The organism is Chitinophaga chungangae (assembly GCF_017742215.1).
In the GTDB taxonomy this organism is placed as follows: domain Bacteria; phylum Bacteroidota; class Bacteroidia; order Chitinophagales; family Chitinophagaceae; genus Chitinophaga; species Chitinophaga chungangae.
Window position 1 is genome coordinate 400,393 of the sequence record NZ_JAGHKP010000002.1, and the last position, 57,671, is coordinate 458,063.

General features: G+C 53.8%; 55 protein-coding genes (2 of these 55 only partly in view). 25 read left to right on the forward strand and 30 right to left on the reverse strand.

The window, feature by feature from the left end:
• From J7I43_RS09655 to J7I43_RS09685, 7 genes are all read left to right on the forward strand, one after another.
• Positions 1-13 carry the end of an inorganic phosphate transporter gene (locus tag J7I43_RS09655; RefSeq protein WP_209145463.1) on the forward strand. The gene continues 1,001 nt to the left of window position 1, outside the view, so only the last 13 of its 1,014 coding nucleotides appear in the window; its start codon lies beyond the left edge, outside the window; the stop codon is at positions 11-13.
• Between the two features lie 125 nt (positions 14-138).
• Complete coding sequence (gene rfbA, locus J7I43_RS09660; RefSeq protein WP_209145464.1) at positions 139-999, forward strand: glucose-1-phosphate thymidylyltransferase RfbA; 861 nt, start codon at positions 139-141, stop codon at positions 997-999.
• 11 nt (positions 1,000-1,010) lie between these two features.
• Positions 1,011-2,042: a UDP-glucose 4-epimerase GalE gene (gene galE / locus J7I43_RS09665; protein WP_209145465.1), complete on the forward strand. Its 1,032-nt coding sequence runs from the start codon at positions 1,011-1,013 to the stop codon at positions 2,040-2,042.
• Between the two features lie 121 nt (positions 2,043-2,163).
• Complete coding sequence (locus tag J7I43_RS09670) at positions 2,164-3,126, forward strand: transketolase family protein (RefSeq protein ID WP_209145466.1); 963 nt, start codon at positions 2,164-2,166, stop codon at positions 3,124-3,126.
• Between the two features lie 148 nt (positions 3,127-3,274).
• The gene (locus tag J7I43_RS09675; protein WP_209145467.1) at positions 3,275-3,826 is read left to right on the forward strand and encodes an RNA polymerase sigma factor; all 552 of its coding nucleotides are present in this window, start codon (positions 3,275-3,277) and stop codon (positions 3,824-3,826) included.
• Positions 3,827-3,863: 37 nt separating this feature from the next.
• Positions 3,864-4,487, forward strand: a complete 624-nt coding sequence (locus tag J7I43_RS09680) for a hypothetical protein (RefSeq protein ID WP_209145468.1) — start codon at positions 3,864-3,866, stop codon at positions 4,485-4,487.
• A gap of 4 nt (positions 4,488-4,491) precedes the next feature.
• Positions 4,492-4,983 (forward strand): hypothetical protein, encoded by a 492-nt coding sequence (locus J7I43_RS09685; protein WP_209145469.1) that lies wholly within the window; start codon positions 4,492-4,494, stop codon positions 4,981-4,983.
• Positions 4,984-5,069: 86 nt separating this feature from the next.
• Here J7I43_RS09685 and J7I43_RS09690 read toward each other — a convergent pair whose 3' ends face one another.
• The 8 genes from J7I43_RS09690 to purD all read right to left on the reverse strand — a co-directional run bounded on the left by J7I43_RS09690 (position 5,070) and on the right by purD (position 15,061).
• Positions 5,070-5,816: an MBL fold metallo-hydrolase gene (locus J7I43_RS09690; protein WP_209145470.1), complete on the reverse strand. Its 747-nt coding sequence runs from the start codon at positions 5,814-5,816 to the stop codon at positions 5,070-5,072.
• A gap of 30 nt (positions 5,817-5,846) precedes the next feature.
• Entirely contained in the window at positions 5,847-7,811 is a 1,965-nt protein-coding gene (mrdA, locus tag J7I43_RS09695) for a penicillin-binding protein 2 (protein WP_209145471.1), read from the reverse strand.
• 28 nt (positions 7,812-7,839) lie between these two features.
• A complete protein-coding gene (gene rodA, locus J7I43_RS09700) occupies positions 7,840-9,132 on the reverse strand; it encodes a rod shape-determining protein RodA (RefSeq protein ID WP_209145472.1) in 1,293 nt (430 codons plus the stop codon).
• Between the two features lie 5 nt (positions 9,133-9,137).
• A complete protein-coding gene (gene mrdA / locus J7I43_RS09705; protein ID WP_209145473.1) occupies positions 9,138-11,105 on the reverse strand; it encodes a penicillin-binding protein 2 in 1,968 nt (655 codons plus the stop codon).
• 27 nt (positions 11,106-11,132) lie between these two features.
• Positions 11,133-11,642, reverse strand: a complete 510-nt coding sequence (locus J7I43_RS09710; protein ID WP_209145474.1) for a hypothetical protein — start codon at positions 11,640-11,642, stop codon at positions 11,133-11,135.
• Positions 11,639-12,544 carry a rod shape-determining protein MreC gene (gene mreC, locus J7I43_RS09715; RefSeq protein ID WP_209145475.1) on the reverse strand — a complete coding sequence of 302 codons (906 nt, stop codon included), beginning with the start codon at positions 12,542-12,544 and terminating at the stop codon, positions 11,639-11,641. Before mreC ends, J7I43_RS09710 begins: the two co-directional genes overlap by 4 nt.
• 62 nt (positions 12,545-12,606) lie before the next feature.
• The gene (locus J7I43_RS09720; protein ID WP_209145476.1) at positions 12,607-13,629 is read right to left on the reverse strand and encodes a rod shape-determining protein; all 1,023 of its coding nucleotides are present in this window, start codon (positions 13,627-13,629) and stop codon (positions 12,607-12,609) included.
• 151 nt (positions 13,630-13,780) lie between these two features.
• Positions 13,781-15,061: a phosphoribosylamine--glycine ligase gene (gene purD / locus J7I43_RS09725; protein WP_209145477.1), complete on the reverse strand. Its 1,281-nt coding sequence runs from the start codon at positions 15,059-15,061 to the stop codon at positions 13,781-13,783.
• 186 nt (positions 15,062-15,247) lie between these two features.
• Here purD and J7I43_RS09730 point away from each other — a divergent pair, with 186 nt between their 5' ends.
• From J7I43_RS09730 to J7I43_RS09740, 3 genes are all read left to right on the forward strand, one after another.
• A complete protein-coding gene (locus J7I43_RS09730) occupies positions 15,248-16,987 on the forward strand; it encodes a peptide MFS transporter (protein WP_209145478.1) in 1,740 nt (579 codons plus the stop codon).
• Between the two features lie 103 nt (positions 16,988-17,090).
• On the forward strand, positions 17,091-19,154 hold the full coding sequence (locus J7I43_RS09735; RefSeq protein WP_209145479.1) for an OPT family oligopeptide transporter: 2,064 nt from the start codon (positions 17,091-17,093) through the stop codon (positions 19,152-19,154).
• Between the two features lie 21 nt (positions 19,155-19,175).
• Positions 19,176-19,694 carry a hypothetical protein gene (locus J7I43_RS09740; protein WP_209145480.1) on the forward strand — a complete coding sequence of 173 codons (519 nt, stop codon included), beginning with the start codon at positions 19,176-19,178 and terminating at the stop codon, positions 19,692-19,694.
• Between the two features lie 55 nt (positions 19,695-19,749).
• On the opposite strand, the gene J7I43_RS09745 is transcribed toward J7I43_RS09740, so the two are convergent.
• Positions 19,750-20,670, reverse strand: a complete 921-nt coding sequence (locus tag J7I43_RS09745) for a S1C family serine protease (protein WP_209145481.1) — start codon at positions 20,668-20,670, stop codon at positions 19,750-19,752.
• A 119-nt stretch (positions 20,671-20,789) separates the two neighbouring features.
• Between J7I43_RS09745 and bla the strand changes: the two genes are divergently transcribed.
• Positions 20,790-21,725 carry a class A beta-lactamase, subclass A2 gene (gene bla / locus J7I43_RS09750; protein WP_209145482.1) on the forward strand — a complete coding sequence of 312 codons (936 nt, stop codon included), beginning with the start codon at positions 20,790-20,792 and terminating at the stop codon, positions 21,723-21,725.
• Positions 21,726-21,963: 238 nt separating this feature from the next.
• On the opposite strand, the gene J7I43_RS09755 is transcribed toward bla, so the two are convergent.
• The 9 genes from J7I43_RS09755 to J7I43_RS09795 all read right to left on the reverse strand — a co-directional run bounded on the left by J7I43_RS09755 (position 21,964) and on the right by J7I43_RS09795 (position 31,734).
• The gene (locus J7I43_RS09755; RefSeq protein ID WP_209145483.1) at positions 21,964-23,163 is read right to left on the reverse strand and encodes a DUF1501 domain-containing protein; all 1,200 of its coding nucleotides are present in this window, start codon (positions 23,161-23,163) and stop codon (positions 21,964-21,966) included.
• A gap of 17 nt (positions 23,164-23,180) precedes the next feature.
• Complete coding sequence (locus J7I43_RS09760) at positions 23,181-24,629, reverse strand: DUF1800 domain-containing protein (protein WP_209145484.1); 1,449 nt, start codon at positions 24,627-24,629, stop codon at positions 23,181-23,183.
• 148 nt (positions 24,630-24,777) lie between these two features.
• Complete coding sequence (locus J7I43_RS09765) at positions 24,778-25,854, reverse strand: HesA/MoeB/ThiF family protein (protein WP_209145485.1); 1,077 nt, start codon at positions 25,852-25,854, stop codon at positions 24,778-24,780.
• Between the two features lie 46 nt (positions 25,855-25,900).
• The gene (locus J7I43_RS09770) at positions 25,901-26,959 is read right to left on the reverse strand and encodes a M48 family metallopeptidase (protein WP_209145486.1); all 1,059 of its coding nucleotides are present in this window, start codon (positions 26,957-26,959) and stop codon (positions 25,901-25,903) included.
• Positions 26,960-26,962: 3 nt separating this feature from the next.
• The gene (locus tag J7I43_RS09775; RefSeq protein WP_209145487.1) at positions 26,963-27,508 is read right to left on the reverse strand and encodes a GNAT family N-acetyltransferase; all 546 of its coding nucleotides are present in this window, start codon (positions 27,506-27,508) and stop codon (positions 26,963-26,965) included.
• A 68-nt stretch (positions 27,509-27,576) separates the two neighbouring features.
• A complete protein-coding gene (locus tag J7I43_RS09780) occupies positions 27,577-27,873 on the reverse strand; it encodes a c-type cytochrome (protein WP_209145488.1) in 297 nt (98 codons plus the stop codon).
• A 110-nt stretch (positions 27,874-27,983) separates the two neighbouring features.
• A complete protein-coding gene (gene serS / locus J7I43_RS09785) occupies positions 27,984-29,255 on the reverse strand; it encodes a serine--tRNA ligase (protein WP_209145489.1) in 1,272 nt (423 codons plus the stop codon).
• Positions 29,256-29,295: 40 nt separating this feature from the next.
• Positions 29,296-30,963, reverse strand: coding sequence for an NAD+ synthase (locus J7I43_RS09790; RefSeq protein ID WP_209145490.1), 1,668 nt, complete (start codon positions 30,961-30,963; stop codon positions 29,296-29,298).
• Positions 30,964-31,005: 42 nt separating this feature from the next.
• The gene (locus J7I43_RS09795; protein ID WP_209145491.1) at positions 31,006-31,734 is read right to left on the reverse strand and encodes a porin family protein; all 729 of its coding nucleotides are present in this window, start codon (positions 31,732-31,734) and stop codon (positions 31,006-31,008) included.
• A gap of 20 nt (positions 31,735-31,754) precedes the next feature.
• Here J7I43_RS09795 and gldB point away from each other — a divergent pair, with 20 nt between their 5' ends.
• Entirely contained in the window at positions 31,755-32,786 is a 1,032-nt protein-coding gene (gldB, locus tag J7I43_RS09800) for a gliding motility lipoprotein GldB (RefSeq protein ID WP_209145492.1), read from the forward strand.
• Between the two features lie 100 nt (positions 32,787-32,886).
• Here gldB and apaG read toward each other — a convergent pair whose 3' ends face one another.
• From apaG to J7I43_RS09825, 5 genes are all read right to left on the reverse strand, one after another.
• Positions 32,887-33,273 (reverse strand): Co2+/Mg2+ efflux protein ApaG, encoded by a 387-nt coding sequence (gene apaG, locus J7I43_RS09805; protein WP_209145493.1) that lies wholly within the window; start codon positions 33,271-33,273, stop codon positions 32,887-32,889.
• A gap of 83 nt (positions 33,274-33,356) precedes the next feature.
• Positions 33,357-33,683, reverse strand: a complete 327-nt coding sequence (locus tag J7I43_RS09810) for a DUF4157 domain-containing protein (protein WP_209145494.1) — start codon at positions 33,681-33,683, stop codon at positions 33,357-33,359.
• 91 nt (positions 33,684-33,774) lie between these two features.
• A complete protein-coding gene (locus J7I43_RS09815; protein WP_209145495.1) occupies positions 33,775-34,701 on the reverse strand; it encodes a DUF5777 family beta-barrel protein in 927 nt (308 codons plus the stop codon).
• A gap of 19 nt (positions 34,702-34,720) precedes the next feature.
• Positions 34,721-35,269 carry a YceI family protein gene (locus J7I43_RS09820; protein WP_209145496.1) on the reverse strand — a complete coding sequence of 183 codons (549 nt, stop codon included), beginning with the start codon at positions 35,267-35,269 and terminating at the stop codon, positions 34,721-34,723.
• Positions 35,270-35,290: 21 nt separating this feature from the next.
• On the reverse strand, positions 35,291-35,662 hold the full coding sequence (locus J7I43_RS09825) for a hypothetical protein (RefSeq protein WP_209145497.1): 372 nt from the start codon (positions 35,660-35,662) through the stop codon (positions 35,291-35,293).
• A gap of 200 nt (positions 35,663-35,862) precedes the next feature.
• On the opposite strand from J7I43_RS09825, the gene J7I43_RS09830 reads away from it, so the two are divergent.
• Positions 35,863-37,137, forward strand: coding sequence for a UDP-N-acetylmuramoyl-tripeptide--D-alanyl-D-alanine ligase (locus tag J7I43_RS09830; protein ID WP_209145498.1), 1,275 nt, complete (start codon positions 35,863-35,865; stop codon positions 37,135-37,137).
• Between the two features lie 328 nt (positions 37,138-37,465).
• Here J7I43_RS09830 and mce read toward each other — a convergent pair whose 3' ends face one another.
• Positions 37,466-37,867 carry a methylmalonyl-CoA epimerase gene (gene mce, locus J7I43_RS09835; RefSeq protein ID WP_209145499.1) on the reverse strand — a complete coding sequence of 134 codons (402 nt, stop codon included), beginning with the start codon at positions 37,865-37,867 and terminating at the stop codon, positions 37,466-37,468.
• A gap of 100 nt (positions 37,868-37,967) precedes the next feature.
• On the opposite strand from mce, the gene J7I43_RS09840 reads away from it, so the two are divergent.
• The 8 genes from J7I43_RS09840 to J7I43_RS09875 all read left to right on the forward strand — a co-directional run bounded on the left by J7I43_RS09840 (position 37,968) and on the right by J7I43_RS09875 (position 47,554).
• Complete coding sequence (locus J7I43_RS09840; RefSeq protein ID WP_209145500.1) at positions 37,968-39,128, forward strand: cysteine desulfurase family protein; 1,161 nt, start codon at positions 37,968-37,970, stop codon at positions 39,126-39,128.
• A 12-nt stretch (positions 39,129-39,140) separates the two neighbouring features.
• On the forward strand, positions 39,141-39,467 hold the full coding sequence (locus tag J7I43_RS09845; RefSeq protein WP_236023350.1) for a HesB/IscA family protein: 327 nt from the start codon (positions 39,141-39,143) through the stop codon (positions 39,465-39,467).
• A gap of 123 nt (positions 39,468-39,590) precedes the next feature.
• Positions 39,591-40,328, forward strand: coding sequence for a gliding motility-associated ABC transporter permease subunit GldF (gene gldF / locus J7I43_RS09850; RefSeq protein ID WP_209145501.1), 738 nt, complete (start codon positions 39,591-39,593; stop codon positions 40,326-40,328).
• Between the two features lie 3 nt (positions 40,329-40,331).
• A complete protein-coding gene (gene gldG / locus J7I43_RS09855; protein WP_209145502.1) occupies positions 40,332-42,047 on the forward strand; it encodes a gliding motility-associated ABC transporter substrate-binding protein GldG in 1,716 nt (571 codons plus the stop codon).
• 50 nt (positions 42,048-42,097) lie between these two features.
• A complete protein-coding gene (locus J7I43_RS09860) occupies positions 42,098-43,051 on the forward strand; it encodes a TerC/Alx family metal homeostasis membrane protein (protein ID WP_209145503.1) in 954 nt (317 codons plus the stop codon).
• A gap of 63 nt (positions 43,052-43,114) precedes the next feature.
• Positions 43,115-45,607 (forward strand): bifunctional UDP-N-acetylmuramoyl-tripeptide:D-alanyl-D-alanine ligase/alanine racemase, encoded by a 2,493-nt coding sequence (locus J7I43_RS09865; protein WP_209145504.1) that lies wholly within the window; start codon positions 43,115-43,117, stop codon positions 45,605-45,607.
• 63 nt (positions 45,608-45,670) lie between these two features.
• Positions 45,671-46,339 carry a lipoprotein signal peptidase gene (locus J7I43_RS09870; protein ID WP_209145505.1) on the forward strand — a complete coding sequence of 223 codons (669 nt, stop codon included), beginning with the start codon at positions 45,671-45,673 and terminating at the stop codon, positions 46,337-46,339.
• A 243-nt stretch (positions 46,340-46,582) separates the two neighbouring features.
• Positions 46,583-47,554 carry a sulfite exporter TauE/SafE family protein gene (locus tag J7I43_RS09875; RefSeq protein WP_209145506.1) on the forward strand — a complete coding sequence of 324 codons (972 nt, stop codon included), beginning with the start codon at positions 46,583-46,585 and terminating at the stop codon, positions 47,552-47,554.
• Positions 47,555-47,629: 75 nt separating this feature from the next.
• On the opposite strand, the gene fumC is transcribed toward J7I43_RS09875, so the two are convergent.
• The 4 genes from fumC to J7I43_RS09895 form a co-directional block, all read right to left on the reverse strand.
• Entirely contained in the window at positions 47,630-49,027 is a 1,398-nt protein-coding gene (fumC, locus tag J7I43_RS09880) for a class II fumarate hydratase (protein ID WP_209145507.1), read from the reverse strand.
• 52 nt (positions 49,028-49,079) lie between these two features.
• A complete protein-coding gene (locus J7I43_RS09885; RefSeq protein WP_209145508.1) occupies positions 49,080-49,865 on the reverse strand; it encodes an enoyl-CoA hydratase/isomerase family protein in 786 nt (261 codons plus the stop codon).
• Positions 49,866-49,991: 126 nt separating this feature from the next.
• On the reverse strand, positions 49,992-50,822 hold the full coding sequence (locus tag J7I43_RS09890) for a porin family protein (RefSeq protein WP_209145509.1): 831 nt from the start codon (positions 50,820-50,822) through the stop codon (positions 49,992-49,994).
• A 140-nt stretch (positions 50,823-50,962) separates the two neighbouring features.
• The gene (locus J7I43_RS09895; protein WP_209145510.1) at positions 50,963-51,382 is read right to left on the reverse strand and encodes a cobalamin B12-binding domain-containing protein; all 420 of its coding nucleotides are present in this window, start codon (positions 51,380-51,382) and stop codon (positions 50,963-50,965) included.
• A gap of 108 nt (positions 51,383-51,490) precedes the next feature.
• On the opposite strand from J7I43_RS09895, the gene J7I43_RS09900 reads away from it, so the two are divergent.
• Entirely contained in the window at positions 51,491-53,158 is a 1,668-nt protein-coding gene (locus J7I43_RS09900; protein WP_209145511.1) for a glutamine--tRNA ligase/YqeY domain fusion protein, read from the forward strand.
• Positions 53,159-53,461: 303 nt separating this feature from the next.
• On the opposite strand, the gene gltX is transcribed toward J7I43_RS09900, so the two are convergent.
• Positions 53,462-54,991 (reverse strand): glutamate--tRNA ligase, encoded by a 1,530-nt coding sequence (gene gltX / locus J7I43_RS09905; RefSeq protein WP_209145512.1) that lies wholly within the window; start codon positions 54,989-54,991, stop codon positions 53,462-53,464.
• 55 nt (positions 54,992-55,046) lie between these two features.
• Here gltX and J7I43_RS09910 point away from each other — a divergent pair, with 55 nt between their 5' ends.
• Complete coding sequence (locus J7I43_RS09910) at positions 55,047-55,661, forward strand: polysaccharide deacetylase family protein (RefSeq protein ID WP_209145513.1); 615 nt, start codon at positions 55,047-55,049, stop codon at positions 55,659-55,661.
• A 68-nt stretch (positions 55,662-55,729) separates the two neighbouring features.
• Here J7I43_RS09910 and J7I43_RS09915 read toward each other — a convergent pair whose 3' ends face one another.
• The gene (locus J7I43_RS09915) at positions 55,730-56,602 is read right to left on the reverse strand and encodes a hypothetical protein (protein ID WP_209145514.1); all 873 of its coding nucleotides are present in this window, start codon (positions 56,600-56,602) and stop codon (positions 55,730-55,732) included.
• A gap of 120 nt (positions 56,603-56,722) precedes the next feature.
• Between J7I43_RS09915 and J7I43_RS09920 the strand changes: the two genes are divergently transcribed.
• Entirely contained in the window at positions 56,723-57,493 is a 771-nt protein-coding gene (locus J7I43_RS09920) for a TatD family hydrolase (protein ID WP_209145515.1), read from the forward strand.
• 42 nt (positions 57,494-57,535) lie between these two features.
• Positions 57,536-57,671, forward strand: the start of a protein-coding gene (locus tag J7I43_RS09925) for an asparaginase (protein ID WP_209145516.1). It continues 899 nt past the right edge of the window; the window shows 136 of its 1,035 coding nt (coding positions 1-136); it begins with the start codon at positions 57,536-57,538; its stop codon lies beyond the right edge, outside the window.

Genomic DNA, 57,671 nt, shown 5'->3' on the forward strand with positions numbered 1-57,671 from the left:
TCTCTTTATTTAAGCCCCGGTGGGTTAAAATATTGGAAGCCGCCCTGCCCGGGGCGGCTTTTTTGCTGGTAATAACAAATTGTTTATGGCAAATTGCGCTAACCACCTATTTTTGTGCCTCCAAATCGTTGAAGATCCATGAAAGGAATAATCCTGGCAGGAGGGTCCGGTACCCGGCTGCACCCCATCACGTATGCCATCAGTAAACAGATCATGCCTGTGTATGATAAGCCCATGATCTATTACCCGCTTTCGACGCTGATGCTGGCCGGTATACGCGAAATCCTGATCATCAGCACTCCCCACGACCTGCCCGGCTTCCGGCGGCTGTTCGGAGACGGCAGCCAGTTCGGCCTGAAACTTTCCTATGCGGAACAGGCAGTGCCCAACGGCCTCGCCCAGGCTTTTGTGATCGGGAAGGAATTTATCGGGAAAGACAATGTGGCCCTGGTATTGGGAGACAACATCTTCTACGGCGCCGGCCTCGGCACGCAGCTGGCCAACAATACGCAGCCTGACGGCGGTATCGTGTACGCCTACCAGGTGTCTGACCCGGAACGTTACGGCGTGGTCGAGTTCGATGAAAATATGAAAGCCGTGAGCATCGAGGAAAAACCGGAAAAGCCCAAATCGCACTATGCCGTTCCCGGGCTGTATTTCTACGACAACGACGTGGTGGCCATCGCTGAAAACCTTCAGCCCAGCCCCCGCGGCGAGTATGAGATCACCGATGTGAACAGGGAATACCTCCGCAGGGGGAAACTCAAAGTATCCATCCTGCCGCGCGGCACCGCCTGGCTGGACACCGGCACCTTCGATTCCCTGATGCAGGCCTCCCAGTTCGTGCAGGTGATCGAACAACGCCAGGGCATTAAAGTGGCCTGTATCGAAGAGATCGCCTTCCGAAAAGGATTTGTGGACAAAAAACAACTGGAAGAACTGGCCAAACCGCTCGTAAAAAGCGGCTACGGCGCTTACCTGATGAACCTGATAAAATAACGCTCTATATTATGCAAAAAGTCCTCGTTACCGGAGGGTGCGGATACATCGGCTCGCATACCATCGTAGACCTGATCAACAACGGATTCGACGTGGTATCGGTAGACAGCAACATCCGTTCCTCCACCCAGCTGCTCGAAGGCGTGGAAAAGATCACCGGTAAAAAAGTCCGCAATTACAAAGTAGACCTCTGCAACCTGGAAGACACCCATGCCGTTTTCCACGAAAACCGCGACATCGTGGGCGTGATCCACTTCGCGGCGCTCAAAAGCGTGGGCGAATCGGTGAACGATCCCCTGTTCTATTTCCAGAACAACCTCACCTCGCTGGTGAACGTACTGAAATGCATCAAGGAATTCAACGTTCCCAACTTCGTATTTTCTTCTTCCTGCTCGGTGTACGGCAATACCGCCGAACTGCCCGTGGTGGAAACCACCCCGCTCGGCGAGGCGCAATCGCCCTACGCCCGCACCAAACAAATGGGCGAGCAGATCATTGAAGATTTCAGCCGCGTGAACAGCACGCAGAACATCCTGCTGCGTTACTTCAATCCCGTGGGCGCGCATCCTTCCGCGCTGATCGGCGAGCTGCCGCTGGGCAAGCCAGACAACCTGGTGCCCGTGATCACGCAGGCCGCCATCGGCAAACTGCCGAAAGTGACCGTGTTCGGCACCCACTACCCCACCCGCGACGGCTCCTGCATCCGTGATTATATCCATGTGATGGACATTGCCAACGCCCATACCAAGGCGCTGCAATACCTGCTGGACAAACGCAATACGCAGAACCTCGAAGTGTTCAACCTCGGCACCGGCACCGGCGTAACCGTGCTGGAAGCTATCAACGCTTTCGAAAAAGTCTCCGGCCAGAAACTGAATTACGAGCTGGGCGCCGAACGCCCCGGCGACGTGATCGCGATCTACGCCAACAACAGTAAAGCCCGCAAGGAGCTTGGCTGGGAGCCGAAAACAACCATTGAGGAATCGATGCGCACGGCCTGGCAGTGGGAAGTGGCGCTGAGAGACAGGGTTTTGAACAATTAAATTCGTCCGTTCATACCCGTTTTTTTTAAAGGGCGGATGGAACTCAGGGTTCCCGGACAAAAATTCGTCACCCTACGTTTTTTATTTTATTAGCTTTGCGGCTTATAAATCTATCGGCATTATGGTAAAAGATATACAAGTACTGAACGAAAAGGAAACCCGCGGCGGATTCGGCGAGGGCATCCTTGAAGCAGGCAGGAAAAACCCCAACGTGATCGCACTGACGGCGGACCTGCTGGGATCTATGAAACTCCAGGCGTTCATCAAGGAATTTCCCGACCGCTTTGTACAATGCGGCATCGCCGAAGCCAATATGATCGGCGTGGCGGCAGGCATGACCATCGGCGGAAAGATCCCGTACACCACCACTTTTGCCAACTTCTCCACCGGCCGCGTATACGACCAGATCCGCCAGAGCGTGGCGTATTCCGGTAAAAACGTGAAGATCTGCGCTTCCCACGCGGGCCTTACCCTCGGGGAAGACGGCGCCACCCACCAGATCCTGGAAGATATCGGCATGATGAAAATGCTGCCCGGTATGACCGTGATCGTGCCCTGCGACTTCAACCAGACCAAAGCCGCCACCATAGCCATTGCAGACTATGAAGGCCCCGTATATCTCCGTTTTGGCCGCCCGAAATGGCCGAATTTCACCCCCGAAGGCCAGAAATTCGAGATCGGGAAAGCGCAGGTGCTGAACGAAGGAACAGACATCACCCTGTTCGCCTGCGGCCACCTGGTTTGGAAATGCGTGGAAGCCGGCCGCATCCTCGAAGAAAAAGGCTATAGCGTGGAACTGATCAATATCCACACCATCAAGCCGCTGGACGAGGAAGCAGTGCTCAGGTCCATCACCAAAACCCGCTGCGCGGTAACCGCCGAAGAACATAACGTGCTGGGCGGCCTGGGAGACAGCATCGCGCAGGTAGCGGCCCGCCACCTGCCCATCCCCATCGAATACATCGGTACTAAAGATACCTTTGGCGAAAGCGGCAAACCCACCGACCTGCTTAAAAAATACGGACTGGACACTCCCCAGATCGTGGAAGCGGCCGAAAAAGCCATCGCCCGTAAAAAAGGTTAAAATTTATAAAGGCATTAAACCTTGCACGGAAAAAACCATCCTAGTGATGGTTTTTTCCGTTTACGGGCACCATTCCGCGGATATTGGTATATTTATATATGATCCATACCTCCGTTCACGGATACATCAACACACTGTTTAACCGCCTATGGCAGTAACGCAAGAAGATAAAGAACTACTAGCGCTTTTCAGGGAACCGGATACGAAAGAAAAGGGATTTACGCTTATCGTGCGGAAGTACCAGGAGAGATTGTACTGGCATGCCAGGCGGCTGGTGATAGATCACGACGACGCCAACGACGTGCTGCAGAATGTATTCATCAAAGTATGGAAGAACCTGGAGAATTTCCGGGAAGACGCCCGTTTATACACCTGGCTTTACAAGATCGCCACCAACGAATGCCTCACTTTCCTGGAGCAGCTGAAAAGGAAATCCGCCATTTCGCTGTCCGACGTGGAAACGGGGCTTGCCAACAAATTGCAGTCAGATCCGCATTACGATGTGGCCAAAATAGAATGGAAATTACAGAACGCCATCCTCAGCCTGCCTGAAAAACAGCGGGCCGTGTTCAGCCTTCGTTATTACGACGAAATGCCATATGAAGAAATGAGCCGCGTGTTGGATACTTCCGAAGGCGCGCTGAAAGCCTCTTACCATCATGCGGTGAAAAAGGTCGAGGAATTTTTGAAAAATAACTGATTATTAAACCATCGGGGAGAATAAACGTCTTAATGATATGTCACCCAAAGGAAAAGATATAGTGGTAGAGTTGGGGCAGATCGCTCCGGAAATGGGGCCGCTGGGCCACCCGCCGGATTTCGACCTGCCACCTGGGTACTTCGCCGGGTTCCCGGGGCAGCTGATGTCCCGCATCCGGGAGCTGGAAAATGCCGCGGAAGTGAATGCGGAACTGGAAGAATTGTCCCCCATGCTCGCCGCCATTCCCCGTAAAACGCCCTACAACGCGCCCAAGGGTTATTTCGACGGGCTGGCGAAAGGCCTGGTGCAGAACAGGGAAGCGGAGCCGGTCGTGAAAATACTCCCGCTCAACAAACGCATCAAATTATTCAAACGCTGCCTGGTGGCCGCCGCTGTCGCGGGCATCGTAAGCGTGGGCGCGGTGTTTATCGCCCGGGAATATTCCGGCAACGCGCTGGACCGCCAGCTGGCGAAGATCAGCGACCAGGAGATCGTGGATTTTTTACAATATCATACAGACGATTTTGATAATGAGAATATCTTTACCAATGTTTCGCTGGACGAAGAAATGCCTTCCGTATTGCCCGAAGAGCTGACCAACGAAGAGATAGACAAAATGCTGGAAGAAAATCTTTTACAGGAAATCCCTTTTAATCAATGACAGAATGATGCGACGTAAGCTGATATGGATCGTAGCGGCGTTTCTCTCCATGGTATCGCTGCCCGCTGCCAGCCTCCTGGCGCAGGACGCGCAGCAGGAAGATGCCGCCGCCAAACAGGATAAGGTAAAGTCGCTGGAGATCCTTTACATCTCCAAAGAGCTCGACCTTACCCCCGAAGAAGCACAGAAATTCTGGCCGGTGTACAACAAATATTCCAAGGAAGTGAACCAGCTGATCGCCGAGCGCAGGAAAAAAGCGAAAGAGCTGAAAGGCGTGCCCCGTACGGACGCTGTGGCCGAAGAAGCCATGGATAAGGAACTGGGCTACGAAAGAAAAATGCTCGACATCCGCACCCGTTACAAACAGGAATTCATGAAAGTGCTCCCCGCCCGGAAGGTTAGCAACCTCTACCGCGCCGAAAGAGAGTTCAGGGGCATGATGATCCGGCAATTAAAGGAAAGGAAAGACAACCGCATGATGCGGCGTCACAAATAACCAGAAGTAATTATCATCAATAAATAAGTAGGAAAAAATGCCAGGCCGGCCCTTCTGAGCCGGCCTCTTCATGTATAGTATTTTTCCTAAAAACGTGTAGTCGGCAACTTGGTATCGTGGTAAAAAAGAAAGGTCCAGCCTTCCGCCTTTCCCCGCTCCATGTACTGCTGGCGCAATTCCATCGCCTTTTTCCCGTCCGCGTCGTATTTGGCGATAAAACGGCTCCGCATCATGGAGATCTGCGGCGCTTCGTCTCCCCCGAAAAATACTTTATCCTCCCCGTCGTCTATCAAAAACACCTGGTGCCAGGGGCAATGCCCGCCGCTGTGCTCGTAATGGATATACCCGTCTATCGTGCCGTTGCCTTCCGTGAACACCACGTTGTCCCGCTGCTGCAGCAGGTCTACTTCTTCCTTCAGGTAAGATTTGCCGTCGTTAGCGATGGCGAAATCCAATTCCTGGCGGCTTACGTAATAAGTGGCGTGCGGGAAGCTGAGCGAATGCTCACCTGTTACAATGTCTTCCACCGTTACCCCGCCAGCATGGTCCTTATGCAAATGGCTCATCAGCACCTTGGTCACTTCCATGGGATTGATGCCGTTGTCTATCAGGTTCTGGTGCAGCTGCAAAATACCGTCTGCATTGCGGAAACCGAGGCCGGTGTCCAGCAGCAGGATGTCCCTGTCCGTAATCACCAAAAAGGGCTGTATTTCCACGAGCAGCGAGCCGGAGCTGCGGTCTTTCAAAGCATCCCTGTGCTCGTCGAAGGGGATGAATTTCTTGGTTCCGTCTACTGTAAAACTTCCTTCCGAAAGTGGTATGATTCGTGCCATTCCACAAAAATACAGAATAATGGGCTCCTGTTATTTGGAGATGATCTTTCTTAACAGCGCTTCGCCGTCGGCCGCCATATAACTCACGCTGTTGAGCGAATCGAGCCTGGATTTGGCCCTCATTTCGGGGGAAATGGTAACGGAAGCGATCATCTGGTCGAGAATGGGCCTGCGTTTCGCGGAGATCGTGTCTTTCAGGTATTTTTCGATCAGGATGCCGGCGATGGGCACCGCGTAGGTGGTGCTGAAACCGGAGTTCTCCACGATCACGGCTATCGCGATCTTCGGGTTGTCTTTCGGCGCAAACCCGACGAACAGCGAGTGGTCTTTCAGCTGCACGTACTCCCCGTTGATCCGCGCCCCGTTTTCCGCCGTGCCGGTTTTGCCGCATACCGCAATGCTGTCTATCTGCACGCCTTTGGCCGTGCCCCTGGTCACTACGTCCTCAAGGCCCAGCACTATTGAGTTGAACGCTTCATCTGAAATATTGGCCACGCGGTGTTTTTCTTTGTATGTTTTCAGGATGTCCGAATGATCGTTGTCGATGCTTTCCACGAAATGCGGAACGTAATAGTAGCCCCTGTTCGCGATGATGCACATGGCATTGGCCATTTGCAGCGGCGTGAGGCCCAGCAGGCCCTGGCCCATGCCCACGTACATTTCGGAGCAGGAATTCCACCGGCCGGCATAACGGTCGTTCATCCGCGCGGTATCCGGCACGTCGCCCGGTTTTTCGTTGGGAATGTCTATTCCCAGCCTGCGGCCCAGGCCCATGTCGTTGAGATACGATACGAATTTTGTTTGCCCCGCGCCAATGCCGCCCCATTTCCGGTTGTCTACGCATAAACGGTAAAGATGCATGAAATAAGCATTGCAGGAATTGGCGAGCGCGCTGCGCATGTTCGCGGCATGCCCCACATTGCTGTGCAGGCAACGGCTGAAACGCCCGCAAGACCCATACCCGCCGCGGCAGTCGAAACCGAACTCCGGGCCAACGATCCCTTCGTCCAGCGCAATGAGGCCGGTGATGGGCTTGAAGGTAGAGCCGGGAGGATAAGCGGCCTGCACCGCGCGGTTGATCATGGGCGACACAGTATCGGTAAACAGCCGGCCAAGATTTTTTGCCCGGTACGAGCCTGAAAGCAGGTTCGGGTCGTAGGTGGGGCCGCTCACCATCGCAAGGATGCCGCCGGTTTGCGGGTCTATCGCCACAATGCTTCCCACTTTCCCCTTCATCATCTTTTCACCGAGCAGCTGCAATTCAATGTCCATGGCCAGCCGCAGGTTTTTGCCGGCAATGGCCGCCGTGTCGAACTCGCCGTTTTCCAGCGGGCCCTGCGGGCGGTTGAGATTGTCTTTTACGAGGTATTGAATCCCGCGCTGGCCCATCAGAACGGGCTCATACGTTCTCTCCAGCCCCGTCATTCCGATATAATCGCCCTGCTGGTAAGCGCTGTACCTGCCCGTGGTGTCCGCGAGCATGGAAGGTGAAATTTCGCTGATGTAACCGAACACGTTAGCCCCCACGCCGTACGGATAGCTGCGCACCGGCCGCAGCACCAGCTCGAAGCCGGGCTGGAACCGGTACATGCTTTCCTGCAGTTTGCCGTAGGTTTCGGGGGTGAGCAGGCTCGCGAATACAGACGGCCGCACCGGTCCTTCTTTCATGCGCGCGTTGGCGATGCGTTTGATAAATTCTTTCCGGGTGATCGACAATACTTCGCAGAGATAGGCCGTGTCGATATTCTTCACGCTGCGCGGGGTCACCATCAGGTCGTACAGCGCTTCGTTGCGCATTACGCTGCGTCCTTTGCGGTCGTAGATAATGCCGCGGCTGGGGTAGATCACTTTGCGAAGATGCGCATTGGCGTCCGCCAGTTTGGAATATTTTGTTTCGATCACCTGCAGGTAGAATAACCTCGCCACGATGAGGGCCGTCATGCCGAGAAAGATCAGGTAGATCACGCTTTTCCTGGGCTGATTAAAAACAGACATGCAGGTTTCCGGTTAAAAAGATGAAGTTTTAGCGCAGCACCATCTGCCTGTCCGCATCGAGGCGCAGCATGATGAAGATGAGCATGGTAAAGGTCATGAGGGAAGAGCCGCCGTAACTCACCAGTGGCAGGGGAATGCCGATCACCGGGGCAAGACCGATGGTCATGGAGATATTGATGGCGAGATGGAAAAAGATAATACTGGCCACGCCATAGGCATACACGCGGCTGAATGTTGACCGTTGCCGCTCCGCGATGAAAATGATCCGGAAAAGCAGTGCTACGTAGAGGCCGAGGAACAGGATGCTGCCGAAGAAACCGAAATCTTCGCCGACGGTGCAGAAAATGAAATCGGTGCTTTGTTCGGGCACAAAGTCGAGGCGGGTTTGCGTGCCTTTGAGGTACCCTTTGCCCCAGAAGCCGCCGGAACCGATGGCGATCATGCTCTGGCGGGTATTGTAGGTGGCTTTGGGATCGTTCTCTTTCCCCAGCATCACTTCGATGCGGCGCACCTGGTAATCTTTCAGCACCTTGCCGGAAGTGAACGCGAAAGGCACGATCACCATCACGAACGCGGCGCAGAATGCCCATACGCCGATGATCATGGCCAGCCGCGAGCGTTTCCGCCTGATCTCGCGCCGCATAAAATAGATCACCAGCGCGGCCACGCCGGTGAAAATGTACAACAGGATGAATTTATCCACCAGCAAGGCCGACAGTACCAGGATGATGGCCGAAAAGGCGATCACCAGCAAAATACCGGGCAGGCCTTCGCGGAACATCACGAGGAAAAAACAGAAATACACCAGGGCAAGGCCCGTCTCATCCTGTAAAATGATAAGACCGAACGGGAACAGCACCATGGCCGCCGCAATAAGGCGGCTGCGCATTTTGGTGAAATCCGTTTCCATACTCGACAAATATTTTGCCAGCGCAAGGTTGGTACACAGCTTGGTGAACTCGGCAGGCTGAAAACGGAAACCGCCCAGCTCCAGCCAGGAATTGGAGCCTTTCACGCCCGTGCCGATCGCGAGCACCACCAGCAGCAGGAGGATGCCGAATGCATATAAAAGATTGGCCGTTGCGGTAAAAAATTTACTGTCCGTGAGCCAGATGCCCAGCGCCAGCACCATCGACACGCCGAACCACAGCACCTGCCTCGCCCAGTTCTTATTCTGGGAAAGAAGGTTTTGGATCACATTGTCGCCATCACGGTACTCCGCGGCAAAAATGGCCATAAAGCCGATAAATACCAGCGCGAGGTACATCCCGAAAATGGGCCAGTCGATGCCTGCTGTGAGTTTCGCTTGTGGGCGGTTCATTTCTTTTATTTTGAAAGGATTTTTCTTAACAATACATCGCGCTCAGTGGAAGTTATGAACATGTTATTGAGCGAATCTATTTTTGATTTGGCCTGCATTTCCTTGCTCATCGTGGTGGTTTCCATCATTTTTTGCACGATGGGCATGCGTTTGGCGGAGATCGTGTCCGTCAGGTACTTTTCCATCAAAATGCTGGCGATGGGCACCGCGTAGGTGGAGCCGAAGCCCGCGTTCTCCACGATCACCGCGATGGCGATCTTCGGGTTGTCTCTCGGCGCGAAACCTACGAACAGCGAGTGGTCTTTCAGCTGCACCACTTTCCCGTCTATCCTCGCTTTGTTTTCCGCGGTACCGGTTTTGCCGCACACCTCAACGCCTTCGATCTGCGCGCCGCGCGCCGTGCCTTTTGTTACCACGTCTTCCATGCCGAGTATCACGGAACTGAAAGCCTCGTCGGAGATATGTTCCGCCACGGATACTTTTTGTTTGTATTTGTTCAGGAGGGCGGAATTATCGTTGTCGATCGACTGCACGAAATGCGGGATGTAATAGTAGCCCCTGTTGGCGATGATGCACATGGCGTTCGCCATTTGCAGCGGCGTCAATATCAGCTGGCCCTGGCCCATGCCCACGTACACTTCGGAGCAGGAATTCCAGCTGCCGCGGTACACGTAGTTCATCCTTGCCGTATCGGGCACTACGCCGCGCACTTCACCGGGTATGTCGATGCCCAGCCGGCGGCCGAGGCCCATCAGGTTCAGATAGCTGGTCCATTTCGCCTGCCCGTTCACCACGCCGCCCCATTTTTTGCTGTCTACAGACAGGCGGTAGAGGTGCATGAAATAAGAGTTGCAGGAGTTGGCCATTGCCGTGCGCATGTTGGCCGCGTGGCCGGGGTTATGGTGCGTACAGCGGATGTAGCGGCCGCAAAGACCGTAGCCGCCGCTGCAGGGGAAACCGAAGTCCGGCGTTACCACCCCTTCGTCCAGCGCTACCAGGCCCGTAATGGGCTTGAAGGTGGAGCCGGGAGGGTAAGCGGCCTGCACGGCGCGGTTAAAGAAAGGTTTGGTGGTATCGAGGTACAGTTTGTTATAGTTCTGCGAACGGAACGAGCCGGAAAGCAGGTTCGGGTCGAAGGTGGGGCCGCTCACCATGGCGAGGATGCCGCCGGTTTGCGGGTCGATGGCTACGATGGAGCCTACTTTCCCTTTCATCATGGCCTCGCCTAAAACCTGGAGATCGATATCCAGCGCGAGGCGCAGGTTTTTACCGGCCACGGCCGCCGTGTCGAACTCGCCGTTTTCCAGCGGGCCCTGCGGGCGGTTGAGATTATCTTTTACAAGGTATTGAATGCCGCGTTGGCCCATCAAAATGCTTTCATACGTATTTTCCAACCCCGTTCTGCCGATGTAATCGCCCTGCTGGTAAGCGCTGAAGCGGCCGCTGGAATCCGCCAGCATGGACGGTGAAATTTCGCTGATGTACCCGAGGATGTGCGCGCCCGCGCCATAAGTGTAAGAGCGCACGGGCCGCAGCACCAGTTCGAAGCCTGGCTGGAACATGTACATGCTTTCCTGCAGTTTGCCGTAGGTTTCGGGGGTGAGCAGGCTCGCGAATACAGACGGCCGCACGGGACCTTCTTTCATACGCGCGTTGGCGATGCGTTTGATAAATTCTTCGCGGGTGATCGACAATACTTCGCAAAGATAGGCGGTGTCGATGTTCTTCACGTTGCGCGGGGTTACCATCAGGTCGTACAGCGCTTCGTTGCGCATTACGCTGCGGCCCTTGCGGTCGTAGATAATGCCGCGGCTGGGGTAGATCACTTTGCGAAGATGCGCGTTGGCGTCCGCCAGTTTGGAATATTTCGTTTCCACTACCTGCAGAAAAAACAGTCTCGACACGATAAGGGCTACCATACCGAGGAAGATCAGTTGGATCACGCGTTTTCTGGGCTGATTAAAAACAGACATGCAGGTAAAAAATTTAGCTCCGTATTACTACTTCCTGCTGAAAAACAACAGCTCATAAATCAAAATGAGGAACAGGCTGGTTGCTGTGCTCAGCAATATCTTCATCAACAGGTATAAGGGATCGGAAAAACTGAAAACGGACAAACAAAAATAAACAATGTGATGCAACAGCACGAGCACGGATACATAAATGGCAAATTGCGAAGTGCCCATGCTTGTTACGGAAGGCGTTCGCTGCGTGCCTTCAAAGCCGCCCTGGGGTGAAAGGATATTGAGAATGAACGGACGGAGATAAGCGATGAACACGCAGGCCGCGGCGTGTATGCCCATCGTGTCCGTAAACATGTCCAGCGAAAGGCCGAGTAAAAATCCCAGCAGCTGCAAAGCGGGCCGCGGGAGATTAAAAGGCAGCAGCAGCACGAAGAGCATGTACAGCGAAGGGTTTACCAGCTGGTGAATAAGAATCCTGTCCAGCACCAACACCTGGAACAGGATCAATAAAATAAACCGGATGATATTTTTTAACAGTACGCTCATTTTAACAGGTTGCGTGTTGAATCTTCCAGCCTGGTCTGCTCGTCGCGCAGCAGGTTTTCGATCACATACACATATTGCAGGTTGTAAAAGTTGGTCGCGAGTTTGAGGCGGATCGTGTACGCCGTGCTGGATTTGTCTGACACATAAAATGTATCGATATACCCCACCGGCAGGTCTTCGGGGAACACGGCGGAATAACCGCTGGTTACCACCGTATCGCCTTTATGGAGTTTGGCGCTGCGGGGAATATCCTTCATTTGCACATAACTGGCGTTCATCCCGTCCCAGCCTACGGTGCCGGTTTCGCCGGAGTTGCGCAGGCGAGCGCTCACGCCGAAGTTGGAAGAATTGCCGGTGCCGCGGCTTTTGTACAGCAGCGAGATCACCACGGCGTAATTTTCGCTTACGCTGCGCACCACGCCCACTACGCCGTTCGGCCCTATCACGCCCATGTTGGGGCGCACGCCGTCTTTACTGCCGCGGCGGATGGTGATGGTATTGATCTCCTGGTTCACGGAATTGTTGATCACTTTGGCTTCGCGGTAGAGGAACTTGCGCACTTCGGTGCTGAGCACTTTGCGGGCCGTATCGTTGCTGTATTTGCGGAGCGTGTCGAATTTGATCACTTCGGTAGTATCCCGGATATCGTAACTGGAGGCCAGTTCGTTGTGCAGGCGCATGTTTTCCGTCACCAGGCTGTCGTTGGTGGCTTTGAGATGGAAATAATATTGTACGTCGTTGTACTTCGTGTAGATCTTGCCGCTTACGCCGTTGGCGGAATTGAGGTATACCGCACGCTGGTGGTTGTTCGTTCTGAATACGAAAACAAAGCAGATCACTTCCAGCAGCAAAAACAGAAAGAAGTTGAAATACCGCCTTAAGAAAATGATCAGGTTGCGCACTGGATACTAGTCTAAGGATTCCGGATTTCACCCCGGGACTGCGCCCCGGGGCGTAAATGATTTTATTGCATCAGGAAAGGATACTTGCCGATATGTTTCAGGGCAATGCCGGTTCCCCTTACCACCGCGCGCAGCGGATCGTCTGCCACATGCACGGGCAGCTTGATCTTTTGGCTGAGGCGTTTGTCCAGCCCGCGCAGCAAAGCGCCGCCGCCGGTGAGGTACAGACCGCGGCGGTAGATGTCCGCCGCCAGTTCCGGGGGCGTTGTTTCCAATGCTTTCAGGATGGCTTCTTCGATCTTGAAGATGGATTTATCGAGGGCTTCGGCTATTTCCTGGTAAGATACCATGATCTGTTTGGGGATGCCGGTCACAAGGTCGCGGCCGTTCACCGGGATCTCGTCAGGCGGATTGTCCAGCTCTTTCAGGGCGGAACCGATGCCGATCTTGATCTGCTCGGCCGTTCTTTCACCGATCAGCAGGGAATGGTAGCGGCGGAGGGCTTCCATGATATCCGCCGTAAATTCGTCTCCCGCGATACGGATGCTCTGGTCGCACACGATACCTGCGAGCGCGATCACGGAAATACCGGTGGTACCGCCCCCGATATCGATGATCATGTTGCCGACAGGCTCTTCAACGTCTATGCCTATGCCGAGGGCCGCGGCCATCGGTTCATGAATGAGGTATACTTCCTTGGCGCCCGCCTGTTCGGCGGAATCACGCACGGCGCGTTTTTCCACTTCCGTGATGCTGGACGGGATGCAGATCACCATTTTCCAGCTGGGCGCAAATAAAGGCTTCTTGGGATACACCATTTTGATAAGCTCGCGGAGCATACCCTCTGCAGCATTGAAATCCGCGATCACACCGTCTTTCAGCGGACGGATGGTTCGCAGGTATTCATGCGTTTTCTCGTGCATCATCATCGCCTTTTTGCCTACGGCAACGATCTTGCCACTGGCGCGTTCTATAGCAACAATGGAAGGCTCGTCGACCACCACCGAATCGTTGTGGATAATCAGCGTGTTGGCGGTTCCAAGGTCTATTGCAATCTCCTGAGTTAAAAAGTTAAAGAAGCCCATGTTTTGATACGGTCAAAAATATTTGAATGCAAAAATGAATAATTCTAACGAATATACGAGACAATTATTGGATTATTCAACAGATATACAGAAATAAATGAAAGAAATGCTTTATGCATATTTCAGCTCTCCCTGAACCCCTACGGAATGGTTAACTAACAAATTCGTAACCAATGTCCCGCCTGTAGTACTTACCCTCGAACGATATACGCGCTGCTGTTTGTTTTGAATGCGCCAGCGCAACCTGCAAATCGCTTGCCAAAGATGTGACGGCCAGCACCCTTCCGCCGCTGGTGAGCACCTTTTCTCCCTCGGCTTTTGTGCCCGCGTGAAACACCAGCTGGTCTTTGGCCGGCTCCGGTATGCCCGTGATCTCTTTACCTTTTTCGTATGCTTCGGGATAACCGCCGCTTACGAGCATCACGGTAGTGGCGGCTCTCGGGTCTTCAAACACTTCGAATTTACCCAATTCCCGGCCCGGTACCGCTGCGAACAGCTCCAGCAGGTCGTTCTGCAGGCGCGGCATCACCACTTCGGTTTCGGGGTCGCCCATGCGGCAGTTGTATTCGATCACGTACGGCGCGCCGTTTACGCTGATGAGGCCGAAAAAGATGAAACCCTGGTAAACGATGTTTTCTTTGGCAAGACCTTTCACCGTGGGGCGGATGATCTGTTCGTCCACCTGTTTCATAAAGACCGCATCCGCAAACGGAACGGGAGACACGGCGCCCATGCCGCCGGTATTAAGCCCGGTATCGCCTTCGCCAATGCGTTTGTAATCTTTGGCAACGGGCAGCAGTTTGTAATGTTCGCCGTCCGTAAGCACGAACACGGAACATTCGATGCCCGTGAGGAACTGTTCTATCACCACTTTCCGGCTGGCGTCGCCGAATTTGGCGGCCTGGATCATTTCGGTGAATTCCTGCACCGCTTCGTCGTGATCGGAAGTGATCACCACGCCTTTGCCCGCCGCCAGGCCGTCGGCCTTCAGTACGATGGGCAGGGAATGCTGGCGCAGGTAAGCCACGCCTTCTTCGAAATTACCGGCGCTGAACTCGCGGTAAGCCGCGGTGGGTATGTTGTGGCGGAGCATGAACTCCTTGGCGAAAGCCTTGCTGCCTTCCAGTTTGGCGCCTTCGGTGGAAGGGCCGATCACGGGAATGTGCTGCAGTGCTTCGTCCTGCCTGAAATAATCGTAAATGCCGTTTACCAGCGGTTCTTCCGAACCAGGCACCACCATGGAAATTTCGTTGTCCAGGCAAAAATCGCGGATAGCCGCAAAGTCGCTCACCGCCATGTTCACATTCGTGCCATGCTGTGCGGTGCCTGCATTGCCGGGGGCAATGAAGAGCTTCGAGCAAGCCGGGCTTTGTGTCATTTTCCAGGCCAGGGCATGTTCCCGGCCGCCGCTACCTAACAGTAAAATGTTCATAATGGATTGAAACGTAATAAAATGAGGGGAATCTCCGGTGTAGAACGTGAGGTAATACCCGCGGAAAATTTTTGCAAAGTACGGTCAAAAAAACCGGTTTTTTCATGTGGATACCTGATTTTCTTTAACTTGCCGACCTTAACTGTATTTTAAACCTCTAAACTGCTTATTCAAAACTAACCATTTATGAATACAACAACTGTTGCGCCAGGGGTGGAAACCGCTGTGCAGAAAGGCCATCCGAAAGGATTGGGCGTTCTGTTCGCCACCGAGATGTGGGAGCGATTCAACTTTTACGGCATGAGGGCCATCCTCACCCTATTCCTTGTAAATGCACTGGCTTTTACGGATTCCGAATCTTCCATCATCTACGGCGGCTTCCTGGGCCTCTGTTACCTTACGCCTATGCTCGGCGGCTATATTGCCGACCGTTTCCTCGGCAACCGCGCTTGTATCATCCTGGGCGGTTTCACCATGTCCGTCGGGCAGCTGTTCCTTTTCGTCAGCGCATTCCTCTATGCCTCCAATCTCGAAACGGCCAAACTCGTAATGTGGTCGGGCCTTTTCATACTGATCATCGGCAACGGTTTTTTTAAACCCAACATTTCTTCCATGGTGGGCCAGCTGTACCCGAAAGGAGACAACCGGCTCGATTCCGCGTTCACCATCTTCTACATGGGCATCAACGTAGGCGCCATGCTGGGCATGACCATCTGCCCGCTCCTGGGCGATGTGGTGCTCAATGCTAATACAGCTAATGAAGTGCGCGTGGTATCCGCCTTCAAATGGGGCTTCCTGGCCGCGGGCATCGCCATGTTGCTGGGCACTGTGCTGTTCTTTTTCCTGAAAGACAAATACGTGGTAGCGCCAGACGGCAAACCTGTCGGCGCAAAACCGACCTTTAATAACGCAACACCGGCTGTCGGCGCGGAAGCCGAGAAAGCCAAATTCACTACCAGCGCGGTGATCACGGTGGTAGCCCTCATGGTGGTGCTGTTCTTCGGCATTCATTACCTGAGCCTCGACAGTACTGCTGCGGTGCAGAACCCCATCAAAGTATGGATCTATCCTTTCATCTACGCGGCGGGTATCAGCCTGGCAGTGCTGATCCTTACCGATAAATCCATCACCAAAATAGAACGCGACCGCATTCTCGTGATCTATGCCGTGGCTTTTTTCGTGATCTTCTTCTGGGCCTGTTTCGAGCAGGCGGGCTCTTCGCTGACGTTCATCGCCGACCGGCAGACGGACCGTACCCTCTTCGGCTGGAACATGCCGCCCAGCTTCGTGCAGAACGCCAATTCTTTCTTCATCATCATTTTCGCAATACCGCTGAGTTTGATCTGGATGGCTCTCCAGAAAAGAAAGCTGGAGCCCATCTCTCCCGTTAAACAATCCATGGGCCTGGCTTTGCTGGCTATCGGCTCGCTCATCATCGGGCTGCAGGTAAAAGGCCTGGGCATGAACGAAAAACTCGGCGTGATCTGGCTGATCGTGATGTACCTGTTCCATACGCTGGGCGAGCTTTGCCTCTCTCCCATCGGGCTGTCGCTGGTGTCTAAACTGGCGCCCCTCCGCTTTTCGTCGCTGCTGATGGGCGTATGGTTCCTCTCTAACGCCTCCGGTTACGCACTGGCGGGCACTTTGGGCACCTTGCTGCCGCCTACCGGCGATAAATTCGAAGTGGCGGAGAAAAACGGCATCGCCCTGCAATCCATCCTCGATAAAACCATCACGCCTACGGCCGAACAGCTGGCTACGATGAAATCGCTCAACCTTCCCGCGCATTACCCTTCATTCCTGGGCTTCTCCATCCATAACCTCTTCGAGTTCTTTATGGTAATGGTGATTTTGCCGGGCGCCGCGGCCGTGCTGCTGTTCCTGATCTCAGGGCTGCTGAAAAAGAAAATGCACGGTGTGCGCTAAGGCTTTGTGCCGACCGTTTTTTTAAAATATTTAAAAGGAGCAGGTGATCGTCCCCTGCTCCTTTTTACTTATATTTAGGAAATTTATCTTATATACAACCTGTATGTCTGACAATAAATTCAAGCCATTTGTAGCGCCCGATATGATGATGAAAGAGCTCACCCTGAAGAGCATCCTGCTGGGCTGCATCGCGGGCGTGATCTTTGGCGCGGCCACCGTATACCTGGCCCTGAAAGCGGGGCTCACCGTATCCGCTTCCATTCCTATTTCCGTGATCGCCATTACGCTTGGGCGGCGGTTCTTTAAAACAACCATTCTCGAAAACAATATTATCCAGACCACCGGGTCCGCCGGCGAATCCATCGCTTCCGGCGTGGTGTTCACGCTCCCCGGCTTCCTGTTCCTTTCCGCGGAAAGCAACGGCGAGGATTATTTCAGCTACATGACCATCCTGATCCTGGCCATTTTTGGCGGCATTCTCGGCACGCTGATGATGATACCGCTGCGGAGGTCGCTGATCGTAAAGGAGCATGAAACCCTTCCCTATCCGGAAGGCACGGCCTGCGCTTCCGTTCTGAAAGCGGGGGAAAAAGGTGGCAATTTCGCCAAAACGGCCTTCCAGGGCCTGGGCATCGCATTCCTGTACGCTACGCTGCAAAAAGTGCTGCACGTTATTTCCGAAGCGCCGTCTTTTATGACGGCCCAGGCCAATAAAGTGTTCCCTTCCGCCAAACTGAGCGGCGAGATCACGCCGGAATTTATGGGCGTGGGCTACATCATCGGCCCCCGGATCTCCGGCGTGCTGGTGGCGGGCGGCGTACTGGCATGGCTTTGCCTGATTCCTTTGCTGGCTTCGCTGGTGCCGCCCGACGTGATCGCCATGCAGCTCGTGAAGCTGAAAATGCTCGCTTCCCTGGCTACGCCGGGCGCAAGCGGCAACGGTTTCTGGGACCCGGTGAACCATACTTTCGGCGATTACAGCACCGCCATTTACCAGGCCTACGTAAAACAGATCGGCGCGGGCGCGGTAGCGGCAGGTGGTTTCATCACCCTGCTCAAAACCATTCCCACCATCATCTCTTCTTTCAAAGAAAGCATCGGTTCAGTAAAAGGCGGTACGGACAAAGCGCCCGCCATCCGCACCGAGCGCGACCTTTCCTTTAAAGTGGTGATCATCGGCAGCATCCTGCTGGTATTGCTCATGGCCGTTTTGCCGCAGCTGCCGGGTGATTCTATCTGGCAAAAATTACTGATCGGCATACTCGTTGTGATCTTCGGAGCGTTCTTTGTGACAGTGAGCAGCCGCATCGTAGGGCTGATCGGCACTACGAACAACCCGGTTTCGGGCATGACCATCGCCACCATCATGGGCACCTGCCTGATTTTCATCGCCGTAGGCTGGACGGGCAAAACCTACCAGCCCATGGCCCTGGTAGTAGGCGGCATGATCTGCATCGCGGCGGCCAATGCCGGCGCCACTTCGCAAGACCTGAAAACGGGCTTTCTTGTGGGCGCCACGCCGCGCAGCCAGCAGATTGCGCTTTTTATCGGCGCCATCGTATCTTCGCTCGTGATCGGATGGACGGTGCAGCTGCTGGACACGCCGACGGAGGAAATGGTAAAGAGCGGCATTCACCACGCCATCGGCACAGCCGGGCTTTCCGCCCCGCAAGGCACGCTGATGGCCACGCTCATCAACGGCATCCTCGACGGCGACCTGGACTGGCAATTTGTGCTGGCAGGCGTTTTCATCGCCGTTACCCTGGAATTGTGCGGCATCAAATCCCTGTCCTTCGCGGTAGGCGCATACCTTCCGCTGGCTACCACGCTGCCCATCTTTATCGGCGGGCTTATTCGCGGGCTGGTGGACTGGAAACAAAAACGCTCTGGCATTAAACTGAGCGCTGAAGAAGAAGAGCTGGGCAAAGGCGCCCTGTTCGCCACCGGGCTGGTGGCGGGCGGCGCAATCGCCGGTGTGATCGTGGCGGGATTGTCCGTCAGAAAAGACGTGCAGGACGGCCTGGCATCCATCAGCGCCGAACCGGGCATTTCGCAGATGATCGGCGAAACCGGTTACAAACTGCTCGGCGTCGCGTTCTTTGCCGCAATGGGATACATGCTGTATCGCATCGGAAGGCAAAAACAGGCGTCGCTGGATAAATTGTAAAACTTAAAAACGCATATACCTATGCCCGTAAAAACCTCCTTTTTAGCCATAGTGGCCGCTATTACCATGCTGGCGGCATGCACGGGAAAGGAACAGTCGGAAGTAGAGCCCAAACGCAGGTTCATTTCATTTAAAATGGACGGAAAAGTGAACCTTTCCGAACAGTCCAACCGCGCGTATTACACGCCCGGCAATACGACAGACGCCGACCCAGGCAACGACCAGGCGCTGATGCTCATCACCGGTTACACCTACAACCGGGATGTGGTCAACATCCGTTTGTCCGGCACCGGCCCGGAGCTCAAGCCCGGCATATATTCCAACACCATTCCCGGCACGCTGATGGCCATGGAAATGTACCCGAGTTTTGAACTGCTTACCGCGGACAAAGACTACGGCACGCTTACCGTGCAGGTGCTGGGCATGCAGGATTCCGTGATCAGCGCGAGCTTTTCCGGTTCCATGGTCAGCCTCGACGATGGTTCCATCCGCGTGATCTCAGACGGTTATTTCAAAATGAAGTACCAGCAGGCACCATAAAAAAAAGGAGGCGCTTTACCGCGCCTCCTTTTTTGTGCACATATTTCCTTAATAATTACACCGCGATCTTTTCCGCCGGCGTGATCCTCAATTCCACCAGCCGGTTCTGCCGGATCACCCTGATGAACTGGAACTGCCCGATCTTTTCACGGTCCAGCTGCCGGAACAGCGCATCGGAGGTTTCCACCGGCGCATCGTTGAACGATACCACGATATCCCCGTCCGTAATGCCCGCTTTGCCCGCGGGACTGTTGGCTTCCACACCGGTTACGAACAGCGCGCTTTTGTTCTTCAGCTCCAACCCGCTCCTGAGTTTGGGCACCAGGGTGATCTGCTGAAGGCTCAGGCCGAGATAAGCGCGGCTCACCCTGCCGTTTTTCATCAGGTCGGCGGCGATCATTCTCGCCGTATCGATGCTGATGGCGAAACATAGCCCCTGCGCGCCACGGATCATCGCGGTATTCACGCCCACCACTTCACCTTTGTAGTCGATCAGCGGCCCGCCGGAATTGCCCGGGTTCAGCGCAGCGTCCGTCTGGATGAGGCCGTCTATCTGCCGCCCGGTTTCGCTGCGCAGCGAACGCCCCAAAGCGCTCACCACGCCGGCGGTAACGGTATGCTGAAATCCCATCGGGTTGCCGATGGCGATCACCAGCTGGCCGATCTGCAGATCCGAGGCCTGCCCCAGCTGGGCGGGCTGAAAATCATATGCGCTCGACTTCAGGATGGCAATGTCCGTATCGGGATCTTCACCCGTCAAGGTAGCAGGATACATGCTGCCGTCGTGTAACATCACGTTGAAATAACTCCCTTTATGCACTACGTGGGAGTTGGTGAAAAGGTACCCGTCTGACGAGAAGAAAAATCCCGAGCCGGTACCGGTCACATTCCTGTTGGCATCCAGCCGCTCTATTTTTACGACTGACCTGCCCGCGGTTTCCACCGCATGATGGATGATCTGGGAATAAGCATCCATATAACCTCCTTCTTTAATGTCCTTCCCGCTACCAAAAACAAGCCATCCGGAAAACCGGCCAAATTGGCACATAATTGGTTCGCGGAGAACACCTACATTCATTCCTTAATCCACCATTCATGAAACGAATATGTTTAGCCGCCACGGCCTGCCTGGCCCTGGCCGCCTGTTCCTCCCCAACGGCCCGCAATCAAAAGCCGGGAGACAGTGCCATGGCCGCAACAGACAAAACTGCTTCCCTCCGCAAAACGCTCAACAATATCGTGGCGCAAACAGACGGCAAAGTAGGTGTTGCCATCCTCAACCTGGATACGCGGGATACGATCACCCTCAATGATACCGCGCATTTCCCGATGCAAAGCACTTTTAAATTCCCCATTGCCATGGCCGTGCTGAAACAGGTGGACGAAGGAAAACTGCAACTGGACCAGCCCGTGTTCATCGATAAAAGATCGTATTTCAAAACCTGGAGCCCGCTGCAGGATTCCATCCCGGAAGGCAATGCAAACGTGCCGCTCAGCCGCCTCATCAGCCTGATGGTATCGCAAAGCGATAACGTAGCCTGCGACGTGCTGCTCAAGCTCATCGGCGGCGAAGCCGTGGCCAACGATTACATCCACAGCCTTGGCGTGACCGATATCGCTATAGTGGCCGGCGAGCAAAAAATGCACGCCGCCTGGGACGTGCAGTTCGCCAACTGGTGCCGCCCCAGCGCCTACACCCAGCTGCTGGACATCCTGAACAAAGGCACGGCGCTTTCCAAAACCAGCAACAACTTCCTGCTGGGCGTAATGTACGGCACCACCACCGGTCCCGATCGCATTCGCGGGCTGCTGCCCAAAAACGTGCAGGTGGCGCATAAAACCGGCACTTCCGGCGTGCAGAACGGGCTGGCCGCCGCTACCAACGACGTAGGTTTTATCGTGCTGCCCAACGGTCAGAAACTCGCCGTGGCCGTGTTCGTATCGCTTTCCCATGCAGACGAGCCCACCCGCGACAAAGTGATCGCGCAGATCGCGAAAGCGGCATACGATCATGCGTTCTCCGGGAATTGAGCCGCAAAAGGCATTTTAGTATTAGAAAAGCCGGCATTAAGCCGGCTTTTTTGGCGGGTTTACTACAGTTCCATTACGGTATCTCTACCAAAGCCCTACTGAAGCAATACCAAAGCCCCGTTAAAACTCCCGCTCGGACAATACCTGCGGCATAACGGCGGCACATTAGCCATAATGTTATTTTAACAAAAAACCACCCGTCTCCGGGTGGCCTGATATTTCCGAGGTTTTTCAATATCTAAATGAAATCCAACAGCTCGTACTGCTTCTGCAGGATCGCCTGATCGTCTGCCCCCAGCCACTTTTTGAGCAGCGTGGCATATACGTTCTTAAAATCGACCTTGTATTGCAGGTCGCCTTCCTGCAGGTTCACCAGGTCGGGCCCTTCGTTGAGAATGCCTTTCTGCTGCAGGCCGCCGCCGATCAGGAACATGTTGTTGGCCGTGCCATGGTCAGTTCCGCCGCTGGCGTTCTGACCCACCCGGCGGCCAAACTCGGAGAACGTCATTACCAGCACGTCTTCAAAACGGTGGTTCTTTTTCAGATCGGTGGTAAATGCGCCCAGCGCGTCGCTCAGTTGTTCGAAAAGCCGCTGCTGCTGGTTCTGCTGGCCCACATGCGTATCGAAACTGCCGTGGCTCACATAATACACGCTGGTATTGATGTCTGTCATGATCAATTCCGCGATGGTCTTCATATTGCGGCCCAGTTCCGTTGTGGGATATTGTTCCTTGCTTTTGAAAGTTTTGAACTGCTGCTGGATATACGAAGCGGAAGAAATGGTTTCCGCCATTGTTTTGTAGAGATAATCGACGTTGTGATGTTCGTCGTCGTGTTGTTTTTTAGCGAGCAGCTCTTTAAAATACCGGTCGTTGCTGGCGCCGAAGAGCCGCTGCGGATCGGTGAGCGCAAGGCCTTTCACGGCTTCGCCTTTCAGGGCGAGGCTGAGCGTATCGTCTATTTCGAGCGCCTGCGTGGGTTTGTCGCAGCCTTTGCATTGCGCGTCGAGGTAGCGGCCGAGCCAGCCGGTGCCCCAGTAATCGCGGGAATCGCTGGCGCTTTGCCAGATGTCCATCGAGCGGAAGTGCGAACGGTCGGGATTGGGGTAACCCACGCTGTTAAGAACGCCCAGCGATCCGTCGTCGTACAGGCCTTTCAGGCTTTTCAGCGCGGGATGGATGCCCAACTCGTCGTTGAGCGATAAGGCGGCTTCGCGTTTGATGCCCAGCTGCGGGCGCAGTTTGTAATAAATATCGTTGCGGTAAGGGATAATGGTGTTCAGGCCGTCGTTGCCACCGGAAAGCTGCACCACTACGAGCACTTTATTGCCAGGCGGCACCAGCTGCCCCTGCTCCATCGCTTTCAGGAATTTCGGCAACATAAGGCTGGCCGAAGCGAGTGAACCTACCTGTAAGAACCGGCGTCTGTTGATCTGCATAATTCGTTGGATTATGATTAACACAATTGATATTCCGGTGTGCTCATTACATCGATCGTTACGGTTTTGATGTAATTCTCACGGGAAGAGTTATCTGAATATTTTTCCAGTAATTGTTTGTCGATGCCTTTGTTGCGCATCAGCAAAGAGGCGGCGATCTCATCGGCCAGCTTTTCGCGCGGCGTGTCTTTAAAATCTTCCAGGAACGGCTTCCAGTCTACGTTTGCATTTACCTTGCGCGCGTATTGTTTTTTCAGGAATTCGTTCACCTGCATCGTCATTTTATAGTTCTGGCCTTCGCCCATTTCCGGCGTGATCTCTTTGGGCCGGATGTTGAATTCCTGCGAATACAAAATGATCTGCGGCACGCGCATTCGGAACATCAGGCTGGAGCTGTCTATCCAGCTGCGGCCTCCCGGCCAGCCCGCCACGTTCGGCGGATAAAATAATGTTTGCCCCATCACGCGCTGGAACACGAGCATCGCCTCTTCCTGCTCGAACTGCATGGGAATAGAGCGGCGCAGCCCGACGATCAGCTCCACCGGGCTTTTGATGCGGCTGCCGATGTGTTGCCTGTCGTAAAACCAGTCCGCCATAAATATCTCCTGCATCAATCCCCTGATGTCGTAATTCGACTGGTAAAATTTCGCGGCCAGCTGATCGATGCGCGCATCGTCTTCGGTTTCGTTGACGAAATAACGCCAGATCTTCGCGGTGATGTAACGCGCCGTCTGTTTTTGTTCCAGCAATATTTTGATCACATCGTCGCCGTCGAACATGCCGGTTTTGCCGAGTATGGTCTTGCTGCGTTCGTCGTGCAGGTTCTTCCGGAAACGGAATTGTCCCATTTCGTCGTAACCCCATCCGGTAAAGGCTCTTGCGGCTTCTTTGATGTCTTTTTCGGTGTAATTCCCGCGGCCCATGGTAAACAGTTCCATCACTTCGCGGGCGAAGTTTTCGTTGGGGCGTTGTTTCCGGTTCTGCTGGTTGTTGAGAAAAGCCAGCATGCCGGGGGATTTGGACACTTCGGTGAGCAATGTGCCGAAGTTTCCGAGACCGTGCTGCCGGATCACCTGCAGCAGTTGCTGGTTGAACAGCACGTTTTGCGTACGGCAGGCGAAATGGCCGTGCCAGAACAGCGCCATCTTTTCCTGCAGCGGGTGACCGCTGTTGATCATGGCGTGCGTCCACATTACGTTGAGGTCTTTTACGCCGTTCACATTCATTCTTTGCACGGCTTTGCGTTCTTCGGCGCCCATGTTGCGCTGGCGGCGGTAATCGGGAAGGTCTGTTTCGTCAACGACCTTGATGGTTTCCGGGGTGATGTCGGCGGGGCCCAGTACTATTTTCCGCACTACTTCCTTCCTGCGTTTCTTCGCCCATGAACGTACTTCGGCGGGATTCGCGCCAAAACCCGCTCTCCAGCCCAGGTGTTGTAATTGAATCTGTTCGGGAACAACAGCCATATGCTAAAAATTTTGAGTAAGTAAGACGGTTGTTTAAAGACATAGTTTAACGATGCTGCGCCTTTTCGCAAAAATTCAGCAAAATTCATTCCACCGGGGCGCCTGATGTTATTCGTTATACCATCCTTTGAAATTTGTACGCAGCGGGTTAATATACGTTCATCGTATCGTCGATTTCCTCGGCCCAGGCGTGTATGCCCCCCGTTACGTTGTACACCTGCTGGAAACCGTTCTTCAGCAAATGTTCCGCAACGGCTTTGCTCCGCATTCCATGGTGGCAGATCAGCGCGATGGGCGTTTCTTTGGACAGGCCGGGAATCGAAGCGTCGATCCGCCGCATGGGAATGTGCAGCGCGCCTTCGATATGGCAGATGTCCAGCTCTTCTTTTTCACGCACGTCTATCAGCTGGAAATCGCGGCCTTCTTCCAGCCAGGCGTTCAGCTCCCGCACGGTGAGGAATTGCATCAGCACTGGGTCGCAGGCTACGTCTCCGTAAGTTTCCTGCAGTTCCGTAATGTTATGATTGTTGGGATCGGTCTGGAAAGAAAATACCTGGTGCGTGTTGTCGAGGATGTTGATGGTCAGCAATTGATTGGCGAGCGGCTCGCCGATGCCGCAGATCACTTTTACCGCTTCGTTGGCCTGGTAACAGCCCACGATGCCGGGCAGTACGCCCAGCACGCCGATGGCATTGCAGTCCGGCGCGTCGCCGGGCTCGGGGAACAGGCAGCGGTACGTGGCGCTGCCTTTGTAGTTGAACACGCTCACCTGTCCTTCGTACTGGTAAATAGCGCCGGAAACGAAAGGTTTGCCGAGTATCACGCAGGCGTCGTTGATGAGATACCGCGTGCCGAAGTTGTCCGAACAGTCGATCACGACGTCGTATTGCGCGATAATGGAAAGTGCGTTGGAAGTGTTGAGGAAAGTGTTGTGGGGAATGAGCTCAACATCGGGATTAAGCTGCCGCAGCCTTTCAACGGCCAGTTCCAGCTTGGGTTTGCCTTCGTCCGCCGTTTGATACAGCACCTGCCGCTGCAGGTTGGTAACGGATACTTTATCTTCTTCGGCGATGCCGATACGCCCCGCGCCCATCGCGGTGAGATATTGCAGCACCGGCACGCCCAGGCCGCCGGCCCCCACCACCAGTATGGCGGCTTTCCGCAATAATTCCTGCTTTTCGTTGCCAAACCCGTTGAGCCTGATCTGGCGGTCGTATCGGTTCATAAAATATCCTCCCCCGGTTTAAATTTCGGAATTTTTTATTGGCGTGTCAATACTCGGCCCTGATTTGTTTCCAGGTGGCCTGCATGGCGGCCGGCATGGTTTCCCCCCGCGCCGGTTTCATTTCTTTTTTTACGTACCCGATGCGGTTGTCCATATCGGGGTGGCTGCTCAGCCATTCCGACGGCGCGCCGCCGCCCTCCGTTTTAAGTGTGCCGAACAGCCAGATATACCCTTCCGGGTTGATGTGGCGGGCTTCCAGCAGGCGCAGGCCGTTGAGGTCCGCTTCTTTTTCAAGGCTGCGGGAATATTCCAGGTTCTTCAGCGAACTGGCATTTTCGACCAGTACCGCGCTCACGCCCGTAAGATCGCCGAAAATAAGGCTCACGGCCATGTACGTGCCCAGCGACTGCATCAGCGAGCGCGTGGTGTGCCGCAGCTCCACATGCGAGTATTCATGCGCCAGCAGCGCCGCCAGCTCTTCCGGCCGCCGCATTTTATCGAGCAGCCCGCTGAACACCACGATGTGCCCGCCCGGCACCGCGAAGGCGTTCACCTGTTTTTCCTCCACCACGGTGATCTGCACCGGGTATTTCGTTTGAATATCGAGCTGTTTGAAAAACGTGTTCACCAGCTCGGTTTTTTCCGGTAATATCTTGTATTCTTTGATCAGCTGTCCGTATGCTTCGTTCCCCATCTTCACTTCATATTCCACCGGCATGGTATTGGCCAAACGGCCCGCCAGGAAAGGCACGAGCCAGAAATAAACAAGCGCCAGCAGGCCGGTCACCACCGCGCCCGCGGTCAGGAAAACGGCGGCGGCCGTGGGAAAAGCGCGTTTCTTTTTCCGCAGCTTCTTTTCGGCAAGCGCGGCAAATTCGCCGGACGATACGCGCAGCGTTTGCTGCGGCAGGCCGATGTGATGCAGCTCCATGCCGGCGGCGGTATGTTTGCCTTCCATCACGTTGTACCAATACCAGTGCACCACGCGCGGGTTGCCGTGCGCGTCCCTGAGATGGATCTCTATTTTGTCGTTTTTCAGGCTCACTTCAGCGACCTGCACATTGTCCGGGGAATCGTAGGAATAATAGCCCTGGTAAAGGTTCATAGGTTAGTCGGTTTTCAGGTTTTTAGACATCACCACCAGGTCTACCCAGTCGCCGTTCGGCTGCCTGACGCCTTTGGGGATGCGGCCATGCTCCACAAAATTAAAGTTCCGGTACAGCTGGATGGCCCTTTCGTTGGTAGCCAGCACTTCAAAATGGATAGTGGTAATTTGCGGGTGGCGCTCCGCCCAGCGGATGCCCGCGGTGAGCAGCCTCCGCCCGATGCCCATGTTCCAGTATTTATGCAATACGGCCAGGCCCATCAGCGCCATGTGGTATTGTTTTTTGTAACGGCTGCGGTTGAGGCTGAAGATGCCCGCGATCTGGCCTTCCACGTCGGCCACCAGCAACAGGTTCTCGGGCCGTTCGAGATACGAGCGGATAAACGCTTCTTCTTCCTGCACGTTCATTTTCATCGCTTCTTCACGGGTGAAAAGCAGGAAGTCCGTTTCGCCGGTGAACTGCTGGAAACAGGCCAGGCACCCGGCCGCGTCGGCGATGCCGGGCTGGCGGATTACGAGCTGCTGACCGTTGGGAAGAAAATGATGCATGATCACAAATATAAAAAAAGCGGCCCTTGCAGGCCGCCTTTGATTGTTAATTCGTTAGGAAAGCTAACTCAGGAAGCTTTGGCATGTTTGGTCACGAAAGCGAGCACGGCGGCTTTCTGATCTTCGTTGAGTTTTGCTTTGGGGGCCATCCTGTCTATGATCCGCGGCCATTTTTCGGCGGTGCGCGTTTCAGGAAGGCGGTAGCCATGGCAACGGGCGCATTTTTCCTTGAAAATGGCTTTGCCGTCGGATTCCTCGTACTTCGAGAAAGCTGCTTCCACCGCGGCGGTGTCTTTAGGGTTCAGTCCCGCAGAGCAACCGTACAGCACCACGGCGATCAGGCATAACTGGATTAGTGTTTTCATAATTTGCATTTTAAGACCTGGTAACAAATTAACGTAAAAAAATTAAAGCGTACAGGCATGCTTGTACGCTTTCTTAGAATTTAATACGATGTAATCGCCGGGACGGTTGCTCACGCAATACGGTCGCTGCCGAAATAATGGTGCAGCGCCTCCGGCAGCATGATGCCTCCGGGCGTCTGGTTATTTTCCAGCAGGCAGGCCACGATCCTGGGAAGCGCCAGGGAGCTGCCGTTCAGCGAATGTACCAGCTGATTCTTACCGTTCTCGTCTTTATACCGGATCTTCATCCTGTTGGTCTGGTAGCTTTCGAAATTGCTCACGGAGCTTACTTCCAGCCATTTTTCCTGCGCGGCGGACCATACCTCGAAGTCGTAGGTCTGCGCGGATGTAAAGCTCATATCGCCGCCGCAAAGGTTCAGGATGCGGTAAGGCAGGTTCAGCGAAATGAGCAGCTTCTCCACATGCTGCACCATTTCCTCCAGCACGGCGTATGATTTATCGGGCTGCACGAGTTGTACCAGCTCTACTTTTTCGAACTGGTGCAGGCGGTTGAGGCCGCGCACGTCTTTGCCGTAAGAACCGGCTTCGCGGCGGAAGCAGGGCGTGTAGGCGGTCATGCGCACGGGCAGCTCGCTTTCTTTCAGTATCTCGTCGCGGTAAATGTTGGTAACGGGCACTTCCGCGGTGGGTATGAGGTAGAAATTGTCTTCGGTCACAAAGTACATCTGCCCTTCCTTGTCAGGCAGCTGGCCGGTGCCGTAGGCGCTGGCTTCGTTCACCATGTAAGGCGGCAGCACTTCCGTATAGCCGTTGGCGGTATTGTAGTCCAGGAAGTAGCTGATCAGTGCGCGCTGCAGCCTTGCGCCCTTGTTTTTGTAAACAGGGAAGCCGCTCCCGGTGATCTTGTTGCCCAGCTCGAAATCGATCAGGTCGTATTTTTTCGCGAGGTCCCAGTGCGGCACAGAACCTTCGGCCAGCACGGGTTTGGAGCCACCGCCGCGTACTTCCACGTTATCTTCGGGCGTTTTTCCCTGCGGCACGTTGGCGCCGGGCAGGTTGGGCAGTTTCACGAGGGTGTCGTGCAGGTCTTTCTCCGTTTTGCGGAGCGCTTCGTCGATCGGGCCGAGGGCCTGTTTAAAAGCGGCCACGTCCTGCTTGCGGGTTTCCGCGCCGGCTTTATCGCCCGATGCCATCAGTTTGCCGATCTCCTTTGAGGCCGAATTTATCTTCGCTTGCGTTTCATCATACTCCAACGTCAGCTTCTTCCGCTGATCGTCCAGCGCCAGCACTTCCTCCACGATACCGGGCTCTTTAAAATGCTTCACAGCCAGCCTTTCCAGTACCAGTTCCTTGTTCTGACGAATAAATTGTACCTGTAACATTATTGCTCTTGAATTTGGACAAAGATAACGGGGTTCGCGCTTAACTCAAATATTTCCCCACAATTGGCACCCTGCGCCCTACGCCAAAGGCTTTGGACGATACGCGGATGATCGGGCAGAACTGGTTGCGTTTGTATTCGTTGGTGTTCACCATTTTCAGGGCGCGGGCCACCAGCGCTGCGTCGTAACCGCGGGCTACGATCTCCTTCGGCCCCTGCGTACGCTCGATGTACTGGTACAGTATCCTGTCCAGCACGGCGTAATCTGGCAGGCTGTCGCTGTCTTTCTGGTTGGGCCGCAGTTCGGCGGACGGCGCTTTTTCGATGATGTTCACGGGGATGATCTCCCGGTTGCGGTTGATGTACCGCGCCAGGGCGTATACCTGCATCTTGTACACGTCGCCCAGTACGGAAAGGCCGCCGGCCATATCGCCGTAGAGCGTGCCGTAGCCGGTGCTCAGCTCGCTTTTGTTGGAAGTATTGAGCAAGATGTAGCCGAACTTGTTGCTCAGCGCCATCAGCAGGTTGCCGCGGATGCGGCTCTGGGTGTTCTCTTCAGCCACATTGAAGGGCAGGCCGTGAAAAAACGGGTCCAGCGTATCGAGGAAAGTTTCGTAAATGTTGTTGATGCGGATCACATCGTAAGGGTTCTCCAGGTTGCGGGACAGCGCCACCGCATCGTCTACAGAATGTTCGGTGGAATAGGGAGACGGCATCAATATCGCGCGCACGTTTTCCTTGCCCAATGCCTCCACCGCCAGCGCCAGCGTCACCGCGCTGTCTATGCCGCCGGAAGACCCGAGGATGGCCTGTTTGAAGCCCATCTTCCCGAAATAGTCGCGGATGCCCAGCACAATGGCGTCGTATATCCGGTCGATGTTATGGTCGAACTCCAGCTCTTCCAGCGTGGCTGCTTTTGGCGTAGTACCGCTTGCCGGCCGCTTTTGCTGAAGATCGGTGAAATTGAAGCTGCCGGTGGCTTCGGCGAAATACGGCATCTGCAATACGAGATTGCCTTCCGCGTCGAACACCATGGAGCCGCCGTCGAACACGATCTCCGTCTGGGAACCGACCGTATTGCAGTAATACATGGGCAGATGGTATTTCATCACGTTGGCGCGGATGATCTCGCGGCGGCTTTCGTCGTGGTTGTAATCGAAGGGGGAGGCGGACAGGTTGATCATTACGTCGGGCTGCTGCTCCATCAGTTTGTCCATCGGGCAAATGCGGTACAGCGGGTTGTCTCCCAGGTTCCAGATGTCTTCGCAAATGGTCACCGCCAGTTTTTTCCCTTTGAAAGGGATCACCTGCCATTCGAAGCCCGGCTCGAAATACCGGTGCTCGTCGAACACATCGTAGGTGGGCAGCAGCGTTTTATGGATCACCTGCTGCACTTTGCCTTCGTACAGGAACCAGGCGGCGTTAAAAAGGTCTTTGCCTTCGGGATTGGGGTTCCGGTGCGGGGCGCCTACCAGCACGGCCACGCGGTGGGTATGACTTTTTATCTCGTCGATGGCAGCATAACTGCGGGCGATGAAATCTTCGAACTCCAGGAAATCCCTCGGGGGGTAGCCGCACACGCAAAGCTCCGAAAAAACGACGAGGTCTGCCCCCTGCTGTTCCGCTTCCTGTATGGCTTTAACGATCTTGGCGGTGTTTGCTTCAAAGTTCCCGATATGATAGTTCTGCTGGGCTAAAAAGATGTTCATCCGTTCTTTTTTTCTGCTGCAAAGGTACGCCTAATCGACGGTTTAAAAATAAACCCCGAGGCGCAGCACGAAGTTGTTGGTATTGATGCGGCCGTCGTCCCATTTACTGTTGCGGGTAACGTCCACGAAGTTGTTCTGGTAAATGAAGCCCAGCGTGCCGGTGAGGGTTTCGGTGAGGGGATAATCTACGCCGCCGCCCAATACCAGCCCGGCTATCAGCGGGTTCACGTCTTTGAGGATCTTCACCTTCTCGTATTTCTGCTGGCCGCTGATCACATTGGCCCTGGCCCTGATGGGGAAACCGGCGAAGCCGCCGAACTGGCCCCAGACGCCCACGCCGCGGTCGGTGTCTGTACGGAGCTTAAGCGTGATGGGTGCTTCGATGTACTGCAAACGGATGTCGTATTCTGAAGCCGCAGCGTTGTAATCGTCCAGCCCGAGGCCGGTCTCGTATTGCATTACGCTGCCCATATGACTGATCTGCAAGCCGGAACCGATGGCGTAATTGCCGGATTCGTCGAGGAAAAAGTCGGCCAGGATGCCGTAGCTGAAATAAAACCGGCCGCTGTTGCGTTCCACGCCATTATCCTGTGCTTTCAGCAACGAAGCGCCGGGGTCGAGCTTAAAGCCCAGGCGCATCCTGCGGCCTGTTTTTTCGGACAACGAACTGCTGAGCGTTTGCTGCGCCTGCGCGGCCAGCGAAAACACGAGCATGGAACAAAGGGCAAGTAAAGATTTCCGGAATAAATTGTTATGCAATATTTTTACCATCTCTAAAGTTTTAATGGGCGATGCAAAATTATAAGAATAAATATTTCCTCGCAGCCTTATTCCTGACCGGCTGGATAATTTCAGGATGCGGTGGCGGGAAGAACGTTCCCGATGTAAGCCACATTCCCATCGACGTGAAAATACGGCGGTTCGACGAAGCTTTTTTCCGTACCGATACCAATAACGTGGCGGCAGGTTTAAAATTGCTGGCGGAAGATTATCCCCGCTTCGCCCCCCCATACTTTACCCACATTCTCAACTTCGGCCCTTTTTCAGACACCGGCCGGCTGATGCAAATGCAGGCGCACGACTTCCTGGTGAATAAAGACTTCAGGGCGTTGCAGGATTCGGTGGAAACACACTTTAAAAACATACAACCCGTAGAAGCCGCGCTCACACAGGCTTTCAGGCTCACCAAATATTACATTCCAAGGTTCGAGGCCCCGCAGGTGGTGAGCTTCATTTCCGCCATCGGCAATTTTGGGGCAGTGGTAATGGATTCCACGGTGGGCGTAGGGCTGGACATGCATATGGGCGCGGACTTCCCGGTGTACCGCCTGGTGCCCGATTACCCGGACTACGTGGTACGTAAATTCACGCCGGAATATATACCCGTGAACGTGATGAAGGTGGTGCAGGAAGACCTGTTCCCGCCGCACCAGGAAGGTGCGCAGCTGGTGGTGAAGCTCATCGATATGGGCAGGCAGCAGTATTTCCTCGAAAAGGTATTGCCCGAAACGGACGAAGAAATACGGTTGGGGTATACCAAAGAACAGCTGGCCTACTGCAACGAAAACGAGGAGATGATATGGCAGTATTTCGTGCAGAACAAGCTATTGTACACTACGGACTGGCAGGACATCATGCGTTACACCGGCGAAGGCCCCAGCACGCAGGGCATGCCCGCCGGGGCGCCGGGGCAGATCGGCGCGTACCTGGGTTACCGCATCGTGCAGGCGTACGTAAAACGCAACCCCGATATGTCGCTGGAGCAACTGATGGCGGAAAAAGACGCGATGGCGATCTTCAACAAAGCAAAATACCGGCCGTAACGGCGGAAAGGAAAAGAAATAAGGAAAATGCCTTGAGCTGAGGAAGCAGTACAGGGAAAATATGCCCGGCCAGCAACGGCCGTGGCAGCGGGCGCCGGGATTAGTTCATTTTGAACGGTACCACCATCTGGAATTCCGGGATCTTCACGTCGAACAGCTTTTTGTTCAACTGGTTCTCCATCTGGTAAGTGCCGTACATTTTGCCGATTTCCGTGCGGAGATTGGAGCCGGAAACGTATTGGTAACTTTCGTTGGGGGCAAGCAGCGGCTGTACGCCCACTACGCCTTCCCCTTCCACTTCGCGGTGGGTGCCGTTGGAATCGATGATATACCAGTGGCGGCGGAGCAATTTTATCGGGAATGTGTTGTTATTTTCGATGGTAATGCGGTAGGCAAACATGAACTCACTTCCTATCGGATTGGAGTAATCCGGCTGATAAAACGTTTCCACGCTGATCGTGATTCCTTCTGTGACCTTCTTGACCATATGATCAACCTTTGACGTAAAAATAAGGAAAATACCCACGTTGCAACATTTTTTTATCCTGCCCCCGGGGTTTTAACGATTCTTTAGGCTATTTCCACACCATCCAGCTCGGTGGCGTTATGCTCGGCCTGGCGGGCGTCTTTTTCGAAAGGACTGTTGTAGTAGCCGAACCTTACCCAATCGTTGACGTACCGCCAGAGAAAGGGAAAAAAGCCGTGCTGCCGGTACTGGCGCACATGCCGCACCTCGTGCCGCACCCAGCGGGTATTGGCGAGAAAGGTTTCCCGGCTTACCCCGTGCAGGTGAATCACCCGGCCAAACACGATGGCAATGGCGCTGCTGCCCATTTTCAGGGCGGCCAGTCTGGCCACCCACGAGTTTTCCCTGATCCGGCAATAAAGCTTTTCCATGGGCGCAATTTAAGGGAAACGAGGTTGCACCGCAAAAAGCTGCCGGCCACAACGGCCGGCAGCAGCAATCGGAAATGTAAGCTGGCAGAGATTATTTACGCAGCGAGAACCTTCTCGAAATATTGAAACCCCAGCGGAACTGACCCTGCGTCCAGGTAGTGACCGTTTCGGGGATGAACTGGTTTTCGAGGATGGCGGTGGAGTTGGTGAAGTTCAGGTGAAACACGTGCCCGCCGGTTTCGATCTCCACGCCCACGCCCAGCGAGTTGTAGAACTTCGTGCCGCGGGATTCGTAGTAGTCCTTACTTTCTTCGTCGCGGAACGGCACGAAATAATCCACCACCAGCGCTACTCTTTTCGAGAAACGCAGGCGGCCGCCCACGCCCATGGCAAACATGTTGTTCATGTCCTTATACCCCACGCGGTTGCGATGCACATACGTAGGCAGCACCGCCAGCGAAATGATGTCGCCGAACTTGCGGGAGATGATGGCCTGCGCCGTGTAGCTCATTCGGCTGCTGAAGCTGTCGAAATAATTGACGTCGCTTTTTTCCGGGCTGCTTTTCATGCCGCTCGCCACCACGTTGCCGAATACGGTAACGCCAATGGGTATACGGTTGTCCATGGTCTGCTGCAGCACTTTGAACTTGCCCAGCACTTCGTACATCTGTGAAAAATTACCGCTTCCTTTGGCACGGCTGATACCGGCGGTAAGGCGGTCGGTAATGCCGTATTCGAAAGCGATGCGGATGTCCGTGGAATTGTCCATCCCGAAAAAGGTGCTGGAGCCGCCGCCCGAGCCGCCGATGTCGCCAAAGCGGTGCGCCACGCGGAAATCGAGGTCGCCTTTGGCGAGCGTTTCGTTGCTTTGGCCGTTGATGATGCGGGTGCTTTTAAAAGTAGCGATCACCGGGTCGCGGCGAACGGAATCTTTCCCGAACAGTTCGCCCAGGTTGTCCTGCGCCATCGCGGCGGGCGCCGCCAGCAGCAGGACTGATAACATGCGGATGTGCAACATATCGTTGGTTTGTAATTTTTTATTTGTTTACGGCCGAGTACACGGCTTCCACCGTTACTTCCACTACTTCGGCGATGTTTTTCACCACCAGGCTGGGAATTTTGATCTTATGGTCCGCCACGCGCACGTTGAATTTCGATTTGGCCGACACCACGCCGTTCTGCACCGTGATCGTGCCTTTTTCGCGGTAGGTTTTGGTAACGCCGTGCATATCCAGCGTGCCTTCCACGGTAACGGGGTACACCCCGTCCTTTTTCAGGTCCACGTTTTCCACCACCTTGCCTTTAAATTCAGCGTGGGGGTATTTATCGCTTTCGAGATAATTTTCGTTGAAATGTTCCTGCATCAGTTTTTTCCTGAATTGGAACGTATTGATCGGCACTTTGAAATAAATGGCTTTGGTGGCGGTGTTGATCGCGGAAACGCCCTGCGTGGTTTTGGCTTCAATGTCTTCCAGCGGCGCGCTGGAATAGAAGCTGAAGGTAACGTTGCGGCAGGACTGGATATCCTGCGCAAAACCGGCGAGGCCGCCGCATAACAGGCAACATATGAACAGGAATTTTTTCATCTGGCGGATTTGAAAGGTGGATCAATCAGGCATGCCGTTGCTCACCCAGCATGCGATGGAATCGCGCGTAGCGCGGGACAGCGGGGGGAAACCCTGGCTTTGCGGCATGTCCGCATTCTGGCTGGTTACACGCAGCGTCCAGCTGGCGCCGTTGGCGCTGATGTAACTTTTGAGTTTGGCGGGCGTGGAGAAATCCGCGATCAACGGCGAGCCGGTGCCGGGATGGCAGCTCCTGTTGGTGCAGTTTTCCTGTACGATGGCGTACACGCGGGCGCTTTTGATATCCACCGAGGCGCAGTTGGACGGCGTTACCGGTTCGGGCGCCTGTTCGGAAGTACAGGCCGTCAGGCTTATTCCTGTCAGGAGAACAAGGTTGATCAATAATCGTTTCATCCGTTGGTTATTTGTCTTTTTAAAGGCCGGATGGAACCTTGCATGGGCATCATGCTCGGTTTCATACGCTTGAAAGTTGGTATTGTATAGGCTTGCATAGGTTTTTATACGGCAGCTGACGGAGATGGGTTGCCTTGTTCGAAAGATAATAAAGAAAATGAGGGAATCCATTCCTTATTTTTGTATCAAATCTTTGCGTTTTGAACATCGAACAGCTTTACCGGCATTATCTCCAGCATCCGTCCGTACAAACCGACACCCGCAAGCTGCGCGCGGGCGATATTTTTTTTGCGCTCCGCGGCCCGAACTTTAATGGCAACGAATATGCCGCGGCCGCGCTGGAAGCGGGCGCCAGCCTGGCCGTAATAGACGATCCCGCATTTGACACGCAGCCCGGTAAAACGATGCTGTTTCCCGATGCGCTCAAAGCCTTGCAGGACCTTGCGCTGCATCATCGCCAACAATTGCGGATACCTTTTATCGCCATCACCGGCACTAACGGGAAAACCACTACGAAAGAAATGGTGCGCACGGTACTGGGCGCGGCGTTCCGCACGCATGCCACGGAAGGCAACCTGAACAACCATATCGGCGTGCCGCTGACCATACTCGGCATACCGCAAAACGCGGAGATGGCCGTGATAGAAATGGGCGCGAACCATCGCGGGGAAATAGCAGGATACTGCAAAGTAGCGCTGCCCACGCACGGCCTGATCACGAACATCGGGAAAGCGCACCTTGAAGGGTTCGGCAGTGAAGAAGGCGTGCGGCTGGCCAAAGGCGAGTTGTACGATCACCTGCGGGAAAACGGGGGAACGGTGTTCGTTTGCAAAGATTATCCCTATCTCGTGGAAATGAGCAAAGGCATTGACAATATCGTTACCTACGGCCACGAAGAAGCGGATTACGCGGGCGCGCCTTTTCCCGGAACGGCGCTGCTGGAGCTGGAAGCCGTGGAAGCGGGCCATGTGCGCACGCAGCTGGTGGGCGAATACAACTTCCCCAATGTAATGGCGGCTATTGCCATCGGGCTGCATTTTAAAGTGCCGGGCGAAGTGATAAGGAAAGCGATCGAAGGATATACACCTTCCAACAACCGTTCGCAGATTGTAAAACAGGGCAGCAATACCGTGATCATGGACGCATACAACGCCAATCCTTCAAGCATGAAGGCCGCGGTAGAAAATTTCGCCGGGCTGGACGCCAAACAAAAAGTACTGTTGCTCGGCGCGATGAAGGAACTGGGGGAAGACAGCCAGAAGGAACACCAGGCCCTGGCGGATCTGTTACTGCAAAGTCATTGGAAAGCGGTGGTGCTGGTCGGAAAAGAATTTGCAAAAGTGAACCATCCGTACATTTATTTCGAAACAGCTGAAGAGGCCCGGAAATGGCTGGGGCAGCAGGCTTTCGCGGATACGCATATATTGGTGAAAGGCAGCCGCAGCGTGGGGATGGAAAAGGTGCTTGGATCATGAAATAATTGAAGACAAACACAGCAATTGAAAAATAAAAAGGCCGGGCCAACATCCCAATGCCGAAGTGTGCGACGCAACGGCGGCCGAAAGACGGTCCGCCGCCGGCTTCACCGTCCTCAAACGGCTTAAAAAAATAAACCTGCGAGTTAAAAAACTCACAGGTTTTCATAACCTATGCCAACTTTAGAGTTATGTTAGAAAGCCCGCAGGCTTCGAATTGCTTCTCAAATAAGTAAGTATTCCTTACTTACTCTATTATCAACGCACGATTCAATAAAAGGTTTAAATAGCCGTGACATTTTTTTTGACAAACCAGCAAGTCGCTGATTTACAACTTCTCCTGCGTCAGCTCCACCAGGATGCCGTTCGTGCCCTTCGGATGAAGGAAACAAACCAGCTTGTTATCCGCCCCCGGTTTCGGCTCGGCATTTAACAGTTCGAACCCTTCCCCCTTCAGCCGTTCCATTTCCGCTTTGATATCCGCCACTTCGAACGCGATATGATGCACCCCCTCCCCTCGTTTTTCCAGGAACTTCGCGATAGGACTGGTTTCCACGGCCGCTTCGAGCAATTCGATCTTTGTGTCGCCCTGCCTGAAAAACGCTGTAGACACGCCTTCGGAGGCGATTTCCTCGGTTTTGTAACACGGCGTGTTCAGCAATTTCTCGAACAGCGGTACCGAGGCCGATAATGATTTTACGGCAATGCCGATGTGCTCTACTTTTAGCATATTCTGACAACTTTTGAAATATAGACGGAAACTATCGCACCATCGGCCCATACGATGGCCCAACCCGGTAAAAGTAGAACTTATATCGTAATTTTGCAGGATGCAGCAGCCGCCTGTATATCTCGATTACAACGCCACCACGCCCTGCGATCCGCGGGTGCTGGAAACCATGTTGCCCTTCTTCAACCGGCATTTCGGCAACGCCGCCTCCCGCAACCACGCGTTCGGCTGGGCGGCCGAAGAAGCGGTGGACCATGCGAGGCAGCAGGTGGCCCGGCTTATCGGCGCGGAACCGCAGGAAGTGATCTTTACCTCCGGCGCTACCGAAGCCGTAAACCTGGGCATCAAAGGGCTTTTTGAAGCATACGCCGGCAAAGGCAACCACATCGTTACCGCCGGAACGGAACACAAAGCCGTGCTGGACACACTTTCGCACCTCGAAAAACAAGGCGCGTCCGTAACCCGGCTGCCAGTGAACGCCGCCGGGCTGATCGATCCGACGGAACTGGAAGCCGCCATCACGGCGGAAACCATCCTGATCGCCATTATGTACGCCAATAACGAGACCGGCGTGATACAGCCAATGGCGGATATCAGCCGCATCGCGCGGGAAAAAGGCGTGATCCTGTTTACCGACGGCACGCAGGCCGTGGGCAAAATACCGGTGAACGTGCAGCAGGAAGGCATCGGCATGATGGCGCTGAGCGCGCACAAACTGTACGGGCCCAAAGGCATCGGCGCGTTGTACGTGAGAAGGCGCGGCCCCAGGGTGAAGATCACCGCGCAGATGGACGGGGGCGGCCACGAACGCGGCATGCGCTCAGGCACGCTCAACGTTCCGGCCATTGCCGGGCTGGGCAAAGCCTGTGAACTGGCGGGCGCCGAAATGGCAGTGAACGCCGAACGGCTGTCTGCCATGAGGGACAGGCTGGAAACGGCCATTTTAGCCCGGGAACACGCCACCATCAACGGTTCCGGCGCGCACAGGCTGCCGCATGTAACCAATATCGCCTTCCATGGCATACCCGGCGACGCACTGCTGCGGGCCATAAGCCGGCAAATTGCCGTATCTTCGGGCTCAGCCTGCACTTCCGCCCTCCCGGAACCGAGTCATGTACTGACGGCCATGGGCCTGGAGGAAGAACTGGCACATTCTTCGCTGCGTTTCGCATTGGGAAGATTTACGACGGACGCAGAGATTGATTTTGCCATTTCGGCCGTGGAGAATACGATCCGTGAATTCAATGAAATAGTAAAATAAAACCGACGAATCATGATTTTTATAAGCGATAAAGCCAAAGAAAAAGTAGACGCACTGAGGGCGGAAGGCACCCTGGGGCATGACTTCTTCCTGCGGGTTTCCGTAGTGGGAGGCGGCTGCTCCGGCCTGAGCTACAAACTGGATTTCGACAATGAGACCAAACCCAAGGACCAGGTATTCGAAGATAAAGGCATCAAAGTAGTGACCGACCTGAAAAGTTTCCTATACCTCTGCAATACCACCCTTGAGTTCTCCGAAGGCCTCAACGGCAAAGGGTTCTACTTCAACAATCCGAACGCGGCACGCACCTGCGCCTGCGGCGACAGTTTCGCCGTATAACCGCGACCACATACGATTTTCACCATAAAAGCCGTTTGGAAACTATTCCGGACGGCTTTTTTCTTGTTTAAAAAGAAATAACGGATAACGGAAAAATCAAATATTCTATATTTGTCATCGTCTATGTACGCGATCTTCAAAAAAGACCTCCACCAGTTTTTCAGCAGTATTACAGGTTATGTAGCCATCATCCTGTTCCTGCTCGCCAACGGCCTTTTCCTTTTCGTTTTCCCGGACACCAGCCTGCTGGACGCCGGGTATGCCAACCTGGACGGTCTTTTTGAGCTGGCGCCCATGATCTTCCTCCTCCTGATCCCCGCCATCACCATGCGCAGCCTGGCAGACGAATTCAGGAGCGGCACCATGGAACTGCTCAGCACCAAACCCCTCACCTGGTGGCAGATCGTTTGGGGAAAATACTGGGCCTGCCTGCTGATCGTGCTCATCGCCCTCATCCCAACCGTCACGTATTACATCGCCATGGGCCAGCTGGCCGCCACCAACAACCAGCTGGACGGCGGCAGCATTCTCGGCTCATATATCGGCCTGCTGCTGCTGGGAGGCGTGTTTACCGCCACCGGCATCTGGGCCTCGTCGCTCACCGGCAACGCCGTGGTGGCGTTTTTGGTCGCCATATTCACCTGCTTCATCCTTTACAACGGTTTCGACGCGCTCAGCAAAGTGCCGGTGTTTTCGGGCGGGGCGGACTATTACCTCAAAATGGCCGGCATCCGCTATCATTACGACAGCATCAGCCGCGGCGTGGTAGACAGCCGCGACATCGTGTATTTTTTCAGCCTGACAGGCCTGATGCTCTACCTCACCAAAATTTCACTGGAACGCAAAATCTGGCAGGGATAAATTATGGAAGCAACGAGAAAGGATAAACGAAAAAAATACCTCCAGCGCACGCTCGGCGTGCTGGCCGTGATCGTTGCGCTGAATATTGCCGCGGCTTACCTGCATGGCCGCTGGGACCTTACCGCCGAAAAACGTTACACCCTCGCCGCTTCCACCCGCAGCCTGCTCAAAAACCTGGATGCGCCGGTAACCATCGAAGTATACCTGAAAGGCAAATACCCGGCGGGTTTCCGCCAACTGGCGGATGCCACGCGCGAGCTGCTCGAAGAGTTCCAGCAGTACGGCGGCAACAATATCCGTTTCCAGTTCCTCAACCCGGGCACCGACCTGCCCGATTCCATGCGCGCGAGCTTCCAGGATTCACTGATGGCGCGCGGCATACTGCCGTTTAATTTGCAGGTGCAGGAAGACAGTAAAGACGCGTTCGCCGAAAGGCTCATCTTCCCCGGCGCATTTATACAGTACAAAGGCCGCGAAACCGCCATCAACCTGCTGAAAAGCCAGGGCGGAATGGACCCGATGGCCGCGCTCAACAACTCCGAAGCGCTGCTGGAATACAAATTCGCCAGCGCCATTTACCAGCTGCAGCGGGAAGCGCCGCCGCTCGTAGGTTATATGCTCGGCCACGGCGAGCCGGAAGGGCCCAATGTGTACGACGCGCTTAAAACCCTGCACGAACAATACCAGGTAGACACCATCAACCTGCGCAGCGATCCGTACATCCAGCGCGAGTTCGACGCTATTATGTTCGTGCGGCCCACCCAAACGTTTACCGACGAAGACAAGCTGAAAATAGACCAGTACGTGATGAACGGGGGCAAAGTGATCTGGTTTATCGACAATCTTACCGCTTCGGTAGACAGTCTGCGCGGCCGCGACTTCGTGGCATTCGACCGCGGGCTGCAGCTCGAAGACCTGTTGTTTAAATACGGCGCCCGTGTGAACCTGGACCTGGTGCAGGACCTTCAGAGCGACATCATCCCGCTGGTGGTGGGCAATTTTGGCGACAAACCGCAGATACAGCCCGTGCCTTTCCCGTATTTCCCGCTGTTTACCCCTACCAATGCACATCCTATCGTAAAAAACATGGACCTGGTGATGAGCCGTTTCGCCAATTCGGTAGACACCATCAAAGGCGGCGACATCCGGAAAACCATCCTGCTGGCCAGTTCAGACCACAGCCGCACCCTTCGCGGGCCGGTGCAGATCACCCTCGAAAGCGTGCAGCAGCAGCCCAATCCCCGCGATTACCGCATGCGGGGCATACCGGTGGCCGTTTTGCTGGAAGGGCGTTTCCCCTCATTATTTAACCATCGCCTGGGCGCGGAAGAACAAAAAGCCCTGGAAACCGCTTCAGGCAAACCTTTCAAAGCCATTGCAGATACCATCGGCAAAATGATCGTGGTGGGCGATGCGGATATTGTCGCTAATGCTGTTTCCCAAAAAAACGGCCCGCTGCAGATGGGCGTGAATGAGTTTAATCCGCAATATGTATTCGCCAACAAGGAATTTTTTCTCAACAGCATGGAATACCTCACCAGCAAGGCCCCCATTATGGACACCCGCAATAAGGAACTGACGCTCAGGCTCCTGGACGCCCAAAAAGTGAAATCGGAGCGCACCAAATGGCAGATCATCGCGTTTGCCGTGCCCATTGGCGTTATCCTGCTGTTTGCCATGGTGTTCCAGTTCATCAGGCAGCGCAAGTATGCCGGGTAAAACCTCGGGGAATCCATTATCTTTGCTGTTCATTAAATTTTCCGCTTTGCATGACACCGCAACAATGGACGTACGCTGTATTTGGTATTGTTATCGTCTTGGCTTTGATTTTCGACCTTGGACTTTTAAGTAAAAAAGGACAGGTAATTTCCATTAAAAAAGCATTAATACAAACCTGCTTCTGGGTTGCCCTGTCATTCGGCTTTTTTGCATTCGTCTGGGTAGAGAACGGTTCCAAAATGGCCGTTGAATACCTCAGCGCCTACCTGATGGAATGGTCGCTTTCCATCGACAACATTTTCGTTTTCATCCTCATTTTCGGTTTTTTCAAGATCAAAGAAACCAGTTATGCGCGCGTGCTGCTCATCGGCATCCTCATGGCTATCGTGTTCCGCGCCATCTTCATTACCGTAGGCGTGGCGCTGATCGCGCAATTCGGCTGGATATTGTACATCTTCGGCGCGTTCCTCGTGTATACCGGCATTAAAATGTTCATGGTAGACCAGCACGAAGAATTTAAGCCCGAAGAAAATTTCGCGTACCGTTTTATGCAGAAATACATGCGCATTTCGCATGCGGAGCCCAACGACCGTTTTACCATCAAACACAACGGCAAAGTGTATTTCACCGCGCTGGCAGTAGTGGTGGTAATGCTAGCCGTAACGGATATCGTGTTCGCGCTCGATTCCATCCCGGCCGTGTTCGCCATCTCCAAAGAGCCGCTGGTAGTGTACACATCCAACATTTTCGCGGTGCTGGGGCTGCGTTCGCTGTTTTTCCTGCTGAGGGGCGCAGTGGACAAGTTCGATTACCTCCAGCAGGGCATCGCCATCGTGCTGGTGTTCATCGGCCTCAAAATGCTCGCGGAGATCTGGCACTTCAAGCTGCCGGTTTGGGTGAGCCTGGTCGTGATCGTAGTATGCCTGGCCGGCTCCATCGTTTATTCCATCCTGTTCGACAAGAAGCTGCCGGTGAAACCGGTTGAAGAAAAGATAGAAAGTTAGTTAGTCGGAAAGCGCCCGGGAAAGAGAGTCCCCGGGCGCTTTTTCAGTAAAAACCATATTAAATTGTATACAGCAGAAAGTATCAGCAAGATCCTGAAGGGTGAATTGATGCAACAGACCGGGTACCCGGAGATCGAACATATTTTGCTGGACAGCCGCAAATTACTTGTTGCCGAAACATCCTTGTTCATTCCCCTTGTCAGCGAACGCCGCAATGCTCATCAATACATCGATGAGCTGTACAAAAAAGGCGTCAGCAATTTTATTGTCAGCGAACCAATCGCCGCGGGGCTTTTCCCGAAAGCCAACATCATTCTCGTAAAAAACACCCTGCAGGCGCTGCACACGCTGGTTGCATATCACCGCCAGCAATTCCAGGTGCCGGTGATCGGAATTACGGGCAGCAACGGTAAAACCATCGTGAAAGAATGGCTCTACCAGCTGCTGGAAAAGGATTACAACATCGTGCGCAGCCCAAAGAGCTATAACTCACAGATCGGCGTGCCTTTGTCCGTCTGGCAGATGAAGCCCGAAAACCAGCTCGCTATTTTCGAAGCCGGCATTTCGCAGCCGGGCGAAATGGTGAATTTGGAAAAGATCATCCGTCCCACCATCGGCATTTTCACCAACATCGGCGAAGCCCACAACGAAGGGTTCCTGAACATCCGCCAGAAGGTGAACGAAAAACTCGTGCTGTTCACCCGCAGCGACGTGCTGATCTATTGCAAGGATTATCTCGCGCTGAACGAGTGCGTCAACAACTTCCATAACCTCGTCGGCAAACGCGAGATCGAGAACGATATGCAGCTGCTCACCTGGAGCCGCAAGACAGACGCCGACCTGCGCGTTATCGGCATAGACAAAAACGATAACCACACCCGCATCGATGCGTTGTACAAACAGGAACCGCTGTTCATCCGCATACCATTTACAGACGAAGGCTCCATCGAAAACGCGATCCATTGCTGGGCTTTAATGCTCTGGCTGGGCAAGCCGCACGACGTGATCCAGGAAAGGATGGACCATCTCGGCAACATCGCCATGCGCCTGGAAATGAAACAGGGCATCAACAATTCGAGCATCATCAACGACAGCTACAATTCCGATCTCGGCTCGCTCGCCATTGCGCTGGACTTCCTGCAGCAGCAGCGCCAGCACCCCACGCGCACGGTGATCCTCAGCGACATCCTGCAGTCCGGCAAAAGCGAAGGTTCCCTTTACGAAGAAGTGGCCGGCATGCTGGAAAAAAAAGGGATACAGAAACTGATCGGCATCGGCAAACATATTTCGCGGGAAAAACAGAGCTTTCAGAAAGTGAACGCCGCTTTTTACGCGAGCACCGAAGAATTTTTACAAAAAGTTAACACGGCCGATTTCCAGAATGAATCCATCCTGGTGAAAGGCGCGCGCGTATTCCAGTTCGAGCGCATCGGCAAACTGCTGGAACAGAAAGCGCACCAAACGATACTGGAGATCAATCTCAGCGCCATTGCGCACAACGTTAAAGCGTACCAGGCCATTCTCAAGCCCGGCGCCAAACTGATGGCGATGGTGAAAGCCTTCGCGTACGGCAGCGGCACTTACGAAATAGCCAGCCTGCTGCAATTCCACGGCGTGGACTATCTCGCCGTAGCATATGCGGACGAAGGCGTGGAGCTTCGCCGCGCGGGCATTACATTGCCTATCATGGTGATGAACCCCGAACCGAGCAGCTTCGACGCCATTCTTCAATGGAACCTCGAACCGGAATTATATTCCATGAACATACTCGACCTGTTCGAAGAATCGGTACGGTACGCGAACAAAACCAATTACCCGGTGCACATCAAGCTGGACACGGGCATGCACCGCCTCGGCTTCGAATCGCACGACGTAACAATATTGGCACAGCGATTGAATGCAGAAGGGCTTTTCAGGGTACAATCCATTTTCAGTCACCTCGCCGCCAGCGAAGACCCGTCGATGGACGCTTTCACCCAAACACAAGCGGAGCGTTTCGCCAAAATGAGCGCAACGCTGCAACAACAGCTGGGTTACGCCGTGATACGCCACATCGCCAACAGCGCGGCCATTCACCGCCAGCCCGAACTGCAGCTAGACATGGTGCGGCTGGGCATCGGCATGTACGGGGTAGACAGTGCGGGCGCGTTCCAGGACAAACTTCGGAACGTGAGCACGCTGAAAACCACCGTGGCACAGGTAAAACGTATACCGGCGGGCGACACCGTGGGTTACGGCGCCACCTGGAAAGCCGGCGGCCCGTCCGTGATCGCCACCGTGCGCATCGGGTATGCGGACGGTTACAAACGCAGCCTGGGCAACGGGAAAGGGCAGATGAAAATACGCGGCAAACTGGCGCCGGTAGCGGGCGTAGTGGCAATGGACATGCTGATGCTGGACGTTACGCACATTCCTGACGTGGCGGAGGGCGATGAAGTGATCGTGTTCGGGGAAGATCTTTCCGTGCAGCAGCTGGCAGAATGGGCCGGCACCATTCCGTACGAGATCCTGACGGGCATTTCGCAGCGGGTGAAACGCGTATATTACCAGGAATAAAACAAGCTGGTAACGGATTACCATCTTTGAAATAATACATTATTTTTGAGAAAATTTGAAGTTTTGAAATACCGACACATTGTTTTAATAGTAGTGCTGATCTTGATCGTGGACCAGGCTTTGAAATTTTGGATCAAGACCAACATGACCATCGCTGAGCAATTCCCTGTTATTTCCGACTGGTTTTTCATCCATTTCATTGAAAATGAAGGCATGGCCTACGGCCTGAAGTTCGGCGGAGAATTCGGAAAGATCGCCCTTACGCTGTTCCGTTTGATCGCGGTGGTGATAGGGTTCTTTTATATGCGGAAACTGGTGAAGGAAAAATACCACAACGGTTTGCTGGTATGCGGCGCGCTGATATTGGCGGGCGCTGCGGGCAACCTGATAGACAGCATGTTCTACGGCCTGATCTTTTCCGAAAGCACCCGTTACGAGCTGGCGCAGTTCATGCCCGCTGACGGTGGCTACGGAACGTTCCTGCATGGCAATGTGGTGGATATGCTGTATTTCCCGCTGTTCGACGGTACTTTGCCCAACTGGGTGCCGATCTGGGGCGGGGAGCACATTATTTTCTTCCGGCCGGTGTTTAACATCGCGGATGCGGCCATTTCCGTGGGCGTGATCACGATCCTGCTGTTCCAGAAGCGGTTTTTGCACAAAAAAACAGAAGCGGGCGGGCAGCCGGTGAGCAGCACCCCCGCGATCGACGATACACAGAAGGTGATGTAGATTTTTCAAACTTTACGATATGGAGAGGCGCTGTGTGACGGCGCCTCTTTTTATTTGGGCACTTTCCCCTGCAACGTGCCCGCATACACTGCCGCCCGCCCGCATCGGAAAACCCCTGCGGGGAAACCCATCCGGCCGCCGCCATCATTTTTTTAAAGCGAGGAAGCAAATAATTTGGATTTACCAGGGATTAGCCATACTTTTAGTCTATAATTCCTGTAGACTATATTAGTATTATAATTTATGTCGCATAATGAGGTGATAGATAAGGTCGAGCAACGCGTAGCTACCGTTGAAACACAAAAGGTGCTGATAGACCTCGTGAACGAGGACAATAAAAAGCAGCGCTGGATTTGGGTGACCATCGGTATTTCCGTGCTGGTGGTGGTTGCCGGCCTCTGGTTCACCTACAACTACGGCATTTCCCTCGATCAGCAGACCCGCATCGTGCAGTTCACCCGCAGTGTGTTTACAGACAAACTGCTGTTTTTCATGGGCGTGGGTCTTACCGCGCAGGTAATAGATGGCGCCCTGGGCATGGCTTACGGCGCCACCTCTTCGTCGCTGTTGCTGGGGCTGGGCGTTTCGCCTGCGATGACCAGCACCAGCGTACACGTAGCCGAAGTGTTCACCACAGGCGCCTCCGGCATTGCACACTTCAAGCTCGGCAACGTCAACAAAAAACTGTTCCTCCACCTGTTGATCCCAGGCATGATCGGCGCTATTACAGGCGCTTATCTTTTGTCTGACAAAATAGACGGCGACATCATCAAACCTTTCATGAGCGCTTATCTCATGATCCTCGGCGTTTTGATCCTCCGCAAAGCCCTCCAGCGCAACAAACCGAAAAGCAAAACCCGCAGGCTAGGCCCCCTGGCTTTTTTCGGCGGTTTTATGGACGCCATCGGCGGCGGCGGTTGGGGCCCCATCGTTACTTCCACCCTGCTCAGCAAAGGCCGTACGGTGAATTACACCATCGGTTCGGTGAATGCGGCGGAGTTTTTCATCTCTGTGTCCAGCGCGGGCACTTTTCTTTTATTTAACGGCATAGACAGCTGGCAGGTGATCATCGGCCTGGTGCTGGGCGGCGTGATCGCATCGCCTTTTGCGGCCATTCTCGTGAAAAAGATGAAACGCAAACCGCTGATGATCCTGGTAGGCGTATTGGTGATCGCCATGAGCCTCCGCACGATCATCATGGTTTTCTGGAAATGATCTTCCTGAATCGAACGATAAAAAAAAAGAGGCTTCGTACGAGCCTCTTTTTTTATGATGTTATGATGAATAATATCAGATCTTACCGACCATGTTGGCGGGCACTACCCAGGCATCAAATTCCCCGGGCGTTACATAACCCAGTTTCACGGCCATTTCTTTCAGCGTAGTGCCTTCTTTGTGCGCTTTCTGCGCAATTTCAGCCGCTTTGTAATAACCGATCTTCGTGTTGAGGGACGTAACGAGCATCAGGGAATTGTCCACGTGTTTTTTGATGTTTTCCTCGATGGGCGCGATGCCTTCGGCGCATTTGTCGTTGAAGCTCACGCAGCCGTCGCCGATGAGGCGGGCGGAATGAAGGAAGTTGTAGATCATCATCGGTTTGAACACGTTCAGCTCGAAGTGGCCGGTAGCGCCGCCGATGTTGATGGCTACATCGTTGCCCAGTACCTGCGCGGCGATCATGGTGAGCGCTTCGCATTGGGTGGGGTTTACTTTGCCGGGCATGATGGAAGAACCGGGCTCGTTGTCCGGGATAAACAGTTCGCCGATGCCGGAGCGCGGGCCTGAACTGAGCATACGGATATCGTTGGCGATCTTCATCAGGCTAACGGCTACGGTTTTCAGCGCGCCGTGCGCTTCCACGATGGCGTCGTGCGCGGCGAGCGATTCGAATTTGTTTTCGGCGGTCACAAAAGGCAGGCCGGTAAGCTCCGCGATCTTTTTCGCAACGTTCACCGCGTAACCTTCCGGCGTGTTGATGCCTGTGCCTACGGCAGTGCCGCCCAGGGCCAGTTCGCTGAGGTGCGCAAGCGTGTTATTGATCGCACGCAGGCCGTGATCGAGCTGGGAAACGTAGCCGCTGATCTCCTGGCCGAGTGTGAGCGGCGTGGCATCCATAAAATGGGTGCGGCCGATCTTCACCACGTGCATAAATTCCTTTGATTTTTTTGCAAGGGTGTCGCGCAGTTTTTTGATACCGGGGATGGTCACTTCCAGCAGCATTTTGTAAGCCGCAATGTGCATAGCGGTGGGGAAGGTATCGTTGGATGACTGTGATTTGTTCACATCGTCGTTCGGATGCACCACTTTGTCTTTATCGGTCAGCTGCCCGCCGTTGATCACATGCGCGCGGTAGGCCACCACTTCGTTCACGTTCATGTTGCTTTGGGTGCCGGAGCCGGTTTGCCAAACCACCAGCGGAAATTCCGCGTCCAGTTTGCCTTCGAGTATCTCGTCGCACACTTTCCCGATCAGGTCTGATTTTTCTTTCGGCAATACGCCCGCTTCGAAGTTGGTGAGCGCGGCGGCTTTTTTCAGGTAAGCAAAGGCGCGGATGATCTCTTTCGGCATCCTGTTAATGTCCTGCGCGATCCTGAAGTTGTCGATGGAGCGTTGGGTTTGTGCGCCGTAATACGCGTTGGCCGGCACTTTCACCTCTCCCATCGTGTCTTTCTCTATCCTGAAATCCATATGCTATAATTTTGGAGCACAAAAATACGATTAGGAACGGCAAATCCTTCCCCTATTCCCCTTTAAATTGGGGCTGTCTTTTCTGGATAAAGGCTTCCGCCCCTTCCTGCAGGTCTTTCGTGGCAAAGCAGGCCGCAAATTCCGAAATTTCCGTCTCGAACCCGTCCGGCCCGTCTTCTTCATGCTTAAAATGCGCGTTCACGCACTTGATCACCCGGGCAACGGCCAGGGGCGCCTTTTTCTGGATCTTTTTAAGCAGCCCGCGGGTTACGTCCAGCAGGGCCTCGGGTGTGGTGACGTGGTTGACCAGCCCCAGCTGGCGGGCGTCTTCGGCGTTTACCATATCAGTAGTCATCATCAGTTCCAGCGCCTTTCCTTTCCCGATCAGTTGCACCAGCCGCTGCGTGCCGCCGTAACCGGGAATGATGCCCAGGTTCACTTCCGGCTGGCCGAACTTGGCATTGTCGCTCGCCACCCTGAAATGGCAGGCCATGGCCAGCTCGCAGCCGCCGCCGAGGGCAAAACCGTTCACCGCGGCCACTATCGGCTTGGGGCATTCTTCTATCCGCTGGAAAATGGTATGCCCTTTCTTCGCCAGCTCCCCGCCCTGTTCCGGCGACAGCGACAGGAACTCGGAAATATCCGCCCCGGCGATAAACGCCTTCGGCCCGCTGCCGGTGATCAGCGCACTGTCTACCGCCGCGTTCGTATACACTTCGTCTATCGCCAGCGCCAGCTCTTTCATCACTTCCTGGTTGAGGGCGTTCAGCTTGTCCGGCCGGTTGATGGTGATCTCGAAGATACCATCGTTCAATTGCGTGCTCAATGTATTATACATATAGAAAAAAATTTTGCTTGTTTTCCTGCATTTAAATTTAAGCCTAAAATCCGGCATGGCGGACATGAAAAAGGGGCCGCACGTAAGCGCTGCCCCATTAGCTCTGTTTTAGTTATTATCGAGGAATTATTTGTCTTCTATTTCGGTCCTTTTTTCGATGATCACCTTCGTTCCCTTACGGTATTTCGTTTTTGTTTCCTTGTAATCATGCGTTTTGCATTTGAAGCTGCCGCCGAAGTTGTAGCTGAGCGTAACGAATATCATATTTGCCTTGATGTCCTTGTAGGGCGTGGTTTTCACGCCATTTACGGTCTCCGCGTAATCTTTGTTGAAGAAATCGTTCAGGTAATATTGCGCTTTCACGCCAAACCCGGGCGGGAAGCGGAACCCGGCAAAAACGGAGGGCATCAGCAGGTCCGTGCGGTCGGAGAACCATTCATTGAATTTGCTCTTTTTGTCGCCGTGCAGGAAATATTTTTCCTTGTAATTGAACGCCAGGTCGTATTCGCCGCCGGCGAAGAAAAAGAACCCGTCGCGCAGGTTGCCTACTTTGAAGCCGAGGGGTACGCCGAGGGTGTACACTCTTTGTTTGAGCTTAACGGAATCGTTGGGCTTGGTTATGAGACCTATGTTCTTGATATTCAACCCGGTAAACAAACCGAAGTTTTTGGAAAAGTCGTAGTTGTAATTGGTGCCCACATTAAAGAACATGGTAAAACGCGGGACATTGCGCACATGTTCGCCGTTGTTGGTCACTTTGGCGAAAGACAGCAGGGGCCCGTTACCGCCGGCTGTGACGTAACCCTGGCGGGGCTTGGGGGGTGCGTAAATATGAAAGTGGTAAGACACCTTTTTTTTCACTTCCGTGGATGTTTCAAGGGTGTCGTTCTGCTGCGCCTTAAGCCCTGTGGTAGCGGCCAGGCCGGCAATAAGCATAGTGTAGCGGATAAAGTTCATAAATTTCAACTTTTGCGGTTTTATGGAATCGTAACGCCAGTATTCCCTTCAAAAACTCCCCGCTCTGCCCGGGAAATTCTTTTCATGCTGCCGTTTCTAGAGTTGAAGACGACCGGGTTTCAAAAAGGTTACAAAAAATGCTAAAATTCCCGGTGTTCCTTTGTCCAGTCCGCGATATAGGTAGCGATTTCCTGCGTATGGGTGCCCGGGGGGAAAAGTTTGCCCACCCCGAGGGCGTACAGGTCCTGCATATCCGCATCGGGGATAATGCCGCCGCCGGTAAGCAGCACGTCGTTCATCCCGTTTTCCTTCATCAGGGCGATGATTTTCGGGAAAACGGTCATGTGAGCCCCGGAGAGGATGCTCACGCCGATGGCGTCCACGTCTTCCTGCATAGCGGCGTTCACCACCATTTCCGGCGTTTGCCGGAGGCCGGTGTAAATTACTTCCATCCCCGCGTCGCGCAATGCCGAAGCGATCACTTTGGCCCCGCGGTCGTGACCGTCGAGACCTACTTTAGCTACCAGCACGCGGATGGGGCGTTGATTCGGGTTGACCATATTAACCTTTGATTGGATTGTAAATGTAGTATTTTCCGGGAATTGGGGATTTACGGGGTGTAATCACTTTATATTACATTTGCAGTTCGGCAAAAGCTATCAATTTTTATGAGCGAAGAAAGATCACTGAATTTTTTAGAACAGATCGTGGAAGAGGACATCGCCAAAGGCGTGAACGGCGGCCGGGTGCACACCCGCTTCCCGCCCGAGCCTAACGGCTATCTTCACATCGGGCATGCCAAAAGCATCTGCCTCAATTTCGGGCTGGCTAAAAAATACAACGGGCAAACCAATCTCCGGTTCGACGATACCAATCCCGTTACCGAAGACACGGAGTATGTGGAATCCATCAAAGAAGACATCAAATGGCTCGGTTATGAATGGGCCAATGAACTATATGCCTCCGATTATTTCGAACAGCTGTATCAATTTGCCGTAACACTGATCCAAAAAGGCCTGGCGTATGTAGACGATTCCAGCGCCGCCGAAATAGCAGCCATGAAAGGCACGCCCACCGAGCCCGGGAAAAACAGCCCGTTCCGCGACCGCAGCGTGGAGGAAAACCTCCGCCTGTTCACCGAAATGCGCGAAGGCAAACACCCTGACGGTTCCAAAGTGCTGCGCGCCAAAGTAGACATGGCCTCTCCCAACATGCACCTGCGCGACCCGCTGATGTACCGCATCAAACATGCGCATCACCACCGCACCGGCAATGCCTGGAGCATTTACCCGATGTACGATTTTGCGCACGGGCAAAGCGACAGCATCGAGCATATCACGCATTCCATCTGTACGCTGGAATTTGTGCAGCACCGCCCGTTGTACGACTGGTTCATCGAACAGCTGAACATTTTCCCTTCGCACCAATACGAATTCGCGCGGCTGAACATGACCTACACCGTGATGAGCAAACGCAAACTGCTGCAGCTGGTGAACGAAGGCCATGTAACCGGCTGGGACGATCCGCGCATGCCCACCATCAGCGGTTACCGCCGCCGTGGTTATACGCCGTCGAGCATCCGTCATTTCGCGGAAAGGATCGGCGTGCAGAAACGTGATAACCTGATAGACGTGGGATTGCTGGAGTTCTGCATCCGCGAAGAGCTGAACAAGACCGCCAACCGCGTAATGGCCGTGCTCGACCCGGTGAAACTGGTGATCACGAATTACCCCGAAGGGCAAACGGCGGAATTGCCCGCGGAAAACAACCCCGAAGATGAATCCGCCGGCTCCCGCACCGTGACGTTCAGCAATACGCTTTATATCGAGCGGGAAGATTTTATGGAAGAGCCTCCCAAGAAATTCTTCCGGTTAGGCCCGGGCCTGGCCGTACGGCTGAAATATGCGTACATCATTAAATGCGACAGCTTCGAGAAAGATGCGGATGGCAATGTAACGACGATCTATTGCTCATACATCCCGGAAAGCCTGAGTGGCGGCGATACCAGCGGCCTGAAGGTAAAAGGCACGATCCACTGGGTAAGCGCGGCGCATGCCGCCAAAGCCGAGGTGCGCCTGTACGACCGGCTGTTTTCCGTGGAAAATCCCGCGGCAGAGGAAGGCGATTTCAAATCTTTTATCAATCCCAATTCCCTGGAAGTGGTGAAAGAAGCGTACGTTGAACCGGTACTGCTGGATGCGAAGCCCGGCGATCGTTTCCAGTTCCTGCGCCTGGGGTATTTTTGTGCGGATACGGATACAGTGCCCGGCAAGCCGGTGTTTAACCGTACGGTAACGTTAAAGGATACCTGGGCGAAAGAGGCCAAGAAAGGATAAGATCAATTTTTTATATTGATAGAACGCTCCGGGAAATACCCGGAGCTTTTTTTTTGCGAAGCAGGCAGCAGTCCTGATAGGATATTCACCCTTTTGAATACCGGGTCAGGTCCGCCTCACCTCCGTCTTCCCTATACCTTTCCTATATGTACCCTGGCCGGTTCCAGGTTATTTCACAGTATTTCCCGGGGCACTTATTCGCAAAAAGCAAAATACTATCATGTTGCGTGAATGGCCTGAGGAAAAAAAAAGGCCGGTCTTACCGACCGGCCTTCTTCTCAAATCTATAAATGCGGTTAATATTTATGCAAACGCTGCCAGCGCCAGTTTCATCCGCTCCACTGTTTCTTCCCTTCCCAATGTTTCAGCAATGGTAAACACAGGAGGGCCGAATTTCCCGCCGCAAAGCATGATCCTGAACGGCAGTTGCAGTTCGCCAGGCTTGATGCCCTTCGCCGCGGTCAGTTGTTTAAAGCTGTCTTCGATCGGTGCGAAAGTGAAGTCTTCGAGGCCGCTCAACACGTTGATCCATTCTTCGAAGAAGGTTTGTTTGTCTGTGTTCCATTTGGGTTTTACGGCGTCGAGGTCGTATTTGTCCGGGCGGATGAAAAAGAAAAACCCATGGTCCCAGATCTCGTTCACCAAATGACAGCGCTCTTTCACTAAACCCGCTATGGTAGAGACATACGTGGCATCGAATGCAATGCCTTTTTCCTTCAGCACAGGTTGAAACAATTCAGCAAGGCGAACGTTGTCTGTCTTTTGAATATATTGGTGATTGAACCATTTGGCTTTAATATAATCAAACTTAGCGCCGCCTTTATGGACTTTCTCAATGGAAAACGCTTCTATTAATTCTTCCATCGAAAATATCTCCTGATCTGTGCCTTTGCTCCAACCCAGCATCACCAACATATTCACAAAAGCTTCCGGCAGGAAACCGTTCTCGCGGAACCCTTTGGTAAGCTCGTTGGTCTTGGGGTCTGTCCAGTTCATCGCATAAACGGGAAAGCCTAAACGATCGCCGTCCCGTTTGCTGAGCTTGCCGTTGCCGTCCGGTTTCAGGATCAGCGGAAGGTGCGCCCATTGCGGCATTTCCTTTTCCCATCCCAGGTATTTCCACAACAGGATATGCACCGGCGCGGAAGGCAGCCATTCTTCGCCGCGGAAAGCGTGGGAGATCTTCATCAGGTAATCGTCTACTACCACAGCGAGGTGATAGGTAGGCATCCCGTCCGCTTTCAGCAGTACTTTATCGTCTACCGTGTTCGTCTGGAAGCTCACCGTGCCGCGGATCATATCCGTAAACTGCACTTCCCCGTTCTCCGGCATATTGATGCGGATCACATAGGGGGCGCCTTTTTCCAGCAGGGCTTTTACCTCTTCCGCTTCCAGCGTGAGGGAATTGCGCATGCTGCGGCGGATGGAATGGTTGTATTGCGGGGAATGGTTGCCGCGTGCTTTTTCCACTTCGCGCATGGCTTCCAGTTCTTCGGGGGTATCGAAAGCGTAATAAGCATGCCCGGATTGCACCAGCTGCTCGGCATATTGCCGGTACAGGGCTTTGCGCTCGCTCTGGCGGTACGGGGCGAAAGGGCCGCCTTTATGAGGGCCTTCGTCCGCCTCCAGTCCGCACCAGCGGAGGCATTCAATAATATATTCTTCCGCGCCCGGAACATACCGGGTCTGGTCCGTATCTTCAATCCTCAACACAAACTCGCCGCGATGATGACGGGCAAAAAGGTAGTTGAACAACACCGTGCGCACGCCGCCGAGGTGCAAACCGCCGGTGGGGCTGGGTGCAAAGCGCACCCTTACTTTTTTATGATCCATACGCCGCAAAAATAATAATTTCGGGCTTGGGAATCATGATTCAAACCCTGGTAACATGTTCTATTTTACAAAAACGCCCGCTTTCCTTAAAACACTGTACAAAAGCTGCATCTGGAACTTCTCGCCCGCTGTTCCCGTGGTATACCTCACGTTCGACGACGGGCCGCATCCCAAAGCCACGCCTTTTGTACTGGAAACGCTGAAAAAATACGATGCCAAAGGCACCTTTTTCTGCATCGGGAAAAACGTGGTGGAGCACCCGGATATTTACCAGCAGATCCTGCTCGAAGGCCATGCCGTGGGCAATCATACGCATAATCACCTCAATGGCTGGAAAACCGCCACCGCTAAATATCTCGCCAACATCCGCGAAGCGGCGGGATATGTCCGTTCCAATCTTTTCAGGCCGCCGTACGGCCGTATTTCCCCTTTCCAGGTGAAGGAGCTGAAACAGGATTACAAGATCATAATGTGGGACATTCTCAGCGCCGATTTCGACAGGGAGCTTACCGGCGAACAATGCCTGCAGAACGTGATCTTCAAGCTGCAGCCAGGTTCTATCGTCGTGTTCCACGACAGTGAAAAGGCCTGGGACAGGATGAACTATGCGCTGCCCAGGGTGCTTGAGCATTGCAAACGCCAGGGCTGGCGTTGCGAGGCGATATCATAAGACGCCAATAAAAAACGTCCCGGCGAAAACCGGGACGCTCTTCAAAAAGATATGGCTGTTCAGCTATATTAGGGCTGCAGGGTAATTTCTTTTGTTTTGTCGCCGAGGGTGAGCAGGGCCTTGTTGTCGCAGGTGCCTTCTCCGTATTGGATAGAAGCGGTGTGTGCGTTTACGGTAACGGCCAGTTCGCCTTTGTCGATCCACTGGCAGGCAATTTTTTTATGCAGCGGTGATTTGATCAGTACATTGGCGCTGCTGGTGCTGTCTTCCAGCTTGGCATGGCCGGTCAGTTCGTAAGTATCGTCGAGGATAGACATCGTATTACCGCCTTCTTTTTGCTGAAGCGTGCGGGTGCCGCTGTAATTTATCATGCTTCCATCAGGATAAGTGAGTTTACCGCCTTCAATGGCGTAGGTATAACCGAAACCGCCGTTGGAAGAAAGGTTAGTCACCGTTTGTTTTCCTTCCACTCTGATATTGTTGATGAAATAATTCTCGAAAGTAATTTCCGCGGTAGCTCCGGTTTGCCAGAACATTTTATCTACCACCACAATGATCTTTCCTTTGCGGGAACGCCCACGGTTATCCGTGCAGCCCGCGCCGTAATCGATCGTAATTGTTTTCGGGAAAGTGATCAAATCGGCGGGCTGGAACCCGATAATCACCCCTGCGCAGCGGCTCAAACCTTCTGTGGCAGCGGATTGGCGCGTCTGTCCATTCAAACCGTTTTCGGTAGAGTTCACATCGATCGTTTCGGTAAACGCATCTTCGTATATGGCATTGATCTGAGTTTCTTTTTCTGCGGCGGATATGGTCAGTTTGTCCCGGTTCTCGTCGGCGCCCATTTTATCGTCTTTCTTACAGGCGAAAAAAACAGTGATCGCACTAATGGCCAAAGCTGTAACAGAGAGGACTTTGTTCGTGTTAAAATAGTGTTTCATGCATAGTAGTTTTTAATAGGTATTGGCTTTTTGGACTGTACCTTTGCGGATAGATTTAAATCAACGTTTGCAATTAAAAGGAATTAAAGATAAACAATTAATCGAAAAAAACAATATGTAATGAACTGGATTGACACGCATGCCCATTTATATTCCCATGAATTCGAATCAGACAGGCCGGCCATGATAGACCGGGCCATCAGGCAGGGCGTGAACAGGCTGTTATTACCAAATATCGACGAAGATTCCATTGCCGGCATGCTGGCGCTGGAAACGCAATACCCGGAAGAATGCCTGCCCATGATGGGCATCCACCCGGTTTATGTGAAAGAAAACGTAGAAGCGCAGCTGGCTATTGTACAACAATGGCTGGAAAAGCGGAAATTCTGGGGCGTGGGCGAGATTGGGCTCGATTTTTACTGGCCTACCGAGTACCGGGAGCAGCAGTTCACCGCTTTCAGGCGGCAGCTGGCATTGTCCGCGGAGCATGGCCTGCCCGTGTCTATCCATAGCCGGGAAGCCACCAGGGCTTGTATAGACGTGGTGAAGGAGTTTGCGCCGGGCAGCCTGAGCGGGGTGTTTCATTGTTTTTCCGGCACCCGGGAAGAGGCGCAGGAGATCATCGGTCTGGGATTTTATCTTGGGATAGGCGGCGTGGTTACTTTTAAAAAGGCCGGGCTGGATGTGATGCTGGAAGATATTGACCTGGAAAACGTGGTGCTGGAGACCGATGCGCCTTACCTGGCGCCGGTTCCGTACCGGGGGAAAAGGAACGAAAGCGCATACATCCCGCTGATCGCCCAGCGGATCGCCGATGTAAAAAATCTAAAAATTGAACAAGTCGCTGAGATTACGACACGTAATGCCCGGAAATTATTCAAAATGCTCTAACCGATAAGTGAATACATTTGCATGCAATTCTACCTGAGATAAATGACGAAGATTCTTATCATCTACACCGGTGGCACCGTAGGGATGATTTACGACGAAAAGACGACTGCATTACGGCCCATTGGCTTCAATGAAATCCGGAACAATCTGCCCGAGCTTTACCGGATGGGAATCGATT

Bases quoted from the DNA above. Each gene is read 5' to 3' on its own strand.
- J7I43_RS09710 (WP_209145474.1), bottom strand. From the start codon at position 11,642: ATGAGCGTACTGTTAAAAAATATCATCCGGTTTATTTTATTGATCCTG.
- J7I43_RS09810 (WP_209145494.1), bottom strand. From the start codon at position 33,683: ATGGAAAAGCTTTATTGCCGGATCAGGGAAAACTCGTGGGTGGCCAGA.
- gltX (WP_209145512.1), bottom strand. From the start codon at position 54,991: ATGGATCATAAAAAAGTAAGGGTGCGCTTTGCACCCAGCCCCACCGGC.
- J7I43_RS09795 (WP_209145491.1), bottom strand. From the start codon at position 31,734: ATGGTAAAAATATTGCATAACAATTTATTCCGGAAATCTTTACTTGCC.
- J7I43_RS09820 (WP_209145496.1), bottom strand. From the start codon at position 35,269: ATGAAAAAATTCCTGTTCATATGTTGCCTGTTATGCGGCGGCCTCGCC.
- J7I43_RS09685 (WP_209145469.1), top strand. From the start codon at position 4,492: ATGATGCGACGTAAGCTGATATGGATCGTAGCGGCGTTTCTCTCCATG.
- rodA (WP_209145472.1), bottom strand. From the start codon at position 9,132: ATGAACCGCCCACAAGCGAAACTCACAGCAGGCATCGACTGGCCCATT.
- rfbA (WP_209145464.1), top strand. From the start codon at position 139: ATGAAAGGAATAATCCTGGCAGGAGGGTCCGGTACCCGGCTGCACCCC.
- J7I43_RS09675 (WP_209145467.1), top strand. From the start codon at position 3,275: ATGGCAGTAACGCAAGAAGATAAAGAACTACTAGCGCTTTTCAGGGAA.
- bla (WP_209145482.1), top strand. From the start codon at position 20,790: ATGAAACGAATATGTTTAGCCGCCACGGCCTGCCTGGCCCTGGCCGCC.
- apaG (WP_209145493.1), bottom strand. From the start codon at position 33,273: ATGGTCAAGAAGGTCACAGAAGGAATCACGATCAGCGTGGAAACGTTT.
- J7I43_RS09915 (WP_209145514.1), bottom strand. From the start codon at position 56,602: ATGAAACACTATTTTAACACGAACAAAGTCCTCTCTGTTACAGCTTTG.
- J7I43_RS09730 (WP_209145478.1), top strand. From the start codon at position 15,248: ATGAATACAACAACTGTTGCGCCAGGGGTGGAAACCGCTGTGCAGAAA.
- J7I43_RS09815 (WP_209145495.1), bottom strand. From the start codon at position 34,701: ATGTTGCACATCCGCATGTTATCAGTCCTGCTGCTGGCGGCGCCCGCC.
- mrdA (WP_209145473.1), bottom strand. From the start codon at position 11,105: ATGTCTGTTTTTAATCAGCCCAGAAAACGCGTGATCCAACTGATCTTC.
- J7I43_RS09740 (WP_209145480.1), top strand. From the start codon at position 19,176: ATGCCCGTAAAAACCTCCTTTTTAGCCATAGTGGCCGCTATTACCATG.
- J7I43_RS09775 (WP_209145487.1), bottom strand. From the start codon at position 27,508: ATGCATCATTTTCTTCCCAACGGTCAGCAGCTCGTAATCCGCCAGCCC.
- serS (WP_209145489.1), bottom strand. From the start codon at position 29,255: ATGTTACAGGTACAATTTATTCGTCAGAACAAGGAACTGGTACTGGAA.
- J7I43_RS09790 (WP_209145490.1), bottom strand. From the start codon at position 30,963: ATGAACATCTTTTTAGCCCAGCAGAACTATCATATCGGGAACTTTGAA.
- J7I43_RS09920 (WP_209145515.1), top strand. From the start codon at position 56,723: ATGAACTGGATTGACACGCATGCCCATTTATATTCCCATGAATTCGAA.
- J7I43_RS09845 (WP_236023350.1), top strand. From the start codon at position 39,141: ATGATTTTTATAAGCGATAAAGCCAAAGAAAAAGTAGACGCACTGAGG.
- J7I43_RS09755 (WP_209145483.1), bottom strand. From the start codon at position 23,163: ATGCAGATCAACAGACGCCGGTTCTTACAGGTAGGTTCACTCGCTTCG.
- gldG (WP_209145502.1), top strand. From the start codon at position 40,332: ATGGAAGCAACGAGAAAGGATAAACGAAAAAAATACCTCCAGCGCACG.
- J7I43_RS09860 (WP_209145503.1), top strand. From the start codon at position 42,098: ATGACACCGCAACAATGGACGTACGCTGTATTTGGTATTGTTATCGTC.
- J7I43_RS09885 (WP_209145508.1), bottom strand. From the start codon at position 49,865: ATGTATAATACATTGAGCACGCAATTGAACGATGGTATCTTCGAGATC.
- mrdA (WP_209145471.1), bottom strand. From the start codon at position 7,811: ATGTCTGTTTTTAATCAGCCCAGGAAAAGCGTGATCTACCTGATCTTT.
- J7I43_RS09680 (WP_209145468.1), top strand. From the start codon at position 3,864: ATGTCACCCAAAGGAAAAGATATAGTGGTAGAGTTGGGGCAGATCGCT.
- J7I43_RS09690 (WP_209145470.1), bottom strand. From the start codon at position 5,816: ATGGCACGAATCATACCACTTTCGGAAGGAAGTTTTACAGTAGACGGA.
- J7I43_RS09895 (WP_209145510.1), bottom strand. From the start codon at position 51,382: ATGGTCAACCCGAATCAACGCCCCATCCGCGTGCTGGTAGCTAAAGTA.
- fumC (WP_209145507.1), bottom strand. From the start codon at position 49,027: ATGGATTTCAGGATAGAGAAAGACACGATGGGAGAGGTGAAAGTGCCG.
- J7I43_RS09875 (WP_209145506.1), top strand. From the start codon at position 46,583: ATGTCGCATAATGAGGTGATAGATAAGGTCGAGCAACGCGTAGCTACC.
- J7I43_RS09720 (WP_209145476.1), bottom strand. From the start codon at position 13,629: ATGGGCTTCTTTAACTTTTTAACTCAGGAGATTGCAATAGACCTTGGA.
- J7I43_RS09765 (WP_209145485.1), bottom strand. From the start codon at position 25,854: ATGAACCGATACGACCGCCAGATCAGGCTCAACGGGTTTGGCAACGAA.
- galE (WP_209145465.1), top strand. From the start codon at position 1,011: ATGCAAAAAGTCCTCGTTACCGGAGGGTGCGGATACATCGGCTCGCAT.
- J7I43_RS09900 (WP_209145511.1), top strand. From the start codon at position 51,491: ATGAGCGAAGAAAGATCACTGAATTTTTTAGAACAGATCGTGGAAGAG.
- J7I43_RS09735 (WP_209145479.1), top strand. From the start codon at position 17,091: ATGTCTGACAATAAATTCAAGCCATTTGTAGCGCCCGATATGATGATG.
- mce (WP_209145499.1), bottom strand. From the start codon at position 37,867: ATGCTAAAAGTAGAGCACATCGGCATTGCCGTAAAATCATTATCGGCC.
- purD (WP_209145477.1), bottom strand. From the start codon at position 15,061: ATGAACATTTTACTGTTAGGTAGCGGCGGCCGGGAACATGCCCTGGCC.
- gldF (WP_209145501.1), top strand. From the start codon at position 39,591: ATGTACGCGATCTTCAAAAAAGACCTCCACCAGTTTTTCAGCAGTATT.
- J7I43_RS09760 (WP_209145484.1), bottom strand. From the start codon at position 24,629: ATGGCTGTTGTTCCCGAACAGATTCAATTACAACACCTGGGCTGGAGA.
- J7I43_RS09890 (WP_209145509.1), bottom strand. From the start codon at position 50,822: ATGAACTTTATCCGCTACACTATGCTTATTGCCGGCCTGGCCGCTACC.
- J7I43_RS09825 (WP_209145497.1), bottom strand. From the start codon at position 35,662: ATGAAACGATTATTGATCAACCTTGTTCTCCTGACAGGAATAAGCCTG.
- J7I43_RS09745 (WP_209145481.1), bottom strand. From the start codon at position 20,670: ATGGATGCTTATTCCCAGATCATCCATCATGCGGTGGAAACCGCGGGC.
- J7I43_RS09770 (WP_209145486.1), bottom strand. From the start codon at position 26,959: ATGAACCTTTACCAGGGCTATTATTCCTACGATTCCCCGGACAATGTG.
- J7I43_RS09840 (WP_209145500.1), top strand. From the start codon at position 37,968: ATGCAGCAGCCGCCTGTATATCTCGATTACAACGCCACCACGCCCTGC.
- gldB (WP_209145492.1), top strand. From the start codon at position 31,755: ATGCAAAATTATAAGAATAAATATTTCCTCGCAGCCTTATTCCTGACC.
- J7I43_RS09910 (WP_209145513.1), top strand. From the start codon at position 55,047: ATGTTCTATTTTACAAAAACGCCCGCTTTCCTTAAAACACTGTACAAA.
- J7I43_RS09780 (WP_209145488.1), bottom strand. From the start codon at position 27,873: ATGAAAACACTAATCCAGTTATGCCTGATCGCCGTGGTGCTGTACGGT.
- J7I43_RS09670 (WP_209145466.1), top strand. From the start codon at position 2,164: ATGGTAAAAGATATACAAGTACTGAACGAAAAGGAAACCCGCGGCGGA.